The sequence below is a fragment of the Haloflavibacter putidus genome, assembly GCF_006546625.1.
GTDB classification, from domain to species: Bacteria; Bacteroidota; Bacteroidia; order Flavobacteriales; family Flavobacteriaceae; genus Mesonia; species Mesonia putida.
The window spans coordinates 288,356-346,026 of record NZ_VIAR01000001.1 but is presented as its reverse complement, the minus strand read 5'-3'; the positions used below and the strand labels follow the sequence as shown (position 1 = coordinate 346,026).

The window sequence follows — 57,671 nt, the reverse complement described above, 5'->3', positions numbered from 1 at the left end:
GTTGGTAGATAATTATATTGGGTTTCAGTACAAAGCAAAAGCTGGCAATTTTATCTTTAAACCCGGTATATTCTATCATTCTTATTTTTGGAAGCTTAACCAATTTTCCACGGAAGTGGCCAACCAACAAAAAAGCCTTTGGTTACCCGAACTGAATATAGAATACGAACTTTCTTCCGCCGAAAAAATCAAACTGGACTACCGCTTAAAAACCGGTTTTTCCAACGCAGAAAAATATGCCAACCGCTTGCGCTTAATTAGTTTTAACCGTTTGTACCGTGGTAACCAAAATTTAGAAAACAAAGTTTACCATTCGGCCAACTTGCGTTACCACCAATTTAATTTGTTTAAAGGTATTTTTATAAACGCCAACCTGAGTTATACCAAGCGCGAAAAATCTATACGAAACACCACCCAAATAGAAGGTATAGATCAGGTAAATACTTCAATTTATACCGGTTTGCCAGAAAACACCTATGCATTAATGGGCTCTTTTGCCAAACAAATAAAAAAGTATAAGTTTAGCCTTAGCGGAAACATAAGTTTAGCAGATTATTCCCGGATTATAAACCAAGAAAAAAACGACTACCAATCCAACAATTACCGTTACACCCTAAAAGCCGAAACCCGGTTTAAAGATTGGCCAAACATAGAAATAGGCTGGGAACAGCGTTTTAGCAATTTTGAATCGGATATTTCTACCAATAAATTTACGCAAATAAGTCCGTATGCTATTTTGGACTGGGATTTTTTAAACGACTTTATTTTTTCGGCAGATTATACCTATAATTATTACAAAAACCTAAACACCAAGCAAACAAACCGTTTTGATGTTGGCAACCTTTCGTTGTATTACAACAAAGAAGACAGCGCGTGGGGATTTGAAATTGACGTAGATAATATTTTTGACGTTCGTTATAAAAACGAAAACAGCTTTAACCAGTTTTTGGTAAGCGACACCAATATTTTTATCCAACCCAGAACTATTTTGTTTAAGTTATCGTACAAACTCTAAATTCCTGTGAAGGCAGGAATCTTATTTTCACAAAGCTTTTTCCATCCCAACTTTTGGCCCAAAAAAAATTCCAGCGAAAGCGAAAAACATGCCTTGCTAGCCCTTCCTTGAAAGGAAGGGAATTTGTGAATTTTTTTTGGAAGTTTTTCACTTCCTGCGAAGACAGGAATCTATATTCCCACCCCAACTTTCCACAATCCCATATTTTCGGCGAAAGCGAAAAAACATCCATCCCGAGTATAAAAACTTATACAGTATTACTACGGTTTCTCTCTTTCTACTAGATAGCTGTCTTATAGTTATGACGTGGTTATAGCGTGGTTATAGCGTGGTTATGACGTGGTAAAGTTTGTATAAAGCCTAATCAACTTTCATAATTCCTTATGCAAACGACAGTCTTCAAAGTATAAGATGCTAATTAATTGCTGTTTTGGAAAAGCTTCAGCAATACGAATAAAAACACATTCAACGATTTTGTAAACCTTTATTACTGAAAAATTTTAAGTCGAATGTAGGTTATAAATCCAAATTCGCTTAGATTTCTTAATTTTGCAGCAAAATAATACGAGTTTGGCAAAAATAGGAAACATAGATGTAGGAGAATTTCCATTGTTATTGGCACCAATGGAAGATGTAAGCGATCCGCCTTTTAGAGCTTTGTGCAAAGAACAAGGCGCAGATGTGATGTATACCGAGTTTATTTCTTCGGAAGGTTTAATTCGCGAGGCTGCCAAAAGCGTTATGAAACTCGATATCTACGAAAAAGAACGTCCGGTTGGCATTCAAATTTTTGGCGCCAATTTAGACGCAATGTTAGAATCGGTTGAAATTGTAGAAAAATCCAAACCAGATATTATCGACATCAATTTTGGCTGTCCGGTAAAAAAAGTGGTTTCTAAAGGCGCCGGCGCCGGTATTTTAAAAGATGTAGATAAAATGGTGCAACTTACCGAAGCTATGGTAAAACACACCAATTTGCCGGTAACCGTAAAAACACGTTTGGGCTGGGATAAAGATTCTATAAAAATTCTGGAAGTAGCAGAGCGCTTGCAAGATGTTGGCTGTAAAGCAATTTCTATTCACGGGCGCACGCGCGTACAAATGTATAAAGGCGATGCCGACTGGCGACCAATTGCCGAGGTAAAAAACAACCAGCGTATGCATATTCCGGTTTTTGGCAACGGCGATGTAGATTCTCCCGAGCGCGCTATGGAAATGCGCGATAAATACGGTTTAGATGGCGCTATGATTGGACGGGCAAGTATTGGGTATCCTTGGTTTTTTAGAGAAGTAAAACATTATTTTAAAACCGGAAAGCATTTGGCGCCGCCAACTATGCAAGAACGTGTAGATGCTGCCAGAAGACATTTGGAAATGGCCATAGCCTGGAAAGGTCCAAAATTAGGCGTTTTTGAAACCCGCAGGCACTATACCAATTATTTTAAAGGAATACCACATTTTAAAGAATACCGCATGAAAATGGTTACCAGCGATGAAGCGAAAGACGTTTTTGCTGCCTTTGATGAGGTAGAAGAAAAGTTTGCCGACTATCAGTTTGTTTAATGTTAGGGAATTAGAGATTTGAGGTTAGAGATTGGGGATTAGTGATGTACAACATACTCAATACTCACGACTCAATACTATTATGATGTTCCCTAAATAGAGTTGACCGTTTTTAAATAATTTTCTTTTTCAAAATATGGTAAAAGATTTTCTTTCTTTGGCGTTTACGGAAGAAATTCGGTTTATAAACTTTTAAGGGTTCGTTCGCTGTTGTTGTAGTCTATTTCTGTCGATACCGAGTTAGTTCCTAGCAATCTCTCATTTTCTGCAGATAATAAACATTATCTGCTTGCGGATACTTCGTAAAGTTTGCTTTCGTAGCTTTCCACGTTTTAAATGGTCAACCTATATCAGGGACGTACAATACTCACGACTCAATACTAACTACTCAGTACTAAATACTACCCACTAATTCCCAATCACCTTCCCAACGCGTGTTGCCCCAATATAAGAAGCGGTTATTCCTAAAATCATAATTGTAAAAAATACAACTATAATATTTTCCGCTTTAAGCAAAACAGGATAGGGCAGGGTTGCGGTTATCATTACCAGCTCATAATTGAGTTGTAAGAAAATAATTAGCAAACCTATTAACAAACCAATTATACCGCCAAAAAAGGTAAGTAAAGTGCCTTGTAAAAAGAAAATTTGTTTTATAGTATTGGTAGTTGCGCCCAAATTATAAAGCGTTTTGATATTTTGTCTTTTATCTAAAATTGCCATAACAATTGCGCCGCCTACATTAAAAAGAGCAATAATCAAAACCAAAGTAAAAATCAGATAAACTGCCAAATTTTCGGTATTTAGCATTTTATACAATTTATCGTTTAACTGAATGCGGTTTTTTACAATTACCTTATCCTTAAAAATAGAAAAGATTTCTTCTTTTACATCTTCTTCTTTTGCACCAGGCAACAATTTAATCTCGATGGCAGAAACTTTATTGTTTTCTATTTCCAGAAGTTTTTTGGCTACTTTAAAAGAAGAAAATAAATAACGGTTGTTTAGTTCTTCGTTTACGCTAAAAATTCCCGTTACCATAGTGTTTACCTTATTAAAAGCCTTCGACGGATCGTTAATTTGTCCTTTGCCCGGGCGTGGCACCAAGAGTTGCAAAACATCGCCATAACCTTGCGCTCCCAAGGTTAGCTTACGCGAAATGCCATTGCCAATAACCACTTGATTTTCGTTTTGATGCACCCAAGTACCGGCAATAAGTGCGCTATCAATTTGGTTTACTTTTAGATAATTTTCATCTACACCTTTTATAGAAGCAGGTGTGTTTTTGTTGTTGAAATTAAGCAACACGCGCTCTTCAATTGTTTTTGAAAAGGCCGCTATTCCTTCCATATTTTCTAACTGAGTTAGTTTAGACTTATCTACGCTAATAAGTTTTCCTGTTTTAGGAAGTATTTTAAGGTCCGGGTCAAATTCATTAGAAAAAGAAAGGCTAAATTCTTTAAGACCTGAGAAGCCAGATAAAACTATAAACAAAGCCAAAGCCCCGGCAAAAACACCAATGGCCGCTATTATTGTAATAATGTTTATAGCGTTGTTTTTGCTCTTGGTAAACAAATAGCGTTTGGCAATGTAATAGGAAAACTTCAAGTTACGATTTTTTTCGCTTGTCTAATAAATCCGGATTTTCTATTGGGTCTTCTTTTCCTTTTACCGCTTCCTCAATATTTTCAATATATTCTAAAGAATCGTCTAAATACAATACAAGATCCGGCATTTTGCGCAACTGGTTTTTTACGCTTAAAGCTACTTTATGCTTGAGTTGCGATTTTATATTTTGTAATTCGGTTAAAAGTGGCTTTGCACTTTTGTTAGGAAATATACTTAAATAAGCCTTTGCCAAACTTAAATCTGGCGCTACTTTTACTTTAGATACCGATAGAATAATACCGGTATTGCCTGACTTTCGTAATTCTTCCTGCAGCACTTCTGCCAACTCTTTTTGCAGGACTTTTCCTATTTTCTTTTGTCTGTTTGTTTCTTCCATAGTGCAAAAATAGTGTTTTAATAAGGAATCGTATTTTTGTAGTATTAAATTTAATAAAATTAACGATGAAAAAAATAGAACACATTGGTATTGCTGTAAAAAATCTGGAAGAAGCCAACCAAACCTATAAAATGTTGCTTGACGCGGAAGCCTATAAACAGGAAGAAGTAACGTCTGAAGGTGTAATAACTTCCTTTTTTAAAGTAGGCGAATCTAAAATAGAATTACTGGCAGCTACCAAACCCGACAGTCCCATTAATAAATTTCTAGAAAAAAAGGGAGAAGGCATACATCACCTTGCTTTTGCGGTAGATAATATAGAAAAAGAAATTAAGCGCTTAGAAGCCGAAGGTTTTCAGCTAATTAGCAAAAACCCAAAGCCCGGCGCAGATAATAAAATCATTGCTTTTTTGCATCCCAAATCTGCAAATGGTGTCTTGGTAGAACTTTGTCAAGAAAAAAATGAGTAAATATTTGGTGCGTATACTACAAATATCTATTTTTGCCCTCTGTTTTAGGACCCATAGCTCAGCTGGTTAGAGCACCTGACTCATAATCAGGGGGTCGATGGTTCGAGCCCATCTGGGTCCACTTTTTTATAAATACAGAAAATAAACAACTGGGTTTAAGAAACCGATAATATTTTTTAAGTATTTATTAATATAATGAAGGGTTATATTTTTTGGCGCTTTAGAATTAATCCTTATTTTAGCCGATATGAGTAGACGAACAAATTTTCGAAATATTTTTCTAACAGCCACATTGTTGGTTGCCACTACTGTTGTGGTACAAGCGCAAAATAACGAGTGGACAGTGCCGCAAAATAATGACGATAATATAGGTTTTACTACTCAAGAACCGCAAGAAGAAGATAATAATCCTACTTTTACATCAGGAAATTCGAATCCGAATTCAAATCCGCCAACTCCTCAAGCAGCAGATGCTCCGCCTCCTGGTTTGCCAATAAATAATTGGGTTCCCGGTTTTCTATTAATAGCGGGAGTTTTTGGTGTATATATCTTAAAAACTACTCGAAAAGAAGCTTAACTTCTATCGCTAAATAACAAGTTGGTATTTAGCTTATTTCCTGATTTCACTATTTTCAAAACAATTAGTTAACTACGCATTTTTTATTTCCGTAAAGAATAAAGTAAATGTCTTTTATACTTCCGTAAGGCGTTTTACGTATTTTCCTATTACATCAAATTCTAAATTTACCGTATCGCCTTCTTTTAGATGCGCAAAAGTTGTGTGTTTAAACGTGTAGGGAATAATCGCTACGCTAAATTCATTTTTCTTGCTGTTTACCACCGTAAGACTAACCCCGTTTATGGTTATTGAGCCTTTTTCTATGGTTACATTATTATGGGTATCGTCATAACTAAAGGTAAAAAGATGGCTTCCTTCCTGTTTTGTAATTTTCGTACATATTCCCGTTTGGTCAACATGGCCTTGGACAATATGGCCGTCTAAACGCGCGCCCAATTGCATGCCGCGCTCCAAATTAATTATATCTCCTTGCTTTACGGAATTTAAATTTGTTTTCTGCAAAGTTTCGGCAATGGCAGTAACCTGGTATTCTTTTTCGCTTAAGTTTACAACGGTTAAACAAACGCCATTATGCGCAACGCTTTGGTCTATTTTTAGTTCGCTAGCCATTTCTGCTTCAATAAAAAAATGCAAATTATCTTTCTCTGCTTCAATTTTTTTTACTTTTCCTAATTCTTCTACAATCCCTGTAAACATATTTGCGCGTATTATTTAGTACATTTGTCATGCAAAAATAGGTAATTCAGAGCTTCTTTGGTTTTAAAAAGAAGCCTTAATAAAAATAACAGCAGATTTGAAAAAAGAAGAAAAATTAAAAGTTGGTATTAGTATTGGCGATTTAAACGGAATTGGCAGCGAGATAATTCTAAAAACGTTTGAAGATGCCAGAATGCTCGATTTTTGTACTCCGGTAATTTTTGCCAACACAAAATTACTGTCCTTTTATAAAAAGCACTTTAATTTAAGTCTTTCCTTTCAAGGCACCGAATCTGTAGATACTATTATAGACGGAAAGATAAACGTAGTAAACGTATGGAAAGACAATTTGAAAATAAATTTTGGTGCAGAAGATAAGTTTTTAGGTGAATTCACCTTAAAATCTTTAGAGGCGGCCACCCAAGCTTTAAAAGAAGATAAAGTAGACGTGTTGGTTACCGCGCCAATTAATAAAAATGTAATACAGTCAGACAAATTTAATTTTCCCGGGCATACCAATTATTTAGCGCAAGAATTAAACGGAAAGAGTTTAATGTTTATGATTTCAGAACAGCTAAAGGTAGGTTTGCTTACAGATCACGTTCCTGTAAAAGATGTTGCAGAGCACATAACAGCAGAGCTTATCAAGCAAAAAGTACGAATTATAACAGAAACTTTACGGAAAGATTTTCAGGTGCGTAAACCAAAAATTGCGCTGTTGGGTATAAATCCGCATAGTGGCGATAAAGGTGTAATAGGCAAAGAAGACGACGAGGTTTTAAGACCTTGCATACAAGAAATTAACGATGCCGGAAATTTGGTTTTTGGTCCTTATGCCGCAGACAGTTTTTTTGGTACCAAAAACTACAAAAATTTTGATGCCGTTATAGCAGCATATCACGACCAAGGTTTAATACCTTTTAAAACCTTATCTTTTGGTAAAGGCGTAAATTATACCGCCGGTTTAAGTAAGATACGCACTTCGCCAGACCACGGTACCGCCTACGAGATAGCCGGTAAAAACCAAGCAGATTACAACTCGTTTAAAGAAGCGGTTTTTGCGGCAATAGAAATATATAACAATCGAGTAGAATACAAAGAACTTACCAAAAACCCGCTAAAAAAGCAGTCTAAAAAATTATAAACATTTTTTTGTTAATAACTATAGGTAATTCATTATATTTTATATATTTGCACGCCTGAAAATGCCGATGTGATGAAGAAGTTTAAAGCCTATGAAATTCAATTTGTTGGTTTAAAAATTGGTAGGCACCAGTACAATTATCAAATTGATAACGAGTTCTTTGAGTTATTTGGTTACCAAGAATTTAATGCCGTAGATGTTGCGGTAGATCTTCAAGTAGAAAAAAAAACCAATATGTTAGAATTGGATTTTTTTATTGAAGGAAACGTTAATGTAAACTGCGATGTTAGTACAGAGGCGTATAACCAGCCTGTTAGCGGAAAACTACATTTGGTTGTAAAGTTTGGCGAAGAGTATAACGACGAAAACGAAGAATTACTCATCTTGCCGCATGGCGAATATAAATTACAAGTAGAGCAGTACATTTATGAAGCCATTATTTTGGGGGTACCTTATAAAAGAGTACATCCCGGTGTAGAAAACGGTACATTAGATTCTAAAATACTAGATAAGTTAGAAGAATTGGCACCAAAGCAAAAAGAAGAAATAGAAAATAACGAGGAAATAGACCCTCGGTGGAATGAATTAAAAAAACTATTAAAAGATAATTAATTAAGTAGTTATGGCACATCCTAAAAGAAAGACCTCCAAAACAAGAAGAGATAAAAGGAGAACGCATTATAAAGCAAAAGCACCTCAAATTGGCACAGATCCAACAACTGGAGAAGCGCATTTATACCACCGTGCACACTGGCACGAAGGTAAATTATATTACAGAGGGCAAGTTTTAATAGACAACTCAGAAGAAGTAGAAGCTTAAAAACAGCTTTTGATTTTTAGCAAAATTAAACTCCCACTATTAGTGGGGGTTTTTGTTTTTTTAATAAGTTTTTGGCAAAACAATTCAAAATCAATAGCATTTTAGGTTGATTAACTCCTAAAAAGATTTTACTTTGCACCTTATTAAATAAGAATTTTAGTAGATTTCTTTACCATTTTATGGCTAAAGCAACTACTTTTGTCGAATAAATTCTTTTCTATGAACAAAATAACAGCAGCTATTACCGCTGTAGGATCCTACGTGCCGGAAGATGTTCTCACCAACCAAATGCTGGAAGAGATGGTAGAAACCAATGATGAATGGATTACCACCAGAACCGGCATTAAAGAAAGAAGAATACTGAACGACCCTGATAAAGGTACTTCTTTTTTAGGCATTCAAGCTGCTAAAGATTTAATCGAAAAAAACAATATCGATCCCTTAGAGATAGATATGGTTATTTTTGCCACCACAAGTCCAGATATGCCGGTGGCTGCCACAGGAGTTTATACCGCATCACAAATAGGCGCCAAAAATGCATTTGCTTATGATTTGCAAGCGGCGTGTTCCAGTTTTCTTTACGGAATGTCTACCGCCGCCAGCTATATAGAAAGTGGCAGATATAAAAAAATACTCCTTATTGGCGCAGACAAAATGTCATCAATTATAAATTATAGAGACCGCGCCACCTGTATTATTTTTGGCGATGGGGCAGGAGCTGTTCTTTTTGAACCCAATACAGAAAATTTAGGACTGCAAGACGAATTTTTACGAAGCGATGGTATGGGCCGCGATTTTTTAAAAATAGAAGCCGGTGGCTCTTTATTGCCGGCAAGCAAAGAAACCGTAGAAAATAATCAGCATTATGTACAGCAAGACGGCAAAACGGTTTTTAAATTTGCAGTTTCTAATATGGCAGAGGTAAGTGAAAAAATAATGCAACGCAACAACCTCAGTGCAGAAGATGTAAATTGGTTAGTGCCGCATCAAGCCAACAAGCGTATAATAGATGCCACGGCCAAGAGAATGAACTTAGACAGTAAAAAGGTTTTAATGAATATACAGCGCTACGGAAACACCACCTCTGCAACGCTGCCTTTATTATTGAGCGATTTTGAAAAACAATTAAAAAAAGGAGATAACCTGATTTTTGCTTCCTTTGGAGGCGGATTTACCTGGGGTTCCATTTATTTAAAATGGGCTTATAACTCCTAAAAAAACACAAAAAAACACCTTAAAATTATGGAATTAAAGGAAATTCAAAATTTAATAAAATTTGTAGCCAAATCTGGCGCAAGCGAAGTGAAACTAGAAATGGACGATGTTAAAATCACCATTAAAACCACTTCAGAAGACAAAGAAACTACCATTGTACAACAAGTACCAATGGGTGGTATGCAACAGCAAATGCCACAACAAAGCATGCAGCAAGCACCTGCACAGCCACAACAACAAGCGCCTGCTCAAGAAACAAAACCAGATGCAGACAAAAAAGAAGCAGATACAGACGACTCAAAATACCTTACTGTAAAGTCGCCTATTATTGGTACTTTCTACAGAAAGCCATCGCCAGATAAACCGGCTTTTGCAGAAGTAGGAGATACTATTAAAGAAGGAGACGTAGTTTGTATTATTGAAGCTATGAAACTATTTAACGAAATAGAAAGCGAAGTTTCCGGAAAAATTGTAAAAGTTTTGGTAGACGATTCTTCTCCGGTAGAATTTGACCAGCCTTTATTTGTGGTAGACCCATCCTAATTTTTTGTAGTTTTAACAGCAAGTAATAACGCTCAAAAGAAACAAAATGTTTAAAAAGATATTAATTGCCAATAGAGGAGAAATTGCGCTTCGGGTTATTAGAACCTGTAAAGAAATGGGTATAAAAACCGTTGCCGTTTACTCCAAAGCAGATGCAGAAAGTTTGCACGTACGCTTTGCAGATGAAGCAGTCTGTATTGGTCCGGCACCAAGCAACGAGTCTTACTTAAAGATGCCCAATATTATTTCTGCTGCAGAAATTACCAACGCAGATGCAATTCATCCCGGTTACGGATTTTTATCAGAAAATGCTAAGTTTTCTAAAATCTGTGCAGAACACGATATCAAATTTATAGGAGCTTCTCCAGAAATGATTGCAAAAATGGGCGATAAAGCTTCGGCCAGAGAAACTATGCAAGCAGCCGGAGTACCTTGTATTCCAGGATCAGATGGCGTTCTTAAAGATTTTAAAGAGTGTAAAAAAACGGCTAAAAAATTTGGTTATCCCATTATGCTAAAAGCTACTGCCGGAGGTGGTGGTAAAGGTATGCGTGCCGTTTGGAAAGAAGAAGATTTAGAACCCGCTTGGGAGTCTGCTCGGCAAGAAGCCGGAGCAGCCTTTGGTAATGATGCCATGTATATGGAAAAACTTATCGAAGAACCAAGACATATCGAGATTCAAATTGTAGGCGATAGCAATGGCAATGCTTGTCATTTATCAGAAAGAGATTGTTCTATTCAACGTCGTCACCAAAAACTTACAGAAGAAACCCCTTCGCCGTTTATGACAGACGATTTACGCGAAAAAATGGGTGAAGCGGCTGTAAAAGCGGCAGAATATATAAAGTATGAAGGAGCGGGAACCATAGAGTTTTTGGTAGATAAGCACCGTAATTTTTACTTTATGGAAATGAATACGCGTATACAAGTAGAGCATCCTATTACAGAACAAGTGATAGACTACGATTTAATACGCGAGCAAATTTTGGTAGCAGCCGGAGTGCCAATTTCAGGAAAAAATTATTTCCCGAAATTGCACGCTATAGAATGCAGAATCAACGCAGAAGATCCTTACAATAACTTTAGACCTTCTCCGGGAATAATAAGCAATTTGCACGCACCCGGTGGGCACGGCGTTCGTATAGATACGCACGTTTACAGCGGTTATATGATTCCGCCAAATTACGACTCTATGATTGCCAAATTAATTACCACTGCGCAAACCCGCGAAGAGGCTATTAATAAAATGAAACGCGCATTAGATGAGTTTGTTATAGAAGGTGTACAAACCACTATTCCGTTTCATCGTCAATTAATGGATAATCCAGATTATTTAGAAGGTAATTATACCACTAAATTTATGGAAGGTTTTGTGATGGATGAAAAGTATAAAGACCAAAACCCCGATTAATTTCTAAGGTTTGAGATCTAGAAAATCGGTTAGTTTTGTGATAAATTCACAAAATTGACCGATTTTTTTATTACTGAAACTATTACTACGTCCTATCTATGAACTATCGCTCGCATCTATTAACTAATTGTAAAAAATTTACATTATCTAAAACCGCCTTTCTTCAAAACGAAATAGAAGCTTTAGAAAAGTCTTTACAAACGGAAACCAAAAGCTCTGCCGGCGATAAATACGAAACTTCGCGTGAAATGCTTACGGCAGAAATCAACAAACTCGGTAATCAATTAGAACATTATAGAAAGTTTCAAAGTCTTTTACAACAAATAGAAAACAGACCTCCTTCTCAAAAAATTGGCTTGGGCAGCTTAGTAAAAACCAATCAGTTTAACTACTTTATAGCTATTCCTGCAGGGAAAATAGAAATTGAAGGGCAAACGTTCTATACAATTGGTTTACAATCTCCCATCGCACAAAGCCTGCTCGGTAAAACCGAAAAAGAGAGCTTTACTTTTAAGGGAAATTCTTATAAGATTTTAGAGGTCTTGTAATATTTCCTTAAAACTATTCTTTCCTAAAACGCTTATCCAAAAGGGCTTTTGCAACAGCAAGATTGCAAGTTTCGCCTTTCTTTAAAGTATTCTCTGAATAAAAATAGAGTTTTTCTTGGATGTTTTTTAAAATAGCTTCCACAAAATAACTAAAACCGTTGTAATAGCTTTTTTCCACTTTTACCGATAAAAAACCATCTTTACGTAGGTGTAATTCTTGCGGATAGATTAGATAATAGCCGTTTTGAGAAGATTTCAAATTTACGGAAGAAATCCGGTTTACTTCAGAAAGCAAAGAAGCAGTGTAAAAATCAGGTGGATTTTTTAGCAGGTTTTTGGGTGCATTTTTAGTTAGTATTTTACCCTCTCTTAAAACGATTGTCTTATCTGCAAAACCAAACAAATCTGTGCTATCATGCGTAGCAAAAATACACGAAATGTTTTCTTTTTGTAAATAGCTAAAAAGCCTTCTGCGTAATTTGTTTTTTCTAAAATTGTCTATAAAATTAAAAGCTTCGTCCAACAATAAAAGTTCTGGTTTTTTGGCCAAAACCTGCGCCAACGCCACGCGCTGTTTTTGTCCGCCGCTTAAAAGCTTTACCTTGGTATTGGCATAAGCTTTCATATCTACCACTTCCAATAAAATTGCTAAACGTTCTTCATTTTCTTTGGGAAACTGCCTGCTTAAATGCTCGGTAATATTTTCTGCTACGCTGGTAAAAGGCATTAATTGCTCCTCTTGTGCCAGATATTTCATTTCTGGTTCTCCCGGCACCAAATTATAAGCCGGACCCAAGACTTTTTTATCGTTAAAAAGTATTTCGCCTTGGTCTAAATCCAGCAAACCATAAATAGCTTTTAGAAGCGTGCTTTTTCCGCAACCGCTTTCGCCAATTATGCTAAGATGTTCTCCTTTTTTAACTGCGAAGCTTATATTTTGCAAGATATTTTTTTCCGCGTAAGCGAAATTTAGATTCTTTACTTTTAGCATAGAAAACTGGATTGTTGGGAGAGCAATAGTAGTTTTTTCTGAAAGATAATTTATTGTTTTTGTACTATCAATCTTTTGTTGGGAATATCTATGGTAATTTTCTCGCCAAGCCAATCTATACCCATAATACCTTCGTAAATTAGGTCTTCTATAAAAGAAGCTTTAAAATTTTTAACTTCTGCATTTTTGTTTATGTCGGTCATTTTGGCCAAGGTTGTAAAGTAAAAAGTATTGCCTTGTTTTGGTTTAAAACTACTTTTTCTGTACTCTTTTTTTAATTTGGTAGCGTCCATGCCCAAATCCTGCATATATCTGGCGTTAAACCTATAAACACCAAAACCGGCGCCGCTGTCTAAGCTCACCAAAAGTGGTAGTTGGTCTTCTAAGTTTACATAGGTAGCAATTCCTAAAGTAATTTCTTTGTCGCTATCTAACACAATTGGTATTTCAAAATCTTTGTTTTTTATCCGCTTTTCTAAAGATTTAGAAGATTCTAATTGTAGAATTTTATTTTTAAAATCTATGGTAATAGGCTGGTTCTTAAATGGCGTTAGTGAAATCAAACCGTCTAACGGAAATTTAAAATCGTACACCGCAAAGAGTTCTTTTTTAATTTTAAAATTGTTTATGCTCAACAATTTTGAACGCCATAAGTCAGTGGTTATTTCTTCGCCGGTAGCTCGATGGCCGGTATGAAAATGATGTGTTTTTTTTAAATCTTTAACTTTATCTGCAAAATCTTTGGTAAGCAGGTTTATGCCCGCACCGGTATCAAAAACAAATTTTCCTTCTACGCCGTTTACTTTGGCTTTTATAATTATATGACCATTATTGGTGAGTTCAAACGGAATTTTGACTGGTTGTTTCACCAAATTTTGTCCGAAAATCAAACTGGTAGAAATTATTAATAGAAAGCTAAATAGGTAACGCATAGGCTGTTTTTAAAAGATTTTATTTACTAGGTAGACAATTAAACCGCAATTTTGTAACATTTTTGCTGTGGATATAGTTGACGTAGAAATGCGCAAATTGCATAAAATAGGCTTTTCTCTTTATCGTTATGTAAATATGCTATATTTGGTTTTGAAAAGTATAAAAATATGCGTCGTTTATTTTTTATTTGCTGTTTAATTTGCCTTGGTCTTTATGGAAATGCTCAAGATAAAATCCGTAAAGCAGCTTTAAAACAACATATTGCATTTTTAACGGCAGATTCTTTGCAAGGCAGGTTTCCGGGAACGCCACAAGATAGTATTGTACAAAATTATATTGTGGGCCAGTTAAAAACTGCCGGCTACCAACCAATTTTGCAAACTTTCCGTTTTAAAACCAAAAACGATTTGGCTAAAATTTCTACCGCCAATATCTTGGGAATACTTGCGGGTAAGCATCCGGTTTTAAAAAAACAAGTTATTATTCTTGGAGCACATTACGATCATTTGGGAATCAAAAACGGAAAAATTCACCCCGGGGCAGACGATAATGCTAGTGGAGTTTCGGTTTTGTTAGAAATTGCAAAACGTCTAAAACAAGAAGATCTAAATTTAAAACGCAGCATACTTTTTATAGCATTTGGTGCCGAAGAACAAGGCTTAAAAGGAAGTGATTTCTTTGTAAACAATCCGTTAGTTCCTTTAAATACCATACAAGTTATGCTCAATATGGATATGCTGGGCAGGTTAAACCAAGAAAAACACCTTTATATAAATGGCGCGGGAACTTTCCGTAAAGGGAACAAAATGCTACGTAAACTGGCAAAAAATTATGATGTAAAGCCGGTTATTCATTTAGGTTCTGTTGGCGGCTCTGACCACGTGAGTTTTTACAAGAAAGAAATTTCTGTTTTGGGCTTGCATACCGGCGCGCACGAGCAATACCATTTACCAACCGACTCAAAGTCTCTATTAAATTATAATGGTTTACAAATGCTGAGCAATTATATCTACCAAGTTGTGGTGCAATTGGCTAATACAGAGCAAAATTTAGAATTTATTGCGCAAGATTAATAATTTTTCTATTGACTTTACGGAATAAGCTTTGGACTGATTAATATCAGCTTTAAAAAGCTGAATATTCCTTATCTTTAAGTACTTAATTTAAAAACCAATAGCCATGAAAAAGCGCACGCCAGTCTCTACAATTATGACAGAAAAAGTCCTAACGCTAAACACTACCGATAATTTAGCTACGGCTGAAGGTATATTTAAAAAGAATAAAATAAGACACATTCCCGTGGTAGAAAACGATGCCATAAAAGGCATGTTAAGTTACACCGATTTACTGCGAATTAGCTTTGCCGATGCGGTAGATGAAGACGAAGATACTATAGAAACCACAGTGTACGATATGTTTAGTATTGAGCAGGTAATGGTAAGCAATGTAATCTCTGTAAAACCGGATAATACCATAAAAGAAGTAGCCGAAATCTTGGCAGAAAAAGAATTTCACGCCTTACCGGTAGTAGAAAACGATAAGTTGGTAGGTATTGTAACTACCACAGATTTGATAAAGTATCTTTTAGAACAGTTTTAAGATTGGGAAATTAAAAATTGTCCAACCTACAGGGTTTTCAAAACCCTGTAGGTTTTTCTTACCATATCGAAAAAAGGAAATATTATAAAAAAGCTTCTTAATATTTTCAAGAACAGTTCTTTTTTAAATACTTATAAAGTTTAAAAGACTTTGCGGGACAATTTCGATTAAAAAAGTAATTTCTTAATTTATCTTCAAAAAAAAATCCCGAGAAACTACTAAAAAAGTAGAGTCTCGGGATTTTTAAGATTTGGGTTTTAAACTTTTAAACTAAAAATCTAGAGTTCTTTTACGCCCATATTCCATAAAGTAAAACCGTAAATATCTGCATATTGTTCTATGGTTTTGCTCACTGGAGTTCCCGCGCCGTGACCGGCATTAGTTTCAATTCTAATTAAAACCGGATTCTCACCTGCTTGTTTTTCTTGCAATTCTGCTGCAAATTTAAAACTATGCGCCGGCACCACACGATCGTCGTGATCTCCGGTAGTAATAAGCGTTGCAGGATATTCTGTGCCCTTTTCTACATTATGTACTGGGGAGTAGTTGTACAAATACTCAAACATTTCTTTATTATCTTCAGAAGTTCCGTAATCGTACGCCCAACCCGCGCCAGAAGTAAATGTATGGTAACGCAGCATATCTAGAACGCCAACAGCCGGCAAAGCTACTTTTACCAAGTCTGGACGTTGGGTTAAGGTTGCACCAACCAATAAGCCACCGTTAGAGCCACCACGTATCGCCAAATAATCTGTAGAAGTATAATTTTCTTGTTTTAAATATTCCGCGGCAGCGATAAAATCGTCAAAAACATTTTGCTTTTTTAATTTTGTTCCGGCTTTGTGCCAGTCTTTTCCATACTCGCCACCACCGCGTAGGTTTGCAACGGCATAAATACCGCCTTGCTCCATCCAAACCGCGTTGGTAATGCTAAACGACGGCGTTAGGCTAATATTAAAACCGCCATAACCGTAAAGAATGGTTGGGTTTTTACCGTCTAATTTTATACCTTTTTTATGGGTGATAATCATTGGTATTTTGGTGCCGTCTTTAGATGTATAAAACACTTGTTTGCTTTCGTAATCTTCGCTGTTAAAGTCTATTTCCGGCTTGCGGTAAAGTTCTGACTCGCCACTTTCTATATCGTATTTATAAATACTTCCCGGCGTGATATAATTGGTAAACGAGTAATACAATTCTTTCTCTTCTTTTTTAGCACCAAAACCACCAACGCTACCAACGCCCGGTAATTCTACCTCGCGTACCAGATTGCCTTCACGGTCGTATTGTTTTACCATAGAAACCGCGTCTTTCATATATTCCGTAAAGAAATAGCCGCCTCCGGTAGATGCGGTTAAAACATGCTCTGTTTCCGGAATAAAATCTTCCCAATTTTCCGGGGAAGGATTAGATGCATCTACTGTTACAATCTTTTTGTTGGGTGCATCTAAATTGGTTACCAAAAATAGTTTGCTGCCCTCGCTATCCAAAATATTGGTGTCTGTATCTGTATTGCCAATTACGGTTTGTAGGGGTGCATTTTCTTTGGTTAAATCTTTTAAGAAAAGTTTGTTACCAGAAGTACTTACGCTTGCGCGGATAAGCAAGTAGTTGTTGTCTTCTGTAACAATTCCGCCAACGTAACGGTGTTTCTGCTCTTCTGTACCACCAAAAATAAGTCTGTCTTCTTTTTGCGAAGTTCCCAATTTATGATAATACAATTTATGCTGATCTGTTTTTGCCGAAAGTTCGCTGCCTTTAGGTTTGTCGTAACTAGAATAGAAAAAACCGTCATTTTCTTTCCAGGAAAGTCCGGTAAACTTAATGTCTACCAAGGTGTCTTCTACAATTTCTTTGTTTTCGGTATTCATGATTAATACCTTACGCCAATCGCTTCCGCCTTCTGAAATTGCATAGGCCAACTTAGAACCATCTTCCGAGAAACTCATTCCTCCTAAAGATGTGGTGCCGTCTTCGCTAAATTTATTCGGGTTTAAAAATACTTCTGCAGTTGAAGGATCTTCGCCGGTTTTATAACGGTAAATCACATACTGGTCTTGCAAACCATCGTTTTTACTGTAGTAAGTATAGTCGCCTTCTTTTCTTGGGGCGCCAACTTTCTCGTAATTCCATAAAGTAGAAAGTCGGTTTTTCAAAGAATCTCTGTACGGAATTTGCGCCAGGTATTCTTGGGTAACTTCGTTTTCGCGTTTTACCCAATCTTCGGTTTCTTCACTGCGGTCGTCTTCCAACCAGCGGTATGGGTCTTTTACTTCGGTACCAAAATAGGTATCGGTACTATCTACTTTTTTTGTTTCAGGATAGGTCAAGCCTTCTTCTTTTTGTGTTTTTTTTGTCGAATCGCAAGCTACAAAAGCCAAAGCGATAAGAGGCAAAATTACTTTTTTCATAGTTGAGCTGTTTTAATAAGCTTTCAAAAATAAGCAACCAAATTGATATTATTCAATTTCTAGGTCAAAAATGGCTTCTACATCTGTTTCTCCGCCAACTACAGAGCCGTTAGGGTTAGTAATGTCTTTTACTTCTGCTTCGTGAATTAAACGCACTACTACATCGCCACTTGTCGCGCTATTGGTTGTCCATTTGGTAGATATACCAATAGGAATACCATCGCTATCTGTAGCATCTGCGCCATCTGTTCTTTCTAAATCTACCGTAGCATTGGCAAAAGCATAGGTTACAAAATGTGCATTCCTTTCTTCCTTAATTTCGACAGTAATATCTTCGGGGTTATTAGGGTTAGACTTGTTATAGAAACGGGCTTCTACCACATAAGTAGCGTTTTCCTCTAATAAAATTACTGGCGAAACATAGGTTTCATCCCGATATTGCGGATCTGTAAAAGTGTAAGTCGTTGTCTCTCCCATAGCATTGGTAATTTCTAAGCTAACATCTGTAATCACTTCTTCTTCATTGATTACTTGCGGTAAATCGTCATCGCTAGAACAAGCGCTAAAACTTAAAACGCTAATAAATAAAATGCTTAAAATTTTGATCGTTTTCATAAGGTGTATATTTAAAAGTTTAATAATTCAATTTAAGTTGTAGGGTAAAATTCCTACCGGTATTATCGGCATAATAACGCAAGCGGTTTAGGTAATCGCGGTAGCTGGTATTCAGTAAATTATTTACCAGTAAACTAACTTGCATCTGGCCGGTTTTAAAGGCCTTAAAAGATGTAAAAGCATTAAAATGCAATAAAAAATACGCGTTTGGCGGTGTGCTTATATCTACGAACGTACTCGTGTAATTGCCATCTTCTAACACATCGTAATAAAAATTATTATCGGGGTAATTTTGCTTTTTAAAAACCCAATCTCCCGTTAAACTAAGGTCTAAATTATACCATTCCGGCTTTGTGAAATTTATGGTATTAGACCAGTTGCTTGGCGGCATATCTACTAGATAAGTGTTGGTGTTTTTATTTTTTCCGTGCACGGAAGCAAAACGCGTTTGGTATAAAAAGTTGGAAGAAATGCTATAGTTTGCCGAAACGTCTACGCCATACATTTCTGCTTTGGTTTGCTGGTATTCCCAAACCGGAAAAGCCCCGCGAATGGTGGTTTCTAAACCAATAGGTTGTAAAACGATAAAGTTATTGAGAAAATTATAATAAGGCTCTACCGAAAGTGAAAAGGCATCTGTTTTTCTTTCTAAGCTTAAACTTATTTTATGCGCATTTTCTTTATCGAAACGCAAATCGCCCAGTTCTATAATGGCTGCAGAATGATGTAAACCATCTGAGAATAACTCGGCCGGATTGGGCGCGCGATTTGCTTTTGCATAATTTACAGCAAAGTTATACTGGTTTACTTCGTATTTAATTCCGGCAGAATAAGAGAAACTATGGTAATCAAAGATCGGGTTGGTTAAGTATTGCGTACCATAATCGCCAATAATAATATTGGCATAATCTGTATCGTAATTGCGTTCTTCCCAACGCGATTTTAAATAAAATTTTTTGGCATCTAAATGGGTAAAATCATAACGTAAACCGCCTTCCAGCAACCAATTTTCTTTAAATTTATAATCTGCAACCGCAAAAACACCAATTTCTTGCTTGTCATAATCCGGAATTAGGCGTCGTACGCCGGTAGAAGGATTGGAAAAATTATTTTGCGCCGCGACTTCCAGTCCGGTATTTAGGTTAAAATCATTTTCGGCATCAAACTTAAAAGTAGCCGAAGCTTTATGGCTTTCCAATTCCAAATCTACCGCCGCAGTTTTATCTTCTGCATCACGCCGAATATCATATTCTTGTCTGTCGTTTTTTTGGTAGCTGTATTGCAGTTCTAATTTGCCCAATTCTGCAAAACGTTTAAAATAATTTAGTTTTAATAAATGGTGTTTTACTTCTTGTTTTGGCGCATCTATAGAATAGGTAAAATCGTCTACCACAAAAGGCTGCTCTTGATTAATGGCTTTTATCAAATCGTTTACATTGCCAATATGCGCTGAGCGTAGAATACCGGTTTCCGTAGAAAAAAAGCTGTAATACGCATCAAAACCACTGGTAAATTTGTTTAAACCAAAGTTTAAGGCAAAGTTTTGTTCTTGATTGCCGGTGTTGGATAACACATAATTTGGCGCTTCAAAATCGCCATATTTCTTAAAGCTTCCTTGAGCTTTTGCATACCAGCCATTGGCAAAAGCCTTTATCAACTCTGTGGTTACTGTACCACCGCGACCATTGGTAGAGGCGCTTAAAATAGTTTTTCCGTAAAGGCTATCTATTACCGGAATCTTATTGGGCTTGGTAAGCACCACGCCGCCAACTGCATCGCCGCCGTAGGCCAAAGCAGACGCTCCTTTTATCACGCTTACAGAACCGGCAGTATTTAAATCTATGTTTGGCGCGTGTTCTACGCCCCATTCTTGGTCTTCCATTTTTACGCCGTTGTTAAAGGTTAAAACCCGGCTGCTGTGCAAACCATGAATTACCGGTTTTACTATAGAATTACCGGTAGATAAAGTGCTTACTCCGCTTATTTCTTTAAGCGCATCGCCAAGATTAGCGTTAGAATATTTTTCTAAAACCGCCGTTTTTAGACTGGCTTCCTGTCCGGTTTTAGCAAGTGCTAATTGTTTTTTTCCTTGTAAAAGAACTTCGCCCAGTTCTTCTAAATGATGTTCTAACTTTACGGAAATATGTTTGTCTTCCGTTAAGGAAAAATCAAGGCTTTTGGTATCGCATTGCGGATGTTTTACCGTAATCTCATACTGGCCGGCACAAAGATTTTCTATGGAAAATTCGCCATCAAAATTAGAATAGGTCGTCTTTCCGGTTGGTTGCAAAATAATTTCGGCATAAATAAGCGGATCGCCGTTATGGAAATCTGTTAATTTCCCCGAAAGGGTATAATTACATTCTTGTGCGAATGCGGGATAATTTGCCATTAAAAGAATAATGACAGATACTATAAATTTCATCTTTAGATAAAGTGTAATAGGTTAAATAATAATTTACGGCAAATTTTAGTTTGTTAAGTAACCTGAAGTTCTGTGCTTTTTTTGCATACAGAGAAACCTTCGGGAAAACCGTAAAATAAGCCTTTGAAAATTAGAAAGTTTAAACTTATACACTTGTGGGGGGAGGCTTGTTATATAAAGAGCAAACCGGTAATTTGTTAGAAAGTGCGTAGCTATAAACCGGTTGCAAATAGACTTGTTCGAAAAAAATTGGACTACTTATTTCCGCGGAAGCAGATGGCAAAACTGCCGTTAAATCTGCTTGGGTATGCGAAATTTGACACCAAACGCATTTTTCAGGCGTGCTATTATCGTCGTCGTCGTGCGCCAAAACATGCAAATCTGCCACCTCTACCAGCAAGAATGCAAATAGAAAAATAAAGCTAATGCTATGTTTTACTTTTTTTGACAACATATTGCAAAACTAAGCAAATTAGTTTCTAATAATTATGCAATATAAAATATTTAACAAATTCAGTTAAAGCTATTGCAAGAAATTTGCCTTTACATATTCTGCGATTTGCACCGTATTGGTTGCTGCGCCTTTACGGAGGTTATCGGTTACAATCCATAAATTTATTGCTTTTGGGTGCGAAACGTCTTTACGGATTCTTCCTACAAAAACATCATCTTTCCCGGCAGCGAAAATTGGCATGGGATAATTGTTTACCGTGGGGTTGTCTTGAAGAAAAATGCCGGGAAAATTTTTAAGCGTTTTTTTGAGTTCTAGCATTTCAAAATCTTTTTCAAACTCTATGTTAACCGATTCGCTGTGGCCGCCAACCACCGGAATTCTTACCGCTGTAGCAGAAACCAATACTTTTTGATCGTTGAGTATTTTTTTGGTTTCGTGCGTAAGTTTCATCTCCTCGCGCGTATAATCGTTATCTAAAAAAGCATCGCAATGCGGTAAAGCGTTTTTATGAATTGGATAAGGATACGCCATTGGACCTTTTTTGCCGGCAGTCTCGTTTTCTAATTGCGAAACCGCTTTAACACCGGTTCCTGTGATAGATTGGTAAGTAGAAACCACCACTCGTTTAATGTTATACTTATCGTGCAGCGGTTTTAAAGTCATTACCAATTGAATGGTGCTACAATTGGGGTTGGCTATAATTTTATCGTTTGCAGAAAGTGAACTGGCGTTTACTTCGGGTATGATTAATTTTTTGGTAGGATCCATTCGCCAAGCCGAAGAATTATCGATTACCACCGTACCAGCTTTTGCAAATTTTGGTGCCCATTCTAAAGAAATGCTCCCGCCGGCAGAAAATAAAGCAATATCGGGTTGTAAAGACAAAGCAGTTTCTAAATTAACCACTTTATAGGTTTCGTTTTTCAAGTTAACTTCTTTCCCCACCGATTTTTCGGAAGCTACCGGAATTAACTGCGTTACAGGAAAATCGCGTTCTGCCAATACCTGCAACATTACCTGTCCTACCATTCCGGTTACTCCAACAACTGCTACTTTCATTTTTATTTATTCTAGGTTTATTGGTTGCAAAGGTAGAAAGTTAAATTAATTACCAGGCTTCGATAGGTCTACTTTTTATCAGGAGTAACATAACGTCTTAAGACTGAAAACTGCTAAGTGAAAATCACAGTAAAACTCTATTAAATGTAAAAATATTCGATTATTTATAAAATAATGTTGTTTTGTCTAATAAAACAGATTATATTTAACACATTATTAACCAACTAATTTATTATTATGATGAAAATTATTAATCGAAAATCCCCCCCCCTACAAAACTTAAGCCTAAGTACTTAACAAGGGCGGGATATTTACCCGTTGTCTTACTTTTATTTTACACTTTGGCAAGTTGCGAAAGAGATGATTTTTTAGAGAAAGAACTACAAACCGGCAGTTATCCTGTAAAATATTCTACCAAAACTTATCAAGAATTAGAAAACAACACTGCATTTACGTCTACTTTTACGGCTTTGCGCCAACATTTTGATGCTGCAGCTACCAGTTTGCAAGCCAGGGGCAGTTATTTGGAAGATCAATATGGCTTTAGCATAGACTCTTCTGTGGTTGAAGTGGCCAAAACAGATAAATACACTTCTTATACCATGTATATTAGCCGGGCAGAGCATCCAACACATTATTTTGAAAATTTGGTTATTGAAGTTACCGATACGGCTGCCACCAAGGCTTATGTGGTACAGTATTTTCCTACTAGCTCTATTAAACCTGTCCCAGAACACGACTCATATGCATTTGGGTATGATTTTAATTTTATACCTATAAAATATAATGAGGGCAGTAAGATAGATGCTGGTGGGTGTACCCCAATTACAGTTACTATATGCTATGAATCTTGGGGAGACGGTAGCGACACTCCTCACTTGAAAACGGAATTATGCAATAATCCACTCTATCTTACCTCTTATATTATTGGAGGGAATTGTGCTGGCAATAGTGGTGATGGACCAAGTTTTCCGAACGATTCCCCTACACAAGGTAACAACTCCGGGCCAAGTTATCCTTATAATCCAGGGGGTGGCGGGCCGAATAACAATGGTAACACAACCATTACCAACCCGCTTTTATGCTATAAAACACAAGTGGACTGCCCACCGGAGTTGGAGAATTGGGATACTCTTAAAGACCCGTGTGATAAAATTACAGATTTATTTGAGGATTTCCCTAGCTATAAAAGTGAATTAATTTCTCTTGCGGCTAAAACTTCAGAACAGGTGGAGAATGGTATATTTATAGATGAATCTTCTAATCATGTACAAGATATGCCACAAGGCGAAAGTGGTAAAATTATTTTTAGCAACAATCCCGAATATGCTTATATATCTTTTGCTCATACTCATGATGCTAGCGGTACATATTCTGTATTCTCTTGGGATGATTTAGCCTTGATAGCTCGAGCCGCTGAAAATGGTAAAATAGAAACTAATAAGTTTGTAGCTTTTCTTATTACGGCTAAAGGTACGCGGTACGCATTGACCATTGAAGATGTCTCAAAATTAACTGACTTTCTATATCAACCAAGTAGCAGTGTGGGTGCCCAGGTGGATGTGTCTAAAATGCTAAAAACTAATGCTATATATGAAAAATATTATGAAGCAAAAAACGCAGTAATTAAAAAAAATAACAATAATAATGAGGCTGTTCAAAAAGCTTTTTTACAGATGTTGAAAGATAACGATGCCGGAGTCGAGATTTTCAATGTAGATGTTACATTTAATAATTTTCAAAAACTCACATTAGAATCGGATAACACTACAATAACCCCAACAGAATGTAATCAATAAAAAAGTAACAAAATGAAAAATATAATAACAACTATAATAGTTTTATTCAGTATCCTAACTTCTTGTAAAGCGCAAGAAATTGTAGATGTCTCAACTTTTAACGATGGTGACAATGCAGGAAAGTATTTTAAAGATTTAAACAATAATTTTCTGCCATTTATAGGAATTTGGGAGTGGCAAAATGAAAATAAAATATTTAGAATTACTCTCTGGAAAGAAGAACAAGTTGAAAATGAAAATGGTAACCGTACCTCATTTTATTGGGACAAAATAAAGGGGCATTTTGAATTGGTAGAGTTAGATAACTTGAGCCAAGAAAGTACTATCTATACCTCTCAGAAAAAAATAGGGCAGTCTACATCAGACTGGTTCCCAGTTATTAGTGGAGAAAGTCACAATGGTATTAATTTCGAAGGATATATATATGATAATAGTGTGCCTTATGACCCTAATTATATAACAGGGGTTAGAGGAAATTTGAAACTAACTATTATACCAAACACCTCACCAAAAAAGATGGAGTGGAACGTAACTTTACCTCAAGGTATGTATGGTACAGATCAACCAACAGAGTTTAATATCCCTACTGATATAATTCTAACCAAACAATAATATAACCTACAAACCCAAAAAACCCGCTTTATGTTGCGGGTTTTTGTACTTTTAAAGAGATGAAAACAATAACAACACTATTATTTTTCACAATTTTATGCATAGCCTGCAAAGCACAGACACCAGTTTCACCACTTTATAGTAATGTAGATTATGGCAATACAGAGGGTACGTATTATAAAGACACCTTCAACGATCTAAATCGGTTTGAAGGTACGTGGCAATATACTAATGGAAATACTGCATTTAAAGTGGTATTACAAAAAAAAGAAATGTATCATTACGAAAGTCCCATAAGCACTCATCACTATTATGAAGATTTACTAATTGGGGAGTATAAATATGTAGAGAATGGAATAGAAAAAGTAAACACGCTAAATTTTTTATCCAATACTTATAACAACCCGTTTGAGCATTATCTTGCTGGAAATGGTATTCAAAAATATAATCCTAATGTAAGCGGGATCTGTATAGGCTGTAATCCTGGCGATGTTCAAGTAAGATTGATTCTACGAGAACCCAATGTAGATATATCAGGTGCCTATACTACTATATATTTCAAACACTATATTGAAAACGGGGTAGAAAAGCTTGAGGCAGAAGCAACTTTAAGAGGAAACCCTTCTTATAATATAAATGACCCTAACCCCACTTTTGACAAGTATAGCTTACCATTGGATACAACATTTATATTAACCAAACAATAATTTTAATCCTAAAACAAAACCCGCTTTATGTTGCGGGTTTTTGTACTTTTAAAGAGATGAAAAATATAATAACATTAGTATTTTTATTAACGCTTATAGCTTTTAATTGTAAAGCCCAAACGATTTCCCTTAGTAATGTAAATAGATTAAATATTCCTGATGGCGCTTACGTAAAAGATACCGATGGAAAGCTGAATGCTTTTGTAGGGACTTGGCAATGGACAAATGGAAGTGACGAATTTACCGTTGTTTTTGTTAAAAAACTTATGGATAATGGTAACGGTGCCAGTAGTTATTACGAGGATTTTATTCTAGGTGGTTATCGATATATTGAAAACGGAATTGAAGTTGCCAATAACTTAAATTTTACCACTAGTTTCGATGTAAATGATATTTCTACATTTGCTAATTACGCCAAAATCATTACAAGTCCTTATAATAACTTTAAAACTCTTAGAATGCAAGTGGGCGATGTGGTAAAACATAAAAGCTTAGGTGGTAGTTTTGAGTTAATCAATCCTTTAACCCTACCTAATGGTAATTTTACTGCGACAGAAGCTCACTGGAAATTAAGGGAGAAAGAATTTATAAGTGTTAATGGGAAACCTGCATTACCAGAAGAGGGTATTGGTTTACCAAATGATATAATTCTAACCAAGCAATAATTATCCAATTAAATAAAAAAGACCCCCGAAAAAAATTCCGGGGGTTTGGTTAAAAAATGAATAGTGTAGCGGTTACTACTATTCTATAATTTTCCGCTTTACACGTTGCGAGATAGAAGTAATCAATTCGTACGAAATGGTACCGGCTTTGTTGGCAAAGTCTTCGGCGCTTTTTTCTTTTCCAAAAAGAATAACTTCATCGCCTTCTTGGCAATCTATGTTAGTTACATCTATCATCAACATATCCATACAAACATTGCCAATTATGGGCGCTAACTTTCCGTTTACCAACACATTGGTTTTTTCTTTGCCGTAAATTCGGTTTATCCCATCGGCGTGGCCTAATGGCAAAGTGGCGCTTTTGGTAGCTTTTTCTGCAATAAATTGCCGGTTATAACCAACGCTTTCTCCTTTTTTAATAGCGTGAATTTGCGAAATAATGCTTTTTAAAGTGGCAACGGGTTGTAATTTTTCGTCTTGCTCTGGCGCGTTGCCAAAACCGTATAGACCAATACCGGTGCGTACCATATCAAAATGTGCTTCAGGATAATTCAAAATTCCCGAAGTATTGCACAAATGTTGTAAAGGTTTGTATGGCAGTTCTTTTAAAATTTCGGCGCTAAGGTTGAGATATTGCTCTAATTGTCCCATACTAAAAGAACGCTCATTCAAATCTTCGCTGGCAGCAAAATGCGAATAAATACCTTCTACTTTTATGCTTTTGGTTTTTTTAAGCGCCTCATTTACATAATTTATATCGTCATAAGCAAAACCCAACCGATTAAAACCGGTGTTTAGTTTAAGGTGAATAGGATAATTTTGTTGTTGTTTTTCTTCCGCGAAAGCTATAAAATGTTCTAAAACATATTTGCTGTAAATGGCGGGCGTTAGGCAATGTTCTACAATTAAATTGAAATTACCGGATTGCGGATGCAAAACCAATATGGGTTTTGTAACGCCATTTTTTCGCAAATCTACGCCTTCTTTGGTGTAAGCAACCGCAAAAAAATCTATTCCTAAATTTTCTAATTTCTTGGCTATTGCTGCGGCATCGCTACCGTAAGCAAAAGCTTTTACCACGCCCATCATTTTGGTTTTTGGACTTAGCTTGCTGCGTAAATAACGGTAGTTGTGTTCTAGCGCTTTTAAGTCAATTTCCAAAACAGTTTCGGTTGCTTTACTCATTTTCCGGTTTGTTTTGTGGGTTAAGTTCTTTTAGCGCGTTTACTTCTATTTTTTTTACTTTTTCGTTGAGCATAGCTTTATAATAAGCCGCTCGGCTTAAAGGTTCGTATTCTTCTACTTCTCCCAAAAGCACCAAATCACGTCCCGGGGCTTTTCTAAAACTATATTGTGCCAAATTTCCGGTGCGTGTACAAACGGCGTGAACTTTGGTAACATATTCTGCGGTTGCCATAAGGTTGGGCATAGGGCCAAATGGGTTGCCTTTAAAATCCATATCCAGACCGGCAACCACCACGCGAATGCCTTTATTGGCCAAATCGTTACAAACGCTTACAATCTCATCATCAAAAAATTGGGCTTCGTCAATGCCTACCACATCGCAATCGTCTGCCAGCAACCTTATGTTGGCGGCGGCGGGAACCGGCGTAGACCTAATTTCGTTAGCATCGTGTGAGACCACCATTTCTTCGTCGTAACGACGGTCTAAAGCAGGTTTAAAAATTTCTACTTTTTGTTTTGCAAATTGCGCACGTTTGAGGCGGCGTATGAGTTCTTCGGTTTTACCGGAAAACATACTGCCACAAATAACCTCTATCCAGCCAAATTGCTCTTCGTGATTTACTGTATTTTCGAGAAACATTTTGTAATTTTCAGCACTAAAACAGGAAAATTCCTGCTATATTAAAAGTGTGATAAATTTACTAAAAATACAACCCCACAAAAAAACTAAAGCAGAAAGTTATGAAAAAGTCGTTGGAAAATGAGTTGATGAGCATTGCGCACAGGATTTTACAGCTGCGCAACAAAGCAGATATTCACGAATTAAAAGCGGTTACGGGCGTTTTGTACGAAAAACTTTCGGTGCTTTCTTTTACCGAAAAACATTTTGCCGGTCTGCAACCAACTATTGGTAAAAAGCAAATTGAAAACGCTTTAGAAGATCAGCAAGAACAAAAAATTGAGAAAACCGAAAGTGCAGAAGAGAATAAACCTAAAACTTCTGGAGAAAATGATATACCAAACCCCAGGCCAGACGGCACGCAACATAATACCGAGCCAATTATAGAGCCCAATACCGAAAAAATAAAAGATATTGTGGAAGAAATGCCTGTGGAAGAAAATACAAAAGAAGAAACTTTAGAAGATATTTTACCCGAAAAAGAGGAAAAAGTAAAAGACGATTTGCGCGATTTGGGCGTGCATTATGATGAGTTGCCAAGTTTTGAGCGCGTAGATAAAAAACAAGAAACAGCGAGAGACAATTCCGTAAAGGAAGAAGAAGTAGAGCAAGCAACAGAAAACAAAAATAACGATGTTTCGGAAGAAGTTGCAGAAGATAAACTGGAAGAAGTAAAACAAGAAAGCTCTCGAGAATCCCCAAAACCGACACCAGACGAAACCGAAAAACCAAAACAAGAAAATTTATTTGGTAGTGAGTTGCCCGAATTTGAACCAAAAAAATCGGCTACCAAAAACAGCCTGAACGAAACTAAAAGATCGTTAAACGACCGACTCAAAAACGGAATAAACATTGGCTTAAACGATAGGTTGGCTTATATAAAACATTTGTTTGACGGTAATGTAGACGATTATAATAGAGTGCTTTCGCAACTAAATACAAAAGATACGTTTGAGGAAGCTTACACTTTTATTGAACAGCAGGTAAAACCGGATTATAATAATTGGGAAGGCAAAGAAGTTTACGAAAATCGGTTTATGAGTACTATTGAAAACAAGTTTTAAGTATGGCAAAATTATTTATCGTGCCAACGCCAATTGGTAATTTGGAAGATATGACCTTTAGGGCCGTACGCGTTTTGAAAAAAGTAGATTTTATCTTGGCAGAAGATACACGTACCAGCGGAAAACTGCTAAAACATTATGAAATTGAAACGCCAATGCACAGCCACCATATGCATAACGAGCATAAAACGCTAGACTTGATTATAAATCGGATTAAAAATGGTGAAACCGCCGCTTTGATTAGCGATGCCGGAACGCCGGCAATTTCCGATCCCGGTTTTTTGCTTACGCGCGCTTGTGTAGAAAACAACTTGGAAGTAGATTGTTTGCCGGGCGCAACAGCATTTGTGCCGGCTTTGGTAAACAGCGGCTTACCAAATGATAAATTTGTGTTTGAAGGCTTTTTACCGGTAAAAAAAGGCAGGCAAACCCGTTTATTATTTTTGGCAGAAGAAACCAGAACGATGTTATTTTACGAGTCGCCGCACAAATTATTAAAAACCTTGGGGCACTTTTCAAAATACTTTGGCGAAGATCGGCAAGTTTCGGTTTCTCGCGAAATTTCTAAAATGCACGAAGAAACAATCCGCGGAAGCTTAAAAGAAGTAGAAAATCATTTTACCCAAAAAGCCCCAAAAGGTGAATTGGTAGTGGTGGTGGCCGGTAAAAAGTAATTTATTTTAAAAAGCTGGCCAGTAAAGCATAAAACTTATCTACAGATTCTTTAGAGTAATCGCGCAGATTTATTTCTTTCCAATCTGAAGCTATTTGCACTTTTATTCCTTTATCTATACGTTTTAAATTATTAATTTGGCCTATTTTTATTCGCTCTGTAGGTTGTTCATTTATACGGTATTTTACAAAAACCGCATCGTAAACCACTTTGTTTTTGCGGGTTTGCGATTTAAAAAGTACATAAACAATTAAAAGATTGGCAAAAATCACCAGATAGAAATAAAGAAAATTGGCGGTAATATAATACGTAACCAAGCCAATGATTAATCCTATAAAACCTAGTAACAAAAACAGTAAATGCCGTAAGGTGTTTTTGTAGCGTATGCTGAGTTCTTTTGCCATAATTCGAAGATAGGATTTTGTAGAAAAATAAGCCACGCGAAATTGTAAAAAAGTTTTTTACTGAATTTTCAATTTCAACTTCATGTTTAATTTTATTCCCAAAATTACGCTTAGTTCCAGTATATTTGATAAATTTCATTTCAGAAAATTTACTTAACCTTAGCTATTTATTTTATTACAAATGCGCTGGAACCTAAAAGCTTTACCGGAATCTGACAAAGTAAAACACCTACAAGAAGTTTTGGGCGTAGAAAAACCCATTGCCAGTTTGCTCGTACAGCGTGGCATCAAAACTTTTGAAGCAGCCAAAAACTTTTTTAGACCGGACATCAATCACTTGCACAACCCTTTTTTGATGAAAGGAATGCAGCAAGCCGTAAACCGCATAGAAACTGCTATTCACGAAGAAGAAAATATTATGGTTTACGGAGATTATGATGTAGATGGCACCACCAGCGTTGCCTTGATGTCTTCTTACCTCAAAACCAGAACCCCGCAAATAGCTTCGTATATACCGGACAGATATGCAGAAGGTTACGGCGTTTCTTACCAAGGAATAGATTTTGCCGCCGATAACGATATTAGTTTAATTATTGCTTTAGATTGCGGAATAAAAGCGGTAGATAAAGTGGCTTATGCCGCAGAAAAAAACATCGATTTTATTATTTGTGACCACCACCGGCCAGGAGAAAAAATTCCGGAAGCGGTTGCGGTTTTAGATCCAAAACAAGAAGACTGCAATTATCCTTATAAAGAGTTGTGCGGTTGTGGCGTTGGTTTTAAATTAATACAAGCTATTGAAGAAAAAAGAGGAAATACGGTAGAAACCTTGTTGCCGTATTTAGATTTGGTGGCCACAGCCATTGGCGCAGACATCGTACCCATTACCGGAGAAAACAGAATTTTAGCTTACCACGGTTTACACGTTATAAATACGCTTCCGCGGAATGGATTTAAAGCCATTATAGCCCAAACCAAAAAAGAAAGTTTAACCATTACCGATGTGGTTTTTATTATCGCCCCACGCATAAACGCCGCCGGCCGTATGAAACACGGTTTGCACGCCGTACAATTACTCACCGAAGAAAATTTGGAACAAGCGCTAATTTATGCGCAAGAAATAGAACAATTTAACACCGATAGGCGCGATACCGATAAAAGTATTACCGAAGAAGCCTTGCAAATAATAAAGGAAACCAAAGAACAAGAACGTTTTACCACCGTAGTTTACCAAGAAAATTGGCACAAAGGCGTAATTGGAATAGTAGCTTCGCGACTTACCGAAACCTATTACCGACCAACCTTGGTATTTACCAAAAGCGGCGAAAAGTTGGCGGCTTCTGCACGTTCTGTAAAAGGCTTTGATGTGTATAATGCTTTAGAAGCTTGTACCGAACACATCGAGCAATTTGGCGGTCATAAATATGCAGCCGGTTTAACATTAGAACAAAAAAACTACGAATCTTTTAAAGAAAAGTTTGAGCAAGTAGTAGCAGAAAGTATAGATAAACGTCTTTTGACGCCAGAAATTACAGCCGACTTAGAAATAGATTTAAACGAAATAACGCCAAAATTTTATCGTATTTTAAAGCAATTTGCGCCTTTTGGTCCGGGTAATATGGCGCCATTATTTTTGAGTAGAAATTTAAAAGATACCGGTTATGCCAAACCAGTTGGGACAGATGCGCAACATTTAAAATGCACGGTAAAACAAGAACAGAATCAGCAGTTTATTAACGCCATAGGTTTTGGTTTGGGAGACAGATTAGACAGAATAAAAGAACAACCCACTTTTGATGCACTTTATAATATAGACGAAAACCATTGGAATGGGAATGTGTCTCTGCAATTAAAATTAAAAGATTTACGTTAAAACCTTATTTCAGATAAAATTGTAAATGCTTACTTTGCCTTATACAGTTTTACTCAAGAAAATCTACAAGCTTGGGAAAAATCTTACAGATAAGCGAAAAACCATTTCTCCTGCGAGGTTTCTAAAACCTCGTAGGTATTGAACTATAACTGTGAAGTTTATAAAACTCTAATTTCAGTATATAATTAGAAACTTTAAAAATCTGTGTTTTGTATATTTGAAGAATTATTATATTTCTCTATACAACTAAATTATGAAAGAACCTTTTCCAGATTTTTTAGCGATAGCAAGTATGGCCGCATTTGCCATTTTGGCTTATAATCAAAATTGGTGGCAAGATTATACCGCCTTTGTAATGATACCACTTTTGGTAGCGTACTTTTTAGGAAGGTATATTGGTGGTAAAAATAAGGAGAAGTAGAAAAAATAGTTTTTGAAAAATATTCCTTTAACTAAAACGCTTCCAGTCTAAATTCTTCACCATCAAAAATTCCGTAGGTGTAATGTGTAATCCAATCGCCTAGGTTAAAATAGGTAGAATTTTCTCCTACTTTAATTTTCATGGGTAAATGCCGGTGGCCAAATACAAAATAATCGTAGTGTTTTTGTTCTAATTTACGTTTGGCGTATTGCGCAAGCCATTCGTTTTCTTCGCCTAGAAATTTGGCGTCTTCATCGCCCGAAATCAATTTATTTTTTACTGAAAGATGCTTGGCAAGTGGCACACCAATATCTGGATGCAACCAACGGTACAACCATTTTGAAAACGGATTGGTAAACACTTTTTTCATGCGTTTATAGCCTTTATCTCCGGGGCCTAAACCATCTCCGTGGCCTATTAAAAATTGCTTGTTGTTAAAGGTAAACTCTTGGGGTTGGTGGTAAACGGGAATGTTGAGTTCTTTTTCAAAATAATCGTCCATCCATAAATCGTGGTTGCCAACAAAGAAATAAATGGGTATACCGCTGTCGCGTAATTGCGCCAATTTGCCTAAAACACGCACAAAACCTTTGGGAACAACGTGTTTGTATTCAAACCAAAAATCAAATAGATCTCCTAAGAGAAAAATGGCTGCGGCATCTTTTTCTATGCTGCTTAACCACTCTACAAACTTTTCTTCGCGCGGTTTGCTTTCTTCGGGGGTTGGGGCACCCAAATGGTTATCGCTAGAGAAATAAACTTTTTTACCGGAAGCAATATTCATAATCTTAGTTGTGATCTGTAAAGGTATTTATTTTTTAGAGACAATTTTTTGCGTTAGGGATTGAACGGTTTGTTTGAGCTCTCCCAAGGCGATAGCACTTGGGAAGCGAGTAGTGAAAGCCCGACCCGTAGGGTAACGCCCTAATTATCTGTAGCGTACCACTCTGCAAAACTGGTTTCGGTTTCTTGTAATTTTATAGAAAAAAGTTTTATGCGTTCTGGCAAACGGGCTTGTATTTTTTGGGCAAAATCTATAACCATCTGCTCAGAGGTTGGCTGGTAATCTACTAGAATAACCTTGTGGTTGCGCTTTTTTAGCTCGTTGGCCAATTCTAAGTGCGGGGTGTTTTTGTTAAAAACAGTGGCGTGGTCAAATTTATCTACAATTTCTGTTTTGACAATTTTTTTTAAATCGCCAAAATCTATTACCATTCCGTATTTTACATTATTGGGGTCTTCTATGGGTTGACCAATAACGCAAACGCTCAATTTGTAGCTGTGGCCGTGTACGTTTTGGCATTTGCCGTCGTAGCCGTAAAGAGCGTGGCCGGTTTCAAAATTAAATTGCTTGGTTATACGAATCTTGCTCATCTATTTTTAAAGTTGTTGTAAAATACCACGGCAATTAAGACTACTGCCAATAAGACAAAAATGCCGTTGCCGCTTAAAAATTGTAAAATATCCACACTATTGGTTTTTAGTCGTTGCAAAGTTACGGATTAAAATTGTGTTTAAATTATAGTTCTTACTAGGATGTGATTTTAGATTTTGTTGTAAATTTGCCGCACTTTTTTTAGAAATTGAAAGATCTTGAAATTTTTGAGCAGCTACATTACCAGGTAAACGAGCTGTACGAACGCATAATTGCAGATTTGGGAGAAAAGCACTACAGCATTGTAGAAGATTTTTTTAACCCAAACGAAGTTGTCGCTTTGCGCGGAAGTTTATTAGAGCATTATCAAGAAAATGCGTTTAAAAAATCTGCCATAGGCAATAAAGTCAACGAAGAGGTAATAAAATCTATTCGTGGCGATTTTATTTTATGGATAGACGAACAACGCGCCAATACTGCCGAAAGTTTGTATTTTAATAAGATAAATACTTTGGTAGATTACCTTAATAAAACCTGTTTTATGGGTATTTTGCAAAAAGAGTTTCATTATGCGGTTTACCCGAAAGATACTTTTTATAAGCGGCATTTAGATACTTTTCAAAACGATGAGCGCCGTAAACTCTCTGTGGTTTGCTATCTAAACGATGCTTTGTGGCAAGACAGCAATGGTGGCGAATTGGTAATTTATACAAAAGATGACAAGGAGGAAATTATAGATCCGTTACCGGGAAAAATAGTAATTTTTGAAAGTCAGCTTTTAGAACATGAGGTAAAACCGGTATTAAATAATAAACGTTTGAGTATTACCGGGTGGTTGAAAACGCGTTAAGGTTTATTTTTCTTGCTGATCTCTGATAGAAAAGAACAATTTTGGTTTTAAATTACTGTTTATTTTGTGTGTATAAAAGAGCCGTAAAGAAAGTGGGGCAGCATAATAAAATTTTATAAGAAATTTTTTAAAGTAGTGCATTGGTAATTGTGAGCTATAATTTTTTTGCGAATTTTTTGTAGAAAAAGAATAGTTATAATGCTGCATTAAAGAGTTGCATATTTCTTCTATAACCTGAATGTTTTTTGCGGTCAATTTTGTTTGCCAACTGTTTATATATTTATCGCTAATAGGTTTTTGAAGGTTGTTGTGGTATTTATGAAACAATTGTTGTTTTAAGCTTTTCTCCGATTGTTTAGCGGTTTTTAATTTATTGATAAAATCGCTTTTAAAATGCTGGTTAAACTGTAACAACTCTTCCTTAAAATCAATATTTAAAAAAGTAGTTAATTCTGTTAAAACTAAATTAGGATTTTTAACCAAATCTTCATAAAATACGGTTTTAAAACGTTCGGGATGCTTCTGTTTGCTTTTTTCTATAGCTTTGTTATAATCGCGCCACATTAAAGCTGCTGCCAAGGGATTGGGTTGCATCCCGGCTTTTATATGCGAATAACAACTGGCACGCGGATCGCGAATTAAATGAATAAATTTTGCGTTAGGAAAAACCTTTAAAAGCCACGGAATAAAAAGAGAATTAATCGGGTTTTTATCTACAATAACTTTGGCTTTTTTCTTTTTAAAAAAGGAAATATAATTTTTAAAAACAATTTTGCATAAGTTGCCAAAGTTGGTGTTTTCCGGTTGGGAGAGTATATCTTTTTGAAGTTGTTTTTTATCTAATTCCCATAAATAGTAAATTTTTTCATCGTAGAATAAATCGGTGTAGAATTGTGTTAACTTTTCTTGCGTCCAATTTTTCACCGATGCATATTTTTCGTACAAAAAAATAATAAACCTAGACTCTACTGGCGCAACGGTATTGGGATGCGCGTCTAGCATTAATTGCAATAGCGTGCTACCGGAACGTCCGGCGCCTACAATAAAATAAATAGGGGTTGCAGTAGTTTTCTCCATTTTAAAACTTCCCAAAAAATTACTGGTCGCGTTTTGGGCGTTTTTTGCTTCGGGTGTACAATAAAACTATAAGCGCAACAATAAGCACAATGCTAATATAACCCCAATTGGCAATTATAAACTCTTGAAAAGTAAATAAGCCGTATTCCTGGCCGGGTTTTGTGTCTTCCGGTCTCGGAATTTCAGTTTGGAAAAAAAGAAAATACATAGTTTCTAAATTATAGGTTTAAGATAGTAAATTTATAATTGTTAAAAAAACAGAAACCTAAAAGCTAAGTTTCTGTTTTTGAATTTTCTTTTTTTTACAAGTTCTTTAAAAAACTACCATACATATCTTGAAACTGCAAGCCTTCGTTATACCTGTGTTTGCTTAGTTGTTGATAGGCAACCAAGCCCCATAACACAAATTCCATCATAAAATAACGTTCTTTCGGGGCAAGATCCGGATGGTATTTTTGCACCAAAGCTTTAAGCGGTTCTACCTTATCTAATTTTTCTTGGTATTCTTCGCTGCTTAAATCATCGTCTAGGTCTATGCCGTCGTTTTCAAAAAACCAGGTAATTAAAGCATCGTAAGGAGTGGCATCTTCTTTCTTTTGCAACTTTTTAATTTCAGGAAACAAAGTAGGAAACACGGTTTTTACCGCATTTTCTATAAGATGATTAGCTACAAAATGAGCACCTTCTTGCTCGCCTTCGTAAAGCAATTCTACTTTTCCCGTAATAGCAGGAATAATTCCCATAAAATCAGAAAAACGCACTAAACTTTCCTCTTCGCCAATTTTTAAGCTCCGGCGCTCTGCGGCGCTTATCAAATTTTGAAAAGCAGTAATACTCATTCGTGCGCTAATACCACTTTTACTATCTATATATTCACTTTCGCGCGCTTCAAAACCAATTTGCTCTAAAAGTTCTTTGGCCAGATCTGGCACCTGAATATGATTTTTCTGCGCTTCTTCCAAATTACTTTCCTGGGCGGTAATTTTTTTGGCGGTTTCGATGTTTTTAGGATAATGCGTTAAAATTTGCGAACCAATTCTATCTTTTAACGGTGTAACAATACTACCGCGGTTGGTATAATCTTCTGGGTTGGCGGTAAAAACAAACTGTAAATCTAATGGCATTCGTAGTTTAAAACCGCGTATTTGAATATCGCCTTCCTGCAAAATATTAAACAACGCAACTTGAATTCTGGCTTGCAAATCCGGCAACTCGTTAATCACAAAAATGCAACGATTGGCACGCGGAATCATACCAAAGTGAATTACACGATCGTCGGCATAACTCAGTTTAAGGTTGGCGGCTTTTATAGGGTCTACATCGCCAATTAAATCTGCTACGCTCACATCTGGCGTTGCTAATTTTTCGGCAAAACGCTCTTCGCGGTGCAACCAGGTAATTGGCGTCTCGTCGCCTTTGTCATTAAGTAATTCTCTGGCATAACGTGATATTGGCTTAAAAGGGTCGTCGTTAATTTCAGAACCTTCCACCACCGGAATATATTCATCTAATAATTGCACCATCAAACGCGCCAATCGGGTTTTCGCTTGTCCGCGTAAGCCCAATAAATTAATATTGTGCTTAGAAAGAATAGCGCGTTCCAGCTCTGGAATCACCGTATGTTCGTAGCCGTGAATACCTTCAAAAACCGTCTCTTTGTTTTTTATTTTTTCAATAAGGTTTTGGCGCAGCTCTTCTTTAATACTTTTAGGTTGATAGCCGTTTTTTTTAAGAGCTCCAAAAGTTTTTATGTCTGTTGTTTTCATGTTTGTTATATTTCTTGGGCGCAACCCAGAGGGTCGGGCTTTCGCGAGTCGCTTCCCGATTGCTATCGCATCGGGAGAGCTTCAACAAATCGCTCAATCCCTTGCGCGTTATTTATTTTTTATCACTTTCGGCTCCAATCGAGATAATTTCTGAATTTTTATCCCATCGAGACCGAAATAATTTTCTTTATTTATCTTCACAATAATAATAGCAGCTTTTCTTAGCGTATTCTCTTTTTTCTATTGGTTTCATAATCTTCAAAAATCATTTCTCCCAAATTATCTAAACCAGTGTAAAACGCTTTGCCTTGGTTAGATTCTGAAAATTGTTCTACAAATTGTTGCAAATACGGGTCGCTGGCTATCATAAAGGTGGTTATGGGAATATTCAACTTTCTTGCTTGTGCCGCCATATTGTAACATTTTTGCGTGATATGCGGATCTAAACCCATCGAGTTTTTGTAATACGAACCATCTTTTAAACGTAAACAACTGGGTTTACCATCTGTAATCATAAAAATTTGTTTGTTGGCGTTGCGTTTACGGCGCAAAATATCCATAGCCAATTGCAAACCGGCCACGGTATTGGTATGAAAAGGACCAACTTGTAAATACGGCAAATCTTTAATTTTTATTGGCCAGGCATCGTTACCAAAAACAATAACATCTAAGCTGTCTTTCGGGTATCTGGTAATAATCAATTCGGCTAAAGCCATGGCAACTTTTTTTGCCGGAGTGATGCGGTCTTCACCGTATAAAACCATACTATGGCTAATATCTATCATCAAGACCGTACTCATTTGAGCTTTGTGCGTGCTGTCTTCTACCACCAAATCTTTTTCGGTTAAATTAAAATTATCTAAACCGCTATTAATTTGTGCATTTTTTAAACTTTCAGTCATCGAAATTTTATCCAAAGCATCGCCATATTGGTAATCGCGCATTTCTCCGGTAGCGTCATCTGATTTTCCGGTGTGTTTGGTTTTATGGTTTCCGCTGGCACTTTTACGCATTTTACCAAATATCTGGTTCAAGGCACGCTGGCGTAAAGCTTGTTCTGTTTTCGAGGTAATTTTCATTCCGCCACCTTTACCGTCTGGTTCTATGCGTTGCTGGATGTAACCTTTTTTAATTAAATCTTCAATAAAATCGTCTATGGTATAATCTTCTGTAGTGAGTTTGTACTCTTTGTCCAATTCCCGCATCCAATCAATAGCTTCGTCAAAATCTCCCGAAGTATGGGTGATTAACTCTTTAAAAATTTCAAAAAGTTTTTCGAAAGGCGTGGTATGTTCCGGCTCAAAAGTTTTAAATAAAAAGCCTTTTCTATTCTCCATAATCGTTACTGCTATTTTCTGTTTAAAAATACAGGAAATTCGCAGCAAATAAAACAAGACAGCTGTTAAAGCGTTGTGAAGGTTTTACATAGTTTTGTTTAAGTACTTTTGTCTAAACCGAATAACCAGAGTGCTGCTTCGGATTAGCATCCAGACAAAAAAGCCGAGCCAAATGGCATAGAGTTTTAGCCCAAAATAATCGGCTATTAATAAAGTTGGTGTGAAACCAAGAAAAGTGGCGGCCAGTAATACATTCCTTAGGTATTTAGCTTCTCCCAAGCCTTTAAAAATTCCGTCAAACATAAAAGCAATCGCATTGATGGGTTGCATTAATAAAACCACCCAAAAAACCGTACTGAATAAAGCAAGAACCCCTACATCTTTATTAAACAACAAGCCAATTTCGTCATAAAAAATTCCGCAAAGAGCTATTAAAATTAACGCGATAAAAACAGCATATTTGCTAATATCTTTACTTAAAAGCCATAATCTGTTATAATCTTTAGCGCCCAATAAACGTCCGCCAATGGCATTGCCGGCGTTGGCATAACCATCTATAAAAAAGGAAAAGAACAACCAAATATTCATTAAAATACTTTGTGCGGCAATATAATTTTTACCATAATCTGTAGCATACGCATTGGCCAGATAAATAGCAAAATTTAAAGCGGCCGTGCGCACAAATAAATTAGCAGCCATTAGCAATAAAGGCTTGAGTTGCGGATTTATACTAAAACTCAGTTTTAAATGAAATGGTGTTTTTTTAAAGAAAAAATAAAGCGCCATTATAAGCATTGTGGCTTGTGCGGCAACACTGGCATACGCGGCGCCGGCCAAATGCATTGGCGGTATAAAACCTTCTACGCCATAAACCAATAAAAAATCTAAACCCACATTTACAAACGCACCTGCTAAGCTGCATTTCATTGCCCAAAGCGTATTTTGGAGTCCGCGAAAAACCCCGAATATAGCAAAGGTTATCAAGGTTAGCGGATAACCAATTGCGCGAATCGTATAATATTCTTGTGTGTAATTTAAGATTAAACCTTCGGCGTTATAAGCACTAAAAATACTTTCTGCAAAAAAAGCTGTCGTACCGTAAATGGCCAGACTAAGTAGAAAGTTAAAAAAAATTGCTTGCGGAACAAGCGTTTTTACAGCGTGCAAACGGCCGGCGCCCAAGTGCTGTGAAATAATAGCTGAAATGGCAGTTTTAGTTTGCGCGACAATCCAAATAATAGCCGAAAGAAAAGAGCCAACAATTCCCGCAGCTGCCAAAGCTTCTACCGAGTTTTCTTGCACATTTCCAATAACAGCAATATCAGTCAAGGAAATAAGCGGTTCTGCAATTCCTGCAATTATAGCGGGAATAGCTATTTTATTGATTTCTTTAAAAGAAACTTTTGAGGTTTTGGCCAAATCTTAAAAAGGTTTTAAACCGCAAATTTCGGAAAGCATTTTTAACTTTCTAAGCTTTTACCTCTTTAATCACAAAAAAACCATCATTGCCCTGCGCTTGGTATAAAGGCATAAATATGCGGGCATTCCATTTACTTCTTATTTCCTCTCCGTTTTGAATTGCCAGGAGCTGTCCTTTTTCAATTTCTTGGAAATTTTGAAATCCGGGCTCCATCTTAAACTCGTCTTTGTTTTCGAGTCCGTGGCGGTAGGCAATATCAAAAACCTTTTGTGGTGGAGCGTTTTTATCTTTAAAATTTTCTACACATTCCGGGTAACAGGATAGTTGCGATAAATCTAAATTACAAGCTTCTTTTAAACAAAGCCAAATCATACCTTCTTGATTTTCTACAGCAGTTTTGCTTTCGTGTTCGCCGGCTTCAAAAACAAAACCGGTAAAGCCGGACCTGCTTAAATAATGGTCAAAATCTCCGGTAATTATATCGCTGAATCCGCGTACAATATAGGTTGGGAAGTTTTTGGACCAAGAATCGTTATCGTTTACATCTTGTACAGAAAGATACGGCAAACTATCTGATGAGGTAGTGTGACAATCCATAAAATAACGCTTGTTATAATCTTGCGCCGGATAATCTTTAAGAAGTTGTAAAATTTCTTCCCGCTCTTTTTCTTCGTGGGTGTTTGCTTTGTTGTTTTGCATCTTTTCTTTTGTCCACACCCGGTTTAGATCTTCGTCTATATAGCGTTGCTCTTTGTTTAATGCTTTTTTGTTACCCGCTATGCCAAGTAAAATACCATTTATGGTAGGTTTGGTTTTTTCTAATTCTTTAAAAACCTTTTGCAAAGCAATAACCCCACTTGGTTCATTACCGTGTATACCACCGCTTATAAGTAGTAAAGGTCCGGCTTTACCGGAAGTGTATTTACCTATTATTCTGGAAACTTCATCTTTCATAAATCAACTGTTTAAATTTTTAATGCATTGTAGCCAACACTTTGTTAGACAAGCGGTAGCCGTACATTTCTTTGTAATTTAATTTTCTTTCTATGGCATCTATTATTTCGTCTGCGAAATCTGGGTAATCTATTTCGTGAAAATGGTCTAAGCCACCCGGACTCAGCACGTTAATTTCAATCAATTTGTCTTTTACCACATCTAACCCTACAAAAAACAACCCATCCTGAATTAATTGTGGCGCGGTAACTTCTATAATCTTTTGAAATTCTTTTGTAAGCTCTACCGCTTCTGCCGTCGCGCCTTGATTAAAATTGCTTCTAAACTCGCCTTTTCCCATTTTACGTCTAACCATAGAGTATTTGCCGTCTCTTTCTATCAGTTTTCCATTCATCAATAAAATTCTTACATCTCCTTCTTTGGCTTCCGGCAAATATTCTTGCGCAATAACATAACCTTGGTCTAAGATCGTTTCTATAATTTGATTAAGGTTTTTTTCGTTTTTATCTATAAGATAAACGTCTTTACCACCAGAGCCTTCTAAAGGTTTTAAGACCATATTTTTGTTTTGTTCTTCCCAAAAGTTCAAAATTTCCTCTTTTTTTCTGGTAATAATAGAGTTTGGCTTTATGGAAGAAGGCAATTCTTCAAAATATAATTTATCTATAAATGCATGAGATAGCGCGTAGGCATCGTTTAAAACCAATACGCCTTCTTGCTGCATCATTTTCCCGAAAGCGATACCCGCATGTTCTGCCCATTGTCTTTCTATTTCTTCGGTAGGATTGTTCCGTAAAAAAAGCACATCTAATTCTTTAGAACTCACTTTTTTCTTTTTTAGATTGGCTTTATTTAGCTCATTTATAAATTTTTTGGCAGATTTTGTTTTTATAGATTTAGGTACTTGTACCGCTTTTACGCTTAGGGGTTTATCATGGTTAAAGTTAAACCCGCCAACATCCATCATTAAAACGGTATGGCCACGTTGATGCGCGTTATGCATTAACACTACAGAAGAATTGTAGCATTCTTTTTCTACGTCGTTTAATACAAAACAAATTTTCATGGGGTTATCATTTGTGAGATGGGCAAGCCGTCTCGGATTAGTTGTAATCTTTTTTTGGCATCCGGATTGGTTAAATAACTAGGCTTTAATCGCGGGGTTTTTAATACATTTCTTTGTGTAAGTTCTTGAATAACATTTAGGTGTTTTAAGGCAAATTTGCCGGTTACCAGCGGTTCGTATTCTCCGTCATCTTCTAGATAATGGCGTAATTCTATCAAGCCTTTTAAGTAAATAATATCTTTTATAAAACCGCCGCCTTGCATAATTCTGGAGGTAATATTAAACGCCATATCTGCAGAGAAATCTTTTTCTTGATGGAGTAGCCTAAAAATTTCTTGAAAACCGCCACCATCTATCAAAGCTTGTCCGGCAATTACACGTCCGGCTAAGGTGCGCAATCTGTTTGCGGTAAGACCGCCAATTAAATATTCGGCCATTACTGCCATTCCTTCTTGTAGGAATTCATAATCTGCAAGTCCAACACTTAGCTGCTGCAACGGCTGGCTTCTACCATTGTAATAAGTAAGAACGTGTGTGCCCACCTCGTGTTGTACTAAGGCTTTGGCTTCTTTGGCGCTCATTGTATAATTGTTCGGGATATATAACTCGCCGTTAGAAACCATCATAATATTAACGTCGTCGCGCAAATGCACTTTACAATCAAAATTGCTATCTTGTTCTTTAAAGTAATTAAACTCTTTATGCGCTAAATCGTGAAAATAGTGCGCATCGCACATATCTTCTTTGTTGGTTACTTCTTCCGGCGGCACTTTATCTAAAATATCCTGAGCTTGAACGCAAAGTTCATTATCTACACCTTTGAAAAGACGAATACTGTTGTAAAAAAAGTTTTTACTGCCGCGCTCGTTCAACATAGTTATTTGTTTATCCAGCTCTTCGCGTTTTTCGTTAAAAATATAATTCATTGCCGGATCGTTAATTTCGTCTATGCGTAAATTATATAAACGGCGTTTTAGCAAAGAAGGATCTATAGGAAGCAACCGATAATGGTAATCTACCACTTTTTGGTAATTGCTGTCAAAAAATGTCTTTTTGATATTTTGAATATTTACCGGCGCCACCAACCATAAAAACTGAAAAGATTGGCCAATGGCAGACAATTCTTTATCGATATCAAAAACCAATTGTTTTAAACTTTGACGTCCCAGAGCATAGTAACTTTTTACGGGATCTTTGGTTTGTACCCGAATGAAATCATACACCGCGCGTTGTACAGCCGGAATTAAAAAATCTCTGAATTTTCTAAAAAACAACGGGAAAATACCGTATTCCTCGTCTTTAAAAACCGGGGGAATTTCTAAACCTACCAACAAAGCTCCTGTTTTTTTAGCTTCGTCTATGCTCATTAAGGCTTTTGTATTTGGCGCTTGTCTATGTTTGGTATCTTGTATATCTGCGGTTAACTTTAAATCTTCTGATAGGTTGGTAGATTTTTTTAATTCTTCGTCTAATAATTGTAAGGTGCTTGTAATTCTGTCTGCCGGACCTTTAATAACAAATTTCCTGCTATCTTTTTTGCCCAGGTACATTTCAAAAAGCATATACGAACCGAACCTTGTAGCTCGCTGGTGCGAAAGCTGTTTAAGAAATTCTTGGTAGCCTTCAAATTTATCTTTACCTATAATAAGATAAGAGCCGCCACTGTTTATCATTTTTTTTATGCCGGTTTCTTCGTCTATTTGTCGGTAAATAATAAGGTAGGGTAAATTATTTTCTACGTGCATCCAACCATCGCCTGGAAGTTCACAATTAACAGCGTTTTCTTCTCGAAGCGTAGTCAGGATTTTTTGAATAGATTTTTCCGAAAAGTCTGAAATATGAAGCATTGCAAGCAAAATTTTAAATTCAACTATAGAAGCTGTAGAACATTAAAAATTAATGCTCTACTCTAAAGCTCTTTTGTTAAATTTAGAAAGAAAAGCTTGCTTTAAACAAGAAATAAGATAGTTTGACTTTTATTTAAGAAAAGCTTATGTGTTTTGTTAAGAGCGGATTAGTCTAAAACCTCTCCTTTTTTGTAGTTAAAGATAAAGGACTTTTAGAAGCCTACTCCATAAAAAGAGCTTTTAATTCTGTAGCTTCCTGCGGTTTCATTTTTCCTGCTAAAACCAAGCTGAGTTGCTTGCGGCGCAAAGCTGCATCAAACCGCTCTTTTTCTAAATCTGTTTGCGGTTCTATTGGTGGTACCGGCACGGGAGAGCCGCTTTCGTCTACGGCTACAAAGGTATAAATAGCATCGTTTGCTCTAGAGCGTATTCCGCTTTCTCGATCTTCTATCCAAACATCAATTACTACTTCCATAGAGCTGTTAAAAGCCCTAGAAATACTGGCTTCTACAGTAACAACGCTACCCAATGGCACGGTCTTTTTAAAAGCTACATGGTTTACAGAAACCGTTACCACAATTCTCCTACTGTGTCGTCTTGCTGCAATACTTGCCGCGCGATCCATTCTAGCCAATAACTCGCCGCCAAAAAGGTTTTTTAAAGGATTGGTCTCACTTGGTAAAACCAAATCTGTCATCACAGTTCTAGAGTCTTGTGGGTGTTTTGCTTCCATCAAATTTTTTTGGCAAAGATAAAATTTGTTCCCAATAGAAATGTTATTAGTATTATAATTCTTTTACCAATAACCAGGCTTGGGCGTTTTGTGTGTTTTTAATTTTCCGTAAAGCTTGCAAAGCTTCTAAACGGCCGGTATAACTACTGTAAATAATTTGGTGCAAACCGTATTTATTAGTGCCAATAGCTTTTGCCTTAAAACCTTCTGCTTGTAATTGCTGTAGTTTTTTATCGGCATTTTCTTTTTGACGAAATGCGCCGGCTACAATATGGTATTTTCCTACAGCCGGACTTGGCGCTTTAAAAGTAATTTCCGGTAACGGATTGGTTATACTAAAAGTGGCGTGCTGTATTTTTTGCTCTACTTCTTGTGCTGCTTTTTGCTGCTCTACCAAGTTATGGTTTTTAACTTCGTTGCTATACCAGTTGGCAGATAAAAAACCGGCAATACCAATGGCAACCGCACCAATTGCTGCATAACGCCAATAAAGCGGTCTTGTTTTGGTATTGGTTTCTTGCGCAATAGCAGTTTCTTTTTCCTTTACGGAAATAACTTTGGCTGTTGTTTGAGCGGTTTGCGGTTGAGCTGTAAAATTGCTTAACCCAAAACTTTCTGGAAGGTAATTTTGGTTTTCTTTTGGTTGAAACAACACCTTGTCTTCTTCTAAAGAAAAGCTACCAATATTTTCGAAAACCACTTTTTTATCTTGGTGCAAAGAGTGGAATAATTGTTTGGTAAACTGCCTGAGCTTTAGCATTGCTTCTTGGTAGGTAATCTTTTCTACACTGGCAATATAGTTTATTAAGATTCCATCATTTTCGGTAAGTTGGTGGTTAAAAGAAACCACTTTTCTAGGCGGATAAAAAGCTTTACCGTCTTCTAAAATACGTGCCGATTTTCTATGCGTTAAAAATGCGCCAAATTCAGGAATCACTACACAATCGTAGCGATATAGCAGGTCTTGTATGTATTGTTCTACCTTCATTAAACACAAAGTTAAATTATTTTTAGGTTGAAAGCTAAATTTCGCGGCCTATTTTATTAACAAATAATTTTAAGTACATTTAACGTTCTATTTATCAACTAATGACCAACCAAGATTTAATTTATACGCTGGCTTTGCAACGAGCACCCAATATTGGCGATATTACCGCCAAAAAATTAATACGCTCTTTTGGTAGTGCCGGAGCTGTTTTAAAAGCAAGTCCCGCAAAACTTTCGGCTATAGAAGGTATTGGCAAATCACGTGTAAAAGATTTGCAAAATTCACATTTAATAAAATTGGCCGAAGAAGAGCTGCAGTTTATACAAGAAAACGATATAGCGGTTTCTTATTTTGAAGATACCGATTATCCGCAGCATTTAAAAAATTGTATAGATGCACCTTTATTGCTGTTTAAACGTGGCAATATAAATTTAGAAAACAAGCGGATAATTAGTATTGTGGGCACAAGAAAAGCCACCAATCAAGGTATTGCTTTTTGTCAGGAATTAATAAAGGAACTGGCTTTTTTAAACCCGGTAATTGTTTCTGGTTTTGCTTACGGAATAGATATTGCCGCCCACAAAGCCGCTACCGAAAATCAATTGCAAACCATAGCCTGTATGGCGCACGGACTAAACCAGATTTATCCTAAAGTGCATAATAAATACGTGCGACAAGTAGAAGATAACGGTGGTTTTATGACAGATTTTTGGAGTAATGCCACCTTTGACCGCAATAATTTTTTACGTAGAAACCGTATAGTTGCCGGCATTAGCGAGGCTACAATAGTTGTAGAAAGCGCTGCAAAAGGCGGCTCTTTGGTTACCGCAGATATTGCCAACAGTTATAATAGAGAAGTTTTTGCCGTTCCCGGAAGATTAACCGACCAGATGAGCAAAGGTTGTAACCATCTTATAAAAACACACCAAGCGCGTTTACTTAGCGGAATTGAAGACTTGGTTTACCAACTAAATTGGGATATAGAAGACAAACCAAAACCACAACCCACTTTATTTGTAGCGTTTACCGAAGAAGAACAAATAATTTACGATAAGCTAAAAGATTTGGGCAAAGCTGAAATAGACCAGTTGGCTTTAGCTTGTGAAATGCCTACTTTTAAATTAAATCCTATTCTACTTAACCTAGAATTAAAAGGCGTACTAAGGCCTTTGCCGGGGAAACTCTTTGAAGTGATTTGATTTTTTATCAACAAAAATGAGAATTTGCTGCTATATTGTAATTCCAAAAAATGAGCAACGGAAAGCAAAGCATGAAAAAACACGTTTTATTCTTATGCATTATTTTGTATTTGCGGAATACAACGCAACTACGGCAACTTTCACTTACTTTTTGATGTAGGTACTTTTTATTATTTTGACGGAAAAGGAAACGGCAATTGGTTTCCTATTATGATAGAATTAAATTTAGGTTTCGATTTGTAGTTTGCGTTAGGGATTGAACGGCTTGTTTAAACTCTTTTAAAATTTGGTAAAATTTTAAAAAGTGAGTAGTGAAAGCCCGGCGGGTTGCTTTTTTGCAACCCGCAACGCCCAAATTATTAATAGCCTAATTTCTCGCGAACTCGTTCTAAAACTGCATCGGCAACTTTTCCGGCTTTTTTTGCGCCTTCCAATAAAATAGCATCCAGCTCTTGTTTGTTGTTCATAAAATAATTGAACTTTTCTCGTTGCGGGGCGTATTTTTCTACCAACAAGTCATACAAAGCTTTTTTGGCGTGGCCGTAACCATAACCGCCGGCTTCATAATTGGCGCGCATTTCTTGGGTTTGTTCTTTATTTGCTACCAATTTATAAAGGTTGTAAACATTGCAAGTGTCAGGATTTTTGGGCTCTTCTAACGGCGTGCTATCGGTTTGGATGCCCATTACTTGTTTTTTAAGCTTTTTATCGGTTTCAAAGAGGTTGATAAAATTACTGCGCGACTTGCTCATTTTTTGTCCGTCTGTACCCGGAATGTATTTGGTTTCTTCTTGAATTTTACCTTCGGGCATCACAAAAGTTTCGCCCATTTGCGCATGAAATCTAGACGCTACATCTCGCGTCATTTCTATATGTTGCATTTGGTCTTTACCTACCGGCACCAATTCTGCATCGTACAACAAAATATCTGCAGCCATTAGCATTGGGTAAGAAAACAATCCGGCATTTACATCGTCTAACCTATCTGCTTTGTCTTTAAAAGAATGTGCCAAAGTAAGACGTTGATACGGAAAAAAGCAGCTTAAATACCAAGTCAATTCGGTAGTTTGCGGAACGTCACTTTGTCTGTAAAAAACGGATTTTTTGGTGTCTAAACCAAATGCCAGCCACGTAGCGGCCACCGAATAGGTGTTTTCTTGCAAAACAGCTGCGTCTTTTATCTGGGTTAAAGTATGTAGGTTGGCAATAAATAAAAACGACTCGTTGCTGGCATCGTTAGCCATTTCTATAGCAGGAATAATAGCGCCCAATAAATTTCCTAAATGTGGGGTGCCCGTGCTTTGTACGCCGGTAAGTATTCTAGACATCTGTAAAAATTTTTTGTAAAGGTAATTGTTTTATAGAATTTGATAAATACAATTTGTTACTTTTGGTGTTATATGAAATGGATTAAAGCTTTTTTTATACTTCTTTATAGAATGTGGTTCTATATTTTAGTTGCGGTGCCAATTATAGTATTGTTTCCGTTATTGTTGGTAAGCACCTTACGCGAAAAATTTTATCCGTTTTTCTTTAAGTTAGCGCGTTTATGGGCTAAAATTATACTTTACGGAATGGGTTTTTACCCTATTGTAAAACGATTACAGCGTTTGCAACCTCAAAAAAGTTATATGCTGGTTGCCAACCACACTTCTATGGCAGATATTATGCTTATGTTGGCTATAGTTAAAAAACCCTTTGTTTTTGTAGGAAAAAAAGAGTTGGCAAAATTTCCTGTTTTTGGTTTTTTCTATAAACGCACGTGTATTTTGGTAGACAGAAAAAATACCAAAAGCAGGCAGGATGTTTTTTACCGCGCGCAGAGAAGGTTAAAACAAGGTAACAGCATTTGTATTTTTCCGGAAGGCGGCGTGCCGGACGATTTGAGTCTTGTTTTAGACAGTTTTAAAGATGGCGCTTTTAGATTGGCCATTGAGCATAAAATTCCTGTGGTGCCAATGGTTTTTTATGATAACAAAAAGCGCTTTTCGTATTCTTTTTTTAATTGCAGTCCGGGAAAAATGCGGGTAAAAATTTTAAATTTTATAAATACCGGAGATTTAAAGCAAGCTGATAAACGCGCTTTACGCGAAAAAACACGCAGCCTGATTTTAGAAAGTCTACAAAAAGATGATTTTAAAAAATACTAATAAGCTTAGATTTTTTAAAACTTAAAACTAAATCCGGTATAAACACCAAAATAATAGGGTTTAAAGCCGTTGGCGTTATCGCTAAATGTATTTATTTGATAGTTGAAAGTAGGTTCTAAATTAAGATCAAATTTCTTGTTGAGCTCGTAGCCTAAACCAAGTCCTAAATTGGTGCTAAAACTTAAGTTGTTCAAATTAGCAGATTCTCCTAATTTGATAGTTCCTTCTGCAGAGTTGATATTAATTTGGTTATCGTCTAAAAACATTGTGCTTGCCCCGCCAATTAAATTTATTGCAAAACGTTTATCTACCAAGGCGTATTCTACTTCTACAGGTAAAGTAATATAACCTATTTTTTGATTAAGCGTACCCATTTTAAATTCTGCTATTTTACTCTGAACTTCCGTCATAGCAGATTCTACCATTGGTTTCTTAGATAGTACTGTTATGTTTTTACTGTGGTTTTGTAAAGCTCCTACATTTCTGGCATTTACGGTGCTATTGTAGGCAATATTGTTTACGTTATAGCTCAAATTTACCTTTCCAATACCAGAACGAATTTTCCAACGTTTGGCGAAAGTATAGGCTAGATTAATACCGTAGGCAGTAGATATTTCTCCTTCTGAGCTGTTTTGAGAAAAACTGTGGTCTATGGCGTTTCCGCCATCTAAACCACCATAATAAACCGGAGCAACGCTAGGTTTAATTTGCCACTTAGAAGTTGCTACGGCAGTTTCTGTTTCTTCGCTTCTCTCGGAATTTTCTTTGGTTTCGTCTTGGATTTCTTTTGCCGCTTCTACCAAAGATTTTCCTTTTGTTGGGGTTTCTGTTTCGGCAACTAAAGTATTTTTAGCTGTAGAAAGGCTATCGCTTTTTTTGGCTAAAGCAGATTGGAAAAGATTGTTTTTGTTTAAACTGATAATTGCTTTCTTGTCTTGCTCAAAATTTTGATTTCTGTTTTGCCCGGCAAAATAGTTAGGTTTCTCTTGCGTTTTGTTGTCTTTTAAAACATTCCCCGCAAGGGTATTAATATTTGTTGGGTTGTTTTGTTTTTCTTGTGCGTTTTTGTTGACCGAATTAGAATTTTCTTTTTGCTCACTAACAGCAATGCTTGAAGTAGGATTTATAGCTTTACCGGAATTATTTGAAGCATTTACCAGTCTACTATTATCTTGATTTTTATATGATTTTTGCTGTTTTGTTTGCGCCTTAAGCTTGTTGTTATCTTGCTTTTTATTTATTTTTTGTTGATCTGATTGCGCGCTAAGGCTATTTTTATTTTGAATGGAAACTTCTTTAAAATCTTCTTTTTGCAGTTCTTTATTGTCTTCTGCCTCAATTGGTTTTGTTGGAGAGTTACTTACGCTATTTTGGGTATTGGGTGAGGTGTAAAAAAAGTTTTTTCCTATAAAAAACGCAATGGCTACTAAAGCTGCTACTCCGGCAATTTTGTACCATAATGGTATAAGAATTACTTTGCGTTTTTGTTTGTTTTTGAGTTTGTGCTCTATGTTTTTCCAAACTTGTTCTCTAGGAGCGCTTTCAAAATCTTTGAATTGCTCTTGATAAACTCGGTCTATGTTTTTTTTATCGCTCATCAGCTTGTTTTGGCATTATCGTCTTTTTGCTGTTCTATCTTTCTCTTTAAAATGTCTCTGGCCCGGGCTAAGTTAGATTTGGAAGTTCCTACAGAAATTTCCATAAAGTCTGCTATTTCTTTGTGTGAAAAACCATCTAATACATACAAATTGAATACCATTCTATACCGGTCTGGTAATTCTTGAATTATTTTTAAGAGGTAATTTAACTCAAATTGGTTTTCTTCTATTTCTACCTCGTGATTTTCAATTTGATCTTCGTTTACTATAGAGAAAACTTGTTGTTTTCTATAGCGTTGCAAAGCGGTATTAATCACAATTCGCTTCATCCAGCCTTCAAAAGAACCTTTGTTTTTATATTGACCAATCTTGTTAAAAATGACAATAAAAGCGTCTTGCAAGTTGTCTTCTGCTTCTTGGTAATTTCTTGAATATTTAAGGCAAACGCCAAATAATTTTTTTGAAAATAACCGGTATAGCTGTTCTTGCGATTTTAAATCTTGCTTTTTACATTTTTTAATAAGTTGCTCAATACCCAAACTGTTCCATCTGTTTATAATTCGTCTACTACAGGAACTTCTTTAACGATGTAAATTGCTTCTCCGTCTGCGTCCCGTCCCCGCCAAAACTTAAAGGTATAAGTACCGGTGTCTTGAGCTTTAAATGTAAACATTTCGGTAATCATTTGGTCAATATCTTCGCAATTACTTGCTTCATTAACTATTTTATTGATAACCGCAATTCTTCTTTCGTTGCCTTGTTTTTTGTAGTCATAACCTTCAAAACTGTGGCAAGTAGTTGGACGAATATAATTGATATCAAAATTATATTCTTGATTAACTTGTAAAGTGTCTGGCATAGAGATAGTCTCTATTGGCATTGTTTCATAAGTTATTAAGACATTCTCGGTATCGTCTAAATCACAACTGTATAAAGTGAAGATTCCTAATAAGATGACTATTAATTTTTTCATTAAGTAGGTTATTTTTAATAAAGGGGTTTTACTGTAGATGTTGTATTTTTAATTTGGTTGCGTTTTAAACAAAAAAAATCCTGCGGTTGGGCAGGATTTTTTATTCTTTTAAAACCAAAAAGTATTATTCTTTTGCCAGTTTTATGGCTTCGGTAATTTTAGTTTCTAGTTCTTCCATCAATTCAGGATTATCTTTTAAAAGACTTTTTACTGCATCGCGCCCTTGTCCTAGTTTTGTGTCTTCATAACTAAACCAAGAACCGCTCTTTTTTACAATTTCATAATCTACACCAACATCAATAATTTCGCCTACTTTAGAAATACCTTCGCCGTACATTATGTCAAACTCTGCTGTTTTAAACGGTGGAGCAACTTTATTTTTTACCACCTTAACACGGGTTTTGTTTCCTTTTACTTCGCTATTGCTATCTTTAATTTGTGTAGAACGTCTGATGTCTAAACGTACAGAAGCATAGAATTTTAGGGCGTTACCTCCGGTTGTAGTTTCTGGGTTACCAAACATTACCCCGATTTTTTCCCGCAGTTGATTAATAAAGATTACTGTACAATTGGTTTTACTAATTGTGGAGGTCAACTTCCGTAAAGCTTGTGACATTAATCTGGCGTGCAATCCCATTTTAGAATCTCCCATCTCGCCTTCTATCTCACTTTTTGGCGTTAAAGCTGCAACCGAGTCTACCACAATAATATCTATAGCACCAGAACGTATAAGATTTTCTGTAATCTCTAAAGCTTGCTCGCCGTGGTCGGGTTGTGATATAATTAAAGAGTCTATATCTATTCCTAATTTCTGCGCATAAAACCTGTCAAATGCGTGTTCTGCATCTATAAATGCCGCAATACCGCCGGCTTTTTGTGCTTCGGCAATTGCATGTAAAGTTAAGGTAGTTTTACCAGAAGATTCCGGTCCGTAAATTTCTATAACTCTTCCTCTTGGGTAACCGCCAACGCCTAATGCTAAATCTAAACCTAGACTACCAGACGAGATAGCTTCTACATCCTGTACGGCCTGGTCACTCATTTTCATTACCGTGCCTTTACCGTATGTCTTGTCTAATTTATCTAAGGTCAATTTTAAAGCTTTTAATTTTGCCTCTTTTTCCTTGTCTTTCTCTTTGCTCATATAAATCTGTGTCTTAATCCTTTTACTTTTAGTAAGGGTTGCTAATTTACTATAAGTTTTTTTGCATTACAATAGCTTACGCAACCTTTTTAAATTTTTACATCTACTAAGAAAGCAATAAGGAACAAAAATGAAATTTCTCAAAAGAAATATTCTTTTAAATTGCAATCAGGCAGCGGCTATCGTGATGTTGATTTGCAGCTGTAGGATTGACGGAGGCTAGCGTTATTTACTTTTTATTTGAACAGTTATAAATTAGTAAATAACGAATTAGCCCAAAAAATGCCCGGAAATAAACCGGGCATTTTTTATTTTAATTACCTTTGCAAAAATCTTTTTTTAACTTATAAAATTAGTATAGCATGCAACTGTACAATAAACTAAGTGCAAAAGAAAGAGAAGCCATGTTAGAAGAAGCCGGTGAAGACCGACTAACAATCTCTTTCTACCAATATGCCAAAATTGGCAATCCAGAATTATTTAGAGATCACCTGTTTGTAAACTGGGACCAAATGGAAGTTCTGGGTAGAATTTATGTAGCACAAGAAGGCATAAATGCGCAACTATCTGTTCCCGCAAAACGTTTTGGAGAATTTAAGGCTTTTTTAGACGCTATTTATTTTCTAAAAAATATCCGGCTGAATATTGCCATAGAACAAGATCTGAAATCTTTTTTAAAGCTTAAAATAAAAGTACGCGATAAAATTTTGGCAGACGGTTTAGACGATGCCACTTTTGATGTTACCAAAAAGGGAAAACACGTAAACGCCGAAAAGTTTAATACTTTAATTAGCGACCCCAATACTGTTTTGGTAGATATGCGCAACCATTACGAAAGTGAAATTGGTCATTTTCAAGGCGCGGTAACGCCAGATGTAGACACTTTTAGAGACTCACTTCCTATCATAGAAGAAGAATTAAAAGAGTTTAAAGAAGACAAAAACCTGGTTATGTATTGTACCGGCGGTATACGTTGCGAAAAAGCCAGCGCTTATTACAAACACCGTGGTTTTAAAAACGTTTATCAATTAGAAGGCGGTATTATAGAATATACCAGACAAGTAAATAAACAAAACCTTGAAAATAAATTTATAGGAAAGAACTTTGTTTTTGACCATCGTCGTGCAGAAAAAATTACTGATGAGGTTATTGCACAATGTCACCAATGCGGCAAAGCTTGCGACACCCATATAAATTGCGCTAATGAAGCTTGCCATTTACTCTTTATACAATGTGAAGAGTGTGCAAAAAAAATGGATAATTGTTGCTCTTCAGAATGTAAAGAAATAAACGCTTTACCATACGAAGAACAAAAAGCCTTGCGCAAAGGCAAGCACAACAGTAATAAGATTTTTAAAAAAGGCAGGTCGCCGGTATTAAAATTTAAAAAAGACCCGAATACAGCTATTCATTAATCCTTCCATTTATATTTGAAAACCGTTTAAGTTGCCGCCAATTTGCTTTAACTTAAACGGTTTTTATTTTTATGACAGCCTTCTTTATCTAGACTTACCTGCCTAGCTTTTCACTTAAAAAACAGCTTGCCCAAAACAATTCCGTAAAGCAATAAAAAGAACTTATATTTTTTTACACCTGCGGCTACAGCAAGTATTTTCCTTCACCTCATAAAATATTGGTATATTTACGCCGTTAAAAAACTAAGTATTAATTTTCAATTCTTAGAAACCCCTTTCCTTTTTTCTTTACGGAAGAGATAAAGCTAAGACTAACAGGGTTTAAAAGAATTTCAATATAAATAGAATGTATGGGGTGTGGAAGTTGTGCTACCGGTAAAGACGGGAAGCCAAAAGGATGTAAAAATAACGGAACCTGCGGCACCGATGGTTGTAATAACTTAACGGTATTTGATTGGCTGTCCAATATGTCACTTCCCGGTGGTATAGAACCTTTTAATTGTGTAGAAGTACGTTTTAAAAACGGCCGAAAACATTTTTATAAAAACACAGAAAATCTCTCTTTAAGTATGGGAGATGTTGTAGCTACCGAAACTTCTCCGGGACACGATGTTGGCGTGGTTAGCCTTACCGGCGAATTGGTAAAAGTGCAAATGCGCAAAAAGAAGGTAGACGTAGATAGTGACGAAGTGCAAAAAGTATACAGAAAAGCTACGCAAAAAGATATAGATGTTTGGCAAGGCGTTAGAGAGCGCGAAGAGCCAATTAAAAAAAGAGCACGAGAAATTGCCATCAAGCTAAATTTACGAATGAAGATTAGCGATGTAGAATTTCAAGGAGACGGCTCTAAAGCCACATTTTACTACACGGCAGAAGAGCGTGTAGATTTTAGACAACTCATCAAAGAATTTGCGCGCGAGTTTAAGACCCGAATAGAAATGCGGCAAATTGGTTTTAGACAAGAAGCCGCCCGTTTAGGTGGTATTGGCTCTTGTGGTCGCGAACTGTGTTGCTCTACTTGGTTAACAGATTTTAGAAGTGTTACCACTTCTGCTGCGCGTTATCAACAATTATCTTTAAACCCGCAAAAATTAGCCGGACAATGTGGTAAATTAAAATGCTGCCTCAATTATGAGTTAGATGCTTATCTAGATGCACTTAAAGATTTTCCTAAACAAGACATAAAACTCAAAACCCAAAAGGGCACAGCGGTTTGTCAAAAAATAGATATTTTTAAAGGTGTTTTATGGTACGCTTATGAAGGTGAATGGATGAACTGGCATATGCTTACCACTGCACAAGCCAAAGAAATTATAAAGGCAGCCGAAAAAAATAAACCGGTGGCTAGCTTAGAAGAATTTTCTGCAGAGCTGGAAAAAGATCAAAAAAGCAATTTCGAAAATGTGGTGGGCCAAGACAGTTTAACCCGTTTTGACAAACCGAAGAAGTCGTTTAAAAAGAAAAAGAAACGAAGAAATAAAAAAGGAAAAAAATCCCGCAAAAATGCTTAATATCAGGTTGCTTCTTCTCTTTTTTTGCGTAGGTTTTATTTTTGCGTGCGACTCGGATAGGGTTTTTGATGAATATAAAACCATTCCAGATGCTTCTTGGCATAAAGATAGTATTGTAAGTTTCAAGGTGCGCACAAAAGACACGCTACAACCCTATAATCTGTTTATAAATTTACGTAATAATAGTGAATATCAGTACAATAACATTTTTTTAATTACCAGCATGAATTTCCCTAACGGAAAAGTAATTAAAGACACATTAGAGTATGAAATGGCTTATCCAGACGGTAGTTTTATGGGGGAAGGCTTTACAGATATTAAAGAAAGCAAGCTGTGGTACAAAAAAGGCGTAATTTTTGCCGAAAAAGGAGAATATACCTTTAAAATAAAACAAGCTATGCGTAAAAACGGTAAAGTAGATGGTATAGAAGAACTAACAGGCATTACCGATGTTGGCTTTAGAATAGAAAACACCAAACAAGTTTCAAAATAAGTGAGTGCAACCAAAAAAAATCAGAAAAAAAGTAAAAAACAATCGTTTAGAAAGTACATACTAACTTTTTGGGCTATCTTCCTATCGGGATTACTTTTTGTAGTAATAGTTTTTTTACTGGCCAGTTGGGGGGTATTTGGCAAAATGCCAACCTTTGAACAACTAGAAAATCCAGAAACCAACCTGGCAACCGAAGTCTTTTCTGCAGACGGCCAAACCCTTGGTAAATATTATAACGAAAATCGTACCCCGGTAAAATTTGAAGATTTGCCAGATAACCTTGTGCAAGCGCTTATTGCCACAGAAGACATTCGGTATTACGAACACTCCGGTATTGACGCTCGCGGCACCATACGAGCTATGGTTTATCTGGGTTCTAGAGGTGGCGCAAGTACCTTATCGCAACAATTGGCAAAACAATTATTTCACGGCGAAGGTTCTAGAAATATCTTTTATCGCGTAGTTCAGAAAATAAAAGAATGGGTTATAGCTGTGCGTTTGGAGCGTAATTATACTAAGCACGAAATTTTGGCCATGTATTTTAATATTTACGATTTTAATAACAATGCAGACGGCGTGCGCTCTGCTTCTCGTATTTATTTTGGCAAAGAACCCAAAAATTTAAAAATAGAAGAATCTGCAGTATTGGCCGGTATGTTTAAAAACTCTTCTTTATACAATCCGCGTCGCAATCCTGTTGGGGTAACCAATCGTCGTAATGTTGTTTTACACCAAATGGCCGTAGCAGGATATATTACAGAGCAACAAAAAGACAGTTTACAGGCTTTACCATTAGAAATAGACTATCATCCGGAGAGTCACCAATCTGGTATTGCCACCTATTTCAGAATGTACCTACGCGGCTTTCTTAAAGAATGGGCAGAAGAAAACCCAAAGCCAGACGGCGAGGTTTACAATATTTATAGAGACGGCTTAAAAGTTTACACCAGTATAGACTCTAAAATGCAAAAATATGCTGAAGAAGCTGTAAAAGCGCATATGACTAATTTGCAACGTAAGTTTGACGAGCAAAACGAGAATAATAAAACAGCTCCCTTTCGGGGGATAACACAAGAGGAAATAGACAAGATTATGGAGCGGGCTATGAAAAATAGCCGCCGTTGGAAAGAAATGAAAGCGCAAGATATTCCGGAAGAAAAAATACGCGCATCTTTCGATAAAAAAACGCGAATGAG

At 36.4% G+C, this 57,671-nt stretch carries 58 protein-coding genes and 1 tRNA gene (2 of these 59 running past the window's edge); 29 read left to right on the top strand and 30 right to left on the bottom strand.

Annotated features, from left to right (window positions below; genetic code table 11):
* Both FKR84_RS01535 and dusB read left to right on the top strand, forming a co-directional pair.
* Window positions 1-1,015 carry the final stretch of a TonB-dependent receptor gene (locus FKR84_RS01535; RefSeq protein ID WP_233357623.1) on the top strand. Its footprint begins 1,601 nt before the window's first position, so 1,015 of the gene's 2,616 nt are visible here — the last part of the coding sequence; its start codon lies beyond the left edge, outside the window; it ends in the stop codon at window positions 1,013-1,015.
* 570 nt (window positions 1,016-1,585) lie between these two features.
* Complete coding sequence (dusB, locus tag FKR84_RS01530) at window positions 1,586-2,578, top strand: tRNA dihydrouridine synthase DusB (RefSeq protein ID WP_141420419.1); 993 nt, start codon at window positions 1,586-1,588, stop codon at window positions 2,576-2,578.
* 408 nt (window positions 2,579-2,986) lie between these two features.
* On the opposite strand, the gene FKR84_RS01525 is transcribed toward dusB, so the two are convergent.
* Both FKR84_RS01525 and FKR84_RS01520 read right to left on the bottom strand, forming a co-directional pair.
* On the bottom strand, window positions 2,987-4,186 hold the full coding sequence (locus tag FKR84_RS01525; RefSeq protein ID WP_141420418.1) for an ABC transporter permease: 1,200 nt from the start codon (window positions 4,184-4,186) through the stop codon (window positions 2,987-2,989).
* A 1-nt stretch (window position 4,187) separates the two neighbouring features.
* Window positions 4,188-4,583, bottom strand: coding sequence for a ribosome-binding factor A (locus tag FKR84_RS01520; RefSeq protein ID WP_141420417.1), 396 nt, complete (start codon window positions 4,581-4,583; stop codon window positions 4,188-4,190).
* A 65-nt stretch (window positions 4,584-4,648) separates the two neighbouring features.
* Between FKR84_RS01520 and mce the strand changes: the two genes are divergently transcribed.
* The 3 genes from mce to FKR84_RS01505 all read left to right on the top strand — a co-directional run bounded on the left by mce (window position 4,649) and on the right by FKR84_RS01505 (window position 5,630).
* Window positions 4,649-5,053 (top strand): methylmalonyl-CoA epimerase, encoded by a 405-nt coding sequence (gene mce / locus FKR84_RS01515; protein WP_141420416.1) that lies wholly within the window; start codon window positions 4,649-4,651, stop codon window positions 5,051-5,053.
* Window positions 5,054-5,100: 47 nt separating this feature from the next.
* A tRNA-Ile gene (locus FKR84_RS01510) sits at window positions 5,101-5,174 on the top strand.
* A 126-nt stretch (window positions 5,175-5,300) separates the two neighbouring features.
* On the top strand, window positions 5,301-5,630 hold the full coding sequence (locus FKR84_RS01505) for a hypothetical protein (RefSeq protein WP_141420415.1): 330 nt from the start codon (window positions 5,301-5,303) through the stop codon (window positions 5,628-5,630).
* Window positions 5,631-5,744: 114 nt separating this feature from the next.
* Here the strand turns inward: FKR84_RS01505 and FKR84_RS01500 are convergent, their stop codons facing one another.
* Window positions 5,745-6,329 carry a riboflavin synthase gene (locus FKR84_RS01500; protein ID WP_141420414.1) on the bottom strand — a complete coding sequence of 195 codons (585 nt, stop codon included), beginning with the start codon at window positions 6,327-6,329 and terminating at the stop codon, window positions 5,745-5,747.
* A gap of 97 nt (window positions 6,330-6,426) precedes the next feature.
* Between FKR84_RS01500 and pdxA the strand changes: the two genes are divergently transcribed.
* The 7 genes from pdxA (at window position 6,427) to FKR84_RS01465 (ending at window position 12,010) form a co-directional block, all read left to right on the top strand.
* The gene (pdxA, locus tag FKR84_RS01495) at window positions 6,427-7,473 is read left to right on the top strand and encodes a 4-hydroxythreonine-4-phosphate dehydrogenase PdxA (protein WP_141420413.1); all 1,047 of its coding nucleotides are present in this window, start codon (window positions 6,427-6,429) and stop codon (window positions 7,471-7,473) included.
* Between the two features lie 72 nt (window positions 7,474-7,545).
* A complete protein-coding gene (locus FKR84_RS01490; protein ID WP_141420412.1) occupies window positions 7,546-8,085 on the top strand; it encodes a YceD family protein in 540 nt (179 codons plus the stop codon).
* A gap of 10 nt (window positions 8,086-8,095) precedes the next feature.
* On the top strand, window positions 8,096-8,293 hold the full coding sequence (gene rpmF / locus FKR84_RS01485) for a 50S ribosomal protein L32 (RefSeq protein WP_141420411.1): 198 nt from the start codon (window positions 8,096-8,098) through the stop codon (window positions 8,291-8,293).
* A 219-nt stretch (window positions 8,294-8,512) separates the two neighbouring features.
* Window positions 8,513-9,508, top strand: a complete 996-nt coding sequence (locus tag FKR84_RS01480; protein WP_141420410.1) for a beta-ketoacyl-ACP synthase III — start codon at window positions 8,513-8,515, stop codon at window positions 9,506-9,508.
* A 27-nt stretch (window positions 9,509-9,535) separates the two neighbouring features.
* Window positions 9,536-10,051 (top strand): acetyl-CoA carboxylase biotin carboxyl carrier protein, encoded by a 516-nt coding sequence (accB, locus tag FKR84_RS01475; RefSeq protein ID WP_141420409.1) that lies wholly within the window; start codon window positions 9,536-9,538, stop codon window positions 10,049-10,051.
* Window positions 10,052-10,097: 46 nt separating this feature from the next.
* Entirely contained in the window at window positions 10,098-11,462 is a 1,365-nt protein-coding gene (accC, locus tag FKR84_RS01470) for an acetyl-CoA carboxylase biotin carboxylase subunit (protein WP_141420408.1), read from the top strand.
* Between the two features lie 98 nt (window positions 11,463-11,560).
* Entirely contained in the window at window positions 11,561-12,010 is a 450-nt protein-coding gene (locus FKR84_RS01465; protein ID WP_141420407.1) for a GreA/GreB family elongation factor, read from the top strand.
* 13 nt (window positions 12,011-12,023) lie between these two features.
* Here the strand turns inward: FKR84_RS01465 and FKR84_RS01460 are convergent, their stop codons facing one another.
* Window positions 12,024-13,001, bottom strand: coding sequence for an ABC transporter ATP-binding protein (locus FKR84_RS01460; RefSeq protein ID WP_141420406.1), 978 nt, complete (start codon window positions 12,999-13,001; stop codon window positions 12,024-12,026).
* Window positions 13,002-13,051: 50 nt separating this feature from the next.
* On the bottom strand, window positions 13,052-13,933 hold the full coding sequence (locus FKR84_RS01455) for a retropepsin-like aspartic protease (protein ID WP_141420405.1): 882 nt from the start codon (window positions 13,931-13,933) through the stop codon (window positions 13,052-13,054).
* Window positions 13,934-14,101: 168 nt separating this feature from the next.
* Between FKR84_RS01455 and FKR84_RS01450 the strand changes: the two genes are divergently transcribed.
* Together FKR84_RS01450 and FKR84_RS01445 are read left to right on the top strand one after the other, a co-directional pair.
* The gene (locus tag FKR84_RS01450; RefSeq protein WP_141420404.1) at window positions 14,102-15,007 is read left to right on the top strand and encodes a M20/M25/M40 family metallo-hydrolase; all 906 of its coding nucleotides are present in this window, start codon (window positions 14,102-14,104) and stop codon (window positions 15,005-15,007) included.
* 106 nt (window positions 15,008-15,113) lie between these two features.
* Complete coding sequence (locus FKR84_RS01445; RefSeq protein ID WP_141420403.1) at window positions 15,114-15,533, top strand: CBS domain-containing protein; 420 nt, start codon at window positions 15,114-15,116, stop codon at window positions 15,531-15,533.
* 278 nt (window positions 15,534-15,811) lie between these two features.
* Here FKR84_RS01445 and FKR84_RS01440 read toward each other — a convergent pair whose 3' ends face one another.
* The 5 genes from FKR84_RS01440 to FKR84_RS01420 form a co-directional block, all read right to left on the bottom strand.
* Entirely contained in the window at window positions 15,812-17,944 is a 2,133-nt protein-coding gene (locus FKR84_RS01440; protein ID WP_141420402.1) for a prolyl oligopeptidase family serine peptidase, read from the bottom strand.
* Between the two features lie 48 nt (window positions 17,945-17,992).
* Entirely contained in the window at window positions 17,993-18,559 is a 567-nt protein-coding gene (locus FKR84_RS01435) for a hypothetical protein (RefSeq protein ID WP_141420401.1), read from the bottom strand.
* Window positions 18,560-18,578: 19 nt separating this feature from the next.
* On the bottom strand, window positions 18,579-20,984 hold the full coding sequence (locus tag FKR84_RS01430; RefSeq protein ID WP_233357622.1) for a TonB-dependent receptor: 2,406 nt from the start codon (window positions 20,982-20,984) through the stop codon (window positions 18,579-18,581).
* A 145-nt stretch (window positions 20,985-21,129) separates the two neighbouring features.
* Window positions 21,130-21,438, bottom strand: coding sequence for a hypothetical protein (locus FKR84_RS01425; RefSeq protein WP_141420400.1), 309 nt, complete (start codon window positions 21,436-21,438; stop codon window positions 21,130-21,132).
* Window positions 21,439-21,507: 69 nt separating this feature from the next.
* Window positions 21,508-22,497, bottom strand: a complete 990-nt coding sequence (locus FKR84_RS01420; protein WP_141420399.1) for an aspartate-semialdehyde dehydrogenase — start codon at window positions 22,495-22,497, stop codon at window positions 21,508-21,510.
* A gap of 341 nt (window positions 22,498-22,838) precedes the next feature.
* Between FKR84_RS01420 and FKR84_RS01415 the strand changes: the two genes are divergently transcribed.
* From FKR84_RS01415 to FKR84_RS01400, 4 genes are read left to right on the top strand one after another with little or no spacing between them, the layout of a single operon-like run.
* Window positions 22,839-24,296: a hypothetical protein gene (locus FKR84_RS01415; protein WP_141420398.1), complete on the top strand. Its 1,458-nt coding sequence runs from the start codon at window positions 22,839-22,841 to the stop codon at window positions 24,294-24,296.
* 12 nt (window positions 24,297-24,308) lie between these two features.
* Window positions 24,309-24,908 carry a DUF6705 family protein gene (locus FKR84_RS01410; protein WP_141420397.1) on the top strand — a complete coding sequence of 200 codons (600 nt, stop codon included), beginning with the start codon at window positions 24,309-24,311 and terminating at the stop codon, window positions 24,906-24,908.
* A gap of 59 nt (window positions 24,909-24,967) precedes the next feature.
* Complete coding sequence (locus FKR84_RS01405) at window positions 24,968-25,615, top strand: DUF6705 family protein (protein WP_141420396.1); 648 nt, start codon at window positions 24,968-24,970, stop codon at window positions 25,613-25,615.
* Between the two features lie 56 nt (window positions 25,616-25,671).
* Window positions 25,672-26,280, top strand: coding sequence for a DUF6705 family protein (locus FKR84_RS01400; protein WP_141420395.1), 609 nt, complete (start codon window positions 25,672-25,674; stop codon window positions 26,278-26,280).
* 78 nt (window positions 26,281-26,358) lie between these two features.
* Here FKR84_RS01400 and alr read toward each other — a convergent pair whose 3' ends face one another.
* Entirely contained in the window at window positions 26,359-27,465 is a 1,107-nt protein-coding gene (alr, locus tag FKR84_RS01395) for an alanine racemase (protein ID WP_141420394.1), read from the bottom strand.
* The gene (locus FKR84_RS01390; RefSeq protein ID WP_141420393.1) at window positions 27,458-28,105 is read right to left on the bottom strand and encodes a thymidine kinase; all 648 of its coding nucleotides are present in this window, start codon (window positions 28,103-28,105) and stop codon (window positions 27,458-27,460) included. Before FKR84_RS01390 ends, alr begins: the two co-directional genes overlap by 8 nt.
* A 101-nt stretch (window positions 28,106-28,206) precedes the next feature.
* On the opposite strand from FKR84_RS01390, the gene FKR84_RS01385 reads away from it, so the two are divergent.
* Both FKR84_RS01385 and rsmI read left to right on the top strand, forming a co-directional pair.
* Complete coding sequence (locus FKR84_RS01385; protein WP_141420392.1) at window positions 28,207-29,208, top strand: hypothetical protein; 1,002 nt, start codon at window positions 28,207-28,209, stop codon at window positions 29,206-29,208.
* Window positions 29,209-29,210: 2 nt separating this feature from the next.
* On the top strand, window positions 29,211-29,882 hold the full coding sequence (rsmI, locus tag FKR84_RS01380) for a 16S rRNA (cytidine(1402)-2'-O)-methyltransferase (RefSeq protein ID WP_141420391.1): 672 nt from the start codon (window positions 29,211-29,213) through the stop codon (window positions 29,880-29,882).
* A 1-nt stretch (window position 29,883) separates the two neighbouring features.
* On the opposite strand, the gene FKR84_RS01375 is transcribed toward rsmI, so the two are convergent.
* Window positions 29,884-30,285 (bottom strand): hypothetical protein, encoded by a 402-nt coding sequence (locus FKR84_RS01375; RefSeq protein WP_141420390.1) that lies wholly within the window; start codon window positions 30,283-30,285, stop codon window positions 29,884-29,886.
* 181 nt (window positions 30,286-30,466) lie between these two features.
* On the opposite strand from FKR84_RS01375, the gene recJ reads away from it, so the two are divergent.
* Window positions 30,467-32,158 carry a single-stranded-DNA-specific exonuclease RecJ gene (gene recJ, locus FKR84_RS01370; protein WP_141420389.1) on the top strand — a complete coding sequence of 564 codons (1,692 nt, stop codon included), beginning with the start codon at window positions 30,467-30,469 and terminating at the stop codon, window positions 32,156-32,158.
* Between the two features lie 253 nt (window positions 32,159-32,411).
* Window positions 32,412-32,579 carry a hypothetical protein gene (locus FKR84_RS13265; protein ID WP_233357621.1) on the top strand — a complete coding sequence of 56 codons (168 nt, stop codon included), beginning with the start codon at window positions 32,412-32,414 and terminating at the stop codon, window positions 32,577-32,579.
* A gap of 31 nt (window positions 32,580-32,610) precedes the next feature.
* On the opposite strand, the gene FKR84_RS01365 is transcribed toward FKR84_RS13265, so the two are convergent.
* On the bottom strand, window positions 32,611-33,363 hold the full coding sequence (locus FKR84_RS01365) for a UDP-2,3-diacylglucosamine diphosphatase (protein ID WP_141420388.1): 753 nt from the start codon (window positions 33,361-33,363) through the stop codon (window positions 32,611-32,613).
* A 140-nt stretch (window positions 33,364-33,503) separates the two neighbouring features.
* Window positions 33,504-33,953, bottom strand: a complete 450-nt coding sequence (locus FKR84_RS01360) for a 6-pyruvoyl trahydropterin synthase family protein (RefSeq protein WP_141420387.1) — start codon at window positions 33,951-33,953, stop codon at window positions 33,504-33,506.
* 209 nt (window positions 33,954-34,162) lie between these two features.
* Here FKR84_RS01360 and FKR84_RS01355 point away from each other — a divergent pair, with 209 nt between their 5' ends.
* Window positions 34,163-34,804 (top strand): 2OG-Fe(II) oxygenase, encoded by a 642-nt coding sequence (locus tag FKR84_RS01355; RefSeq protein ID WP_141420386.1) that lies wholly within the window; start codon window positions 34,163-34,165, stop codon window positions 34,802-34,804.
* Window positions 34,805-34,807: 3 nt separating this feature from the next.
* Here the strand turns inward: FKR84_RS01355 and FKR84_RS01350 are convergent, their stop codons facing one another.
* From FKR84_RS01350 to FKR84_RS01305, 10 genes are all read right to left on the bottom strand, one after another.
* Window positions 34,808-35,896, bottom strand: coding sequence for a sulfotransferase family protein (locus FKR84_RS01350; protein WP_233357620.1), 1,089 nt, complete (start codon window positions 35,894-35,896; stop codon window positions 34,808-34,810).
* 4 nt (window positions 35,897-35,900) lie between these two features.
* Complete coding sequence (locus FKR84_RS01345) at window positions 35,901-36,089, bottom strand: hypothetical protein (RefSeq protein WP_141420384.1); 189 nt, start codon at window positions 36,087-36,089, stop codon at window positions 35,901-35,903.
* A 94-nt stretch (window positions 36,090-36,183) separates the two neighbouring features.
* The gene (locus FKR84_RS01340) at window positions 36,184-37,647 is read right to left on the bottom strand and encodes a magnesium chelatase (RefSeq protein WP_141420383.1); all 1,464 of its coding nucleotides are present in this window, start codon (window positions 37,645-37,647) and stop codon (window positions 36,184-36,186) included.
* A gap of 221 nt (window positions 37,648-37,868) precedes the next feature.
* The gene (locus FKR84_RS01335; RefSeq protein WP_141420382.1) at window positions 37,869-38,984 is read right to left on the bottom strand and encodes a vWA domain-containing protein; all 1,116 of its coding nucleotides are present in this window, start codon (window positions 38,982-38,984) and stop codon (window positions 37,869-37,871) included.
* Window positions 38,985-39,068: 84 nt separating this feature from the next.
* Entirely contained in the window at window positions 39,069-40,403 is a 1,335-nt protein-coding gene (locus tag FKR84_RS01330; RefSeq protein ID WP_141420381.1) for an MATE family efflux transporter, read from the bottom strand.
* Window positions 40,404-40,452: 49 nt separating this feature from the next.
* On the bottom strand, window positions 40,453-41,358 hold the full coding sequence (locus FKR84_RS01325; protein ID WP_141420380.1) for a M14 family metallopeptidase: 906 nt from the start codon (window positions 41,356-41,358) through the stop codon (window positions 40,453-40,455).
* 19 nt (window positions 41,359-41,377) lie between these two features.
* The gene (locus tag FKR84_RS01320) at window positions 41,378-42,424 is read right to left on the bottom strand and encodes a glutathione synthetase (RefSeq protein ID WP_141420379.1); all 1,047 of its coding nucleotides are present in this window, start codon (window positions 42,422-42,424) and stop codon (window positions 41,378-41,380) included.
* Window positions 42,421-44,271 (bottom strand): flavohemoglobin expression-modulating QEGLA motif protein, encoded by a 1,851-nt coding sequence (locus FKR84_RS01315; protein WP_141420378.1) that lies wholly within the window; start codon window positions 44,269-44,271, stop codon window positions 42,421-42,423. The genes FKR84_RS01320 and FKR84_RS01315 overlap by 4 nt, the downstream gene beginning before the upstream one ends.
* A 220-nt stretch (window positions 44,272-44,491) precedes the next feature.
* The gene (locus FKR84_RS01310) at window positions 44,492-45,004 is read right to left on the bottom strand and encodes an acyl-CoA thioesterase (protein WP_141420377.1); all 513 of its coding nucleotides are present in this window, start codon (window positions 45,002-45,004) and stop codon (window positions 44,492-44,494) included.
* A 52-nt stretch (window positions 45,005-45,056) separates the two neighbouring features.
* Window positions 45,057-45,992 (bottom strand): HU domain-containing protein, encoded by a 936-nt coding sequence (locus FKR84_RS01305; RefSeq protein WP_141420376.1) that lies wholly within the window; start codon window positions 45,990-45,992, stop codon window positions 45,057-45,059.
* A gap of 101 nt (window positions 45,993-46,093) precedes the next feature.
* Here FKR84_RS01305 and dprA point away from each other — a divergent pair, with 101 nt between their 5' ends.
* Window positions 46,094-47,191, top strand: a complete 1,098-nt coding sequence (dprA, locus tag FKR84_RS01300) for a DNA-processing protein DprA (protein WP_141420375.1) — start codon at window positions 46,094-46,096, stop codon at window positions 47,189-47,191.
* Window positions 47,192-47,550: 359 nt separating this feature from the next.
* Here dprA and trpS read toward each other — a convergent pair whose 3' ends face one another.
* Window positions 47,551-48,519, bottom strand: a complete 969-nt coding sequence (gene trpS, locus FKR84_RS01295) for a tryptophan--tRNA ligase (protein ID WP_141420374.1) — start codon at window positions 48,517-48,519, stop codon at window positions 47,551-47,553.
* 72 nt (window positions 48,520-48,591) lie between these two features.
* Between trpS and FKR84_RS01290 the strand changes: the two genes are divergently transcribed.
* Complete coding sequence (locus FKR84_RS01290) at window positions 48,592-49,341, top strand: lysophospholipid acyltransferase family protein (protein ID WP_141420373.1); 750 nt, start codon at window positions 48,592-48,594, stop codon at window positions 49,339-49,341.
* A 14-nt stretch (window positions 49,342-49,355) separates the two neighbouring features.
* Here the strand turns inward: FKR84_RS01290 and FKR84_RS01285 are convergent, their stop codons facing one another.
* From FKR84_RS01285 to recA, 4 genes are all read right to left on the bottom strand, one after another.
* Window positions 49,356-50,939: an outer membrane beta-barrel protein gene (locus tag FKR84_RS01285; RefSeq protein WP_141420372.1), complete on the bottom strand. Its 1,584-nt coding sequence runs from the start codon at window positions 50,937-50,939 to the stop codon at window positions 49,356-49,358.
* Complete coding sequence (locus FKR84_RS01280; protein ID WP_141420371.1) at window positions 50,939-51,478, bottom strand: RNA polymerase sigma factor; 540 nt, start codon at window positions 51,476-51,478, stop codon at window positions 50,939-50,941. The genes FKR84_RS01285 and FKR84_RS01280 overlap by 1 nt, the downstream gene beginning before the upstream one ends.
* Before the next feature lie 14 nt (window positions 51,479-51,492).
* The gene (locus tag FKR84_RS01275; RefSeq protein WP_141420370.1) at window positions 51,493-51,912 is read right to left on the bottom strand and encodes a hypothetical protein; all 420 of its coding nucleotides are present in this window, start codon (window positions 51,910-51,912) and stop codon (window positions 51,493-51,495) included.
* A gap of 124 nt (window positions 51,913-52,036) precedes the next feature.
* Window positions 52,037-53,056 (bottom strand): recombinase RecA, encoded by a 1,020-nt coding sequence (gene recA / locus FKR84_RS01270; protein WP_141420369.1) that lies wholly within the window; start codon window positions 53,054-53,056, stop codon window positions 52,037-52,039.
* 362 nt (window positions 53,057-53,418) lie between these two features.
* Here recA and trhO point away from each other — a divergent pair, with 362 nt between their 5' ends.
* The 4 genes from trhO to FKR84_RS01250 all read left to right on the top strand — a co-directional run.
* Window positions 53,419-54,471: an oxygen-dependent tRNA uridine(34) hydroxylase TrhO gene (gene trhO, locus FKR84_RS01265; RefSeq protein ID WP_141420368.1), complete on the top strand. Its 1,053-nt coding sequence runs from the start codon at window positions 53,419-53,421 to the stop codon at window positions 54,469-54,471.
* 350 nt (window positions 54,472-54,821) lie between these two features.
* Complete coding sequence (locus tag FKR84_RS01260; protein WP_141420367.1) at window positions 54,822-55,982, top strand: PSP1 domain-containing protein; 1,161 nt, start codon at window positions 54,822-54,824, stop codon at window positions 55,980-55,982.
* A complete protein-coding gene (locus tag FKR84_RS01255) occupies window positions 55,975-56,475 on the top strand; it encodes a gliding motility lipoprotein GldH (protein ID WP_141420366.1) in 501 nt (166 codons plus the stop codon). Before FKR84_RS01260 ends, FKR84_RS01255 begins: the two co-directional genes overlap by 8 nt.
* A protein-coding gene (locus FKR84_RS01250; protein WP_141420365.1) for a penicillin-binding protein 1A crosses the window boundary here: on the top strand, window positions 56,476-57,671 show its 5' portion. 1,132 nt of this gene lie beyond the right edge of the window; 1,196 of the gene's 2,328 nt are visible here — the first part of the coding sequence; the start codon lies at window positions 56,476-56,478; its stop codon lies off the right edge, out of view.

Bases quoted from the DNA above. Each gene is read 5' to 3' on its own strand.
- FKR84_RS01385 (WP_141420392.1), top strand. From the start codon at position 28,207: ATGAAAAAGTCGTTGGAAAATGAGTTGATGAGCATTGCGCACAGGATT.
- mce (WP_141420416.1), top strand. From the start codon at position 4,649: ATGAAAAAAATAGAACACATTGGTATTGCTGTAAAAAATCTGGAAGAA.
- FKR84_RS01500 (WP_141420414.1), bottom strand. From the start codon at position 6,329: ATGTTTACAGGGATTGTAGAAGAATTAGGAAAAGTAAAAAAAATTGAA.
- FKR84_RS01315 (WP_141420378.1), bottom strand. From the start codon at position 44,271: ATGCTTCATATTTCAGACTTTTCGGAAAAATCTATTCAAAAAATCCTG.
- FKR84_RS01340 (WP_141420383.1), bottom strand. From the start codon at position 37,647: ATGAAAACAACAGACATAAAAACTTTTGGAGCTCTTAAAAAAAACGGC.
- FKR84_RS01360 (WP_141420387.1), bottom strand. From the start codon at position 33,953: ATGAGCAAGATTCGTATAACCAAGCAATTTAATTTTGAAACCGGCCAC.
- FKR84_RS01440 (WP_141420402.1), bottom strand. From the start codon at position 17,944: ATGAAAAAAGTAATTTTGCCTCTTATCGCTTTGGCTTTTGTAGCTTGC.
- FKR84_RS01445 (WP_141420403.1), top strand. From the start codon at position 15,114: ATGAAAAAGCGCACGCCAGTCTCTACAATTATGACAGAAAAAGTCCTA.
- trhO (WP_141420368.1), top strand. From the start codon at position 53,419: ATGCAACTGTACAATAAACTAAGTGCAAAAGAAAGAGAAGCCATGTTA.
- FKR84_RS01455 (WP_141420405.1), bottom strand. From the start codon at position 13,933: ATGCGTTACCTATTTAGCTTTCTATTAATAATTTCTACCAGTTTGATT.
- FKR84_RS01335 (WP_141420382.1), bottom strand. From the start codon at position 38,984: ATGGAGAATAGAAAAGGCTTTTTATTTAAAACTTTTGAGCCGGAACAT.
- FKR84_RS01365 (WP_141420388.1), bottom strand. From the start codon at position 33,363: ATGAATATTGCTTCCGGTAAAAAAGTTTATTTCTCTAGCGATAACCAT.
- FKR84_RS13265 (WP_233357621.1), top strand. From the start codon at position 32,412: ATGAAAGAACCTTTTCCAGATTTTTTAGCGATAGCAAGTATGGCCGCA.
- FKR84_RS01450 (WP_141420404.1), top strand. From the start codon at position 14,102: ATGCGTCGTTTATTTTTTATTTGCTGTTTAATTTGCCTTGGTCTTTAT.
- FKR84_RS01480 (WP_141420410.1), top strand. From the start codon at position 8,513: ATGAACAAAATAACAGCAGCTATTACCGCTGTAGGATCCTACGTGCCG.
- FKR84_RS01375 (WP_141420390.1), bottom strand. From the start codon at position 30,285: ATGGCAAAAGAACTCAGCATACGCTACAAAAACACCTTACGGCATTTA.
- FKR84_RS01430 (WP_233357622.1), bottom strand. From the start codon at position 20,984: ATGAAATTTATAGTATCTGTCATTATTCTTTTAATGGCAAATTATCCC.
- trpS (WP_141420374.1), bottom strand. From the start codon at position 48,519: ATGTCTAGAATACTTACCGGCGTACAAAGCACGGGCACCCCACATTTA.
- dprA (WP_141420375.1), top strand. From the start codon at position 46,094: ATGACCAACCAAGATTTAATTTATACGCTGGCTTTGCAACGAGCACCC.
- FKR84_RS01405 (WP_141420396.1), top strand. From the start codon at position 24,968: ATGAAAACAATAACAACACTATTATTTTTCACAATTTTATGCATAGCC.
- FKR84_RS01305 (WP_141420376.1), bottom strand. From the start codon at position 45,992: ATGAAGGTAGAACAATACATACAAGACCTGCTATATCGCTACGATTGT.
- FKR84_RS01325 (WP_141420380.1), bottom strand. From the start codon at position 41,358: ATGAAAGATGAAGTTTCCAGAATAATAGGTAAATACACTTCCGGTAAA.
- FKR84_RS01490 (WP_141420412.1), top strand. From the start codon at position 7,546: ATGAAGAAGTTTAAAGCCTATGAAATTCAATTTGTTGGTTTAAAAATT.
- FKR84_RS01260 (WP_141420367.1), top strand. From the start codon at position 54,822: ATGGGGTGTGGAAGTTGTGCTACCGGTAAAGACGGGAAGCCAAAAGGA.
- rsmI (WP_141420391.1), top strand. From the start codon at position 29,211: ATGGCAAAATTATTTATCGTGCCAACGCCAATTGGTAATTTGGAAGAT.
- FKR84_RS01310 (WP_141420377.1), bottom strand. From the start codon at position 45,004: ATGGAAGCAAAACACCCACAAGACTCTAGAACTGTGATGACAGATTTG.
- FKR84_RS01320 (WP_141420379.1), bottom strand. From the start codon at position 42,424: ATGAAAATTTGTTTTGTATTAAACGACGTAGAAAAAGAATGCTACAAT.
- FKR84_RS01285 (WP_141420372.1), bottom strand. From the start codon at position 50,939: ATGAGCGATAAAAAAAACATAGACCGAGTTTATCAAGAGCAATTCAAA.
- FKR84_RS01520 (WP_141420417.1), bottom strand. From the start codon at position 4,583: ATGGAAGAAACAAACAGACAAAAGAAAATAGGAAAAGTCCTGCAAAAA.
- alr (WP_141420394.1), bottom strand. From the start codon at position 27,465: ATGAGTAAAGCAACCGAAACTGTTTTGGAAATTGACTTAAAAGCGCTA.
- FKR84_RS01290 (WP_141420373.1), top strand. From the start codon at position 48,592: ATGAAATGGATTAAAGCTTTTTTTATACTTCTTTATAGAATGTGGTTC.
- FKR84_RS01410 (WP_141420397.1), top strand. From the start codon at position 24,309: ATGAAAAATATAATAACAACTATAATAGTTTTATTCAGTATCCTAACT.
- FKR84_RS01425 (WP_141420400.1), bottom strand. From the start codon at position 21,438: ATGTTGTCAAAAAAAGTAAAACATAGCATTAGCTTTATTTTTCTATTT.
- rpmF (WP_141420411.1), top strand. From the start codon at position 8,096: ATGGCACATCCTAAAAGAAAGACCTCCAAAACAAGAAGAGATAAAAGG.
- FKR84_RS01345 (WP_141420384.1), bottom strand. From the start codon at position 36,089: ATGTATTTTCTTTTTTTCCAAACTGAAATTCCGAGACCGGAAGACACA.
- accC (WP_141420408.1), top strand. From the start codon at position 10,098: ATGTTTAAAAAGATATTAATTGCCAATAGAGGAGAAATTGCGCTTCGG.
- recA (WP_141420369.1), bottom strand. From the start codon at position 53,056: ATGAGCAAAGAGAAAGACAAGGAAAAAGAGGCAAAATTAAAAGCTTTA.
- FKR84_RS01255 (WP_141420366.1), top strand. From the start codon at position 55,975: ATGCTTAATATCAGGTTGCTTCTTCTCTTTTTTTGCGTAGGTTTTATT.
- FKR84_RS01505 (WP_141420415.1), top strand. From the start codon at position 5,301: ATGAGTAGACGAACAAATTTTCGAAATATTTTTCTAACAGCCACATTG.
- FKR84_RS01465 (WP_141420407.1), top strand. From the start codon at position 11,561: ATGAACTATCGCTCGCATCTATTAACTAATTGTAAAAAATTTACATTA.
- FKR84_RS01275 (WP_141420370.1), bottom strand. From the start codon at position 51,912: ATGAAAAAATTAATAGTCATCTTATTAGGAATCTTCACTTTATACAGT.
- FKR84_RS01460 (WP_141420406.1), bottom strand. From the start codon at position 13,001: ATGCTAAAAGTAAAGAATCTAAATTTCGCTTACGCGGAAAAAAATATC.
- FKR84_RS01420 (WP_141420399.1), bottom strand. From the start codon at position 22,497: ATGAAAGTAGCAGTTGTTGGAGTAACCGGAATGGTAGGACAGGTAATG.
- FKR84_RS01390 (WP_141420393.1), bottom strand. From the start codon at position 28,105: ATGTTTCTCGAAAATACAGTAAATCACGAAGAGCAATTTGGCTGGATA.
- FKR84_RS01435 (WP_141420401.1), bottom strand. From the start codon at position 18,559: ATGAAAACGATCAAAATTTTAAGCATTTTATTTATTAGCGTTTTAAGT.
- FKR84_RS01400 (WP_141420395.1), top strand. From the start codon at position 25,672: ATGAAAAATATAATAACATTAGTATTTTTATTAACGCTTATAGCTTTT.
- accB (WP_141420409.1), top strand. From the start codon at position 9,536: ATGGAATTAAAGGAAATTCAAAATTTAATAAAATTTGTAGCCAAATCT.
- recJ (WP_141420389.1), top strand. From the start codon at position 30,467: ATGCGCTGGAACCTAAAAGCTTTACCGGAATCTGACAAAGTAAAACAC.